Raw genomic sequence first — 41,647 nt, forward strand, 5'->3', positions numbered from 1 at the left:
AGGGAGCTGACTGTAAATCAGCCTGCATCGCATTCACTGGTTCGAATCCAGTACTCGCCACCACTGATCTGAGGGCCTCCGCGCAGCGGGGGCCCTCAGTCGTTCCTCGGACGACGCGGGGTACTGAGCCCCAGTTCATGTAATACTCAGTCTCATGGGATCAGCGTTGACCACCATCGGACTACCCGTCGCTCTCGGGATCATCATGCTCGGTCTCGGCCTGAGCCTCACACTGGCAGACTTCGCACGCGTGCTGAAGCAGCCGAAGGCGGTGCTCGTCGCCTTGCTGTGCCAGCTCGTGCTGCTGCCGGCGATCTGTTTCGGGCTGGTGCTGCTGTTCCAGCTGCCTCCCGTGCTGGCGGTGGGAATGATGATGCTCGCGGCCTCCCCGGGAGGGACCACGGCGAATCTCTACAGCCACCTCTTCCGCGGTGATATTGCGCTGAACATCTCGCTCACCGCAGTGAACTCGGTGATCGCTGTCATCACACTTCCGGTGATCACGAACTTCGCGATCATGTACTTCAACCCGTTCGATGACCAGCTCGGGCTCCAGTGGTCGAAGGCGCTCGAGGTCTTCGCGATCGTGCTGCTCCCGGTCGCGGTCGGCATGCTGGTGCGAAAGTTCTGGCCGAAGTTCGCGGCAGCCATGGACCGCACGGTGCGCATCGCCAGCGTGATCATCCTCATCGTCGTGATCGGTGGCGCCGTGGCATCCAACTGGACGCTGCTGGTCGAGAACTTCGCGGAGCTCGCACTGATCACGATCCTCTTCTGTCTGATCAGCCTCACGATCGGATACATCGTGCCGCGCGTGCTGAAGATCGACCGCCCACAGGCGATCGCGACGTCGTTCGAGATCGGCATCCACAACGCCACGCTGGCCATCGTGATCGCGCAGACCGTTCTTGGATCGGTCGAGCTGAGCCTGCCTGCCGCGGTGTACGGCGTCCTGATGTTCTTCATCGCATTCGGGTTCGGAGCACTCATCCGCGACCGCACCCCCGCTGCGGTGGCAACGGCATAAGCGGCACCCGACTCTGCTCTCTCGCGGACGGCTAAGCTGGCCGAATCCACGGTATGTCGAGGGAGACGGGGGAGACCTGCGTGAGCGAGAATCCAGGGACGGCCTTCGGCCTGATGCCGGCGGTGCCGCGCCAGGGCGGGTACGGGCCGATCACGACGAAGCCGTGGTCGCAGGAGGACTACACGCATCCTTCCGCGGCCTGGGGCGCTGCGCTCTCGGTCGGACAGGTGCTGCTGCGCGAGAAGCAGCCCGTCAGTGGCGCACGGGCCATGCTCACCATGAACCATCCGATCAAGGGTTTCGACTGCCCGGGCTGCGCGTGGCCAGATGACCAGAAGGGCCTGAAGCTCGACATCTGCGAGAACGGGATGAAGCACGTCACGTGGGAGATGACCCACAAACGCGTTGGGCCGGCTTTCTTCGCGGCGCACACCGTGACCGAGCTTGCGGAGTGGACCGACTACGACCTCGAGAACGCCGGGCGGCTCACGGAGCCGATGGTCTACGACGCCGAGCTCGACCGCTACGTGCCGATCAGCTGGGACGACGCGTTCGCGCTGATCGGCGACGAGCTACGCGCACTCGACAGCCCCGATGAGGCCACTTTTTACACATCGGGCCGGCTCAGCAACGAAGCATCCTTCCTGTACCAGCTGATGATCCGCGAGTACGGCACGAACAATATGCCGGACTGCTCGAACATGTGCCACGAGGCATCCGGTCGTGCGCTCACGGCATCCATCGGTTCGGGAAAAGGAACCACGACCGTCGAGGACTGGGAGCAGACCGACGCGTTGTTCCTGCTCGGCGTGAATGCCGCCTCGAACGCACCACGGATGCTGACGGCGCTGTCCGACGCCGTCAAGAACGGCGCGCAGGTCGTGCACGTGAACCCACTCATCGAGGCGGCATCCCGTCGCACGACCGTGCCGCACGACTTCGTCGATATGGCACTGTTCAAAACACACGAGACCGGAACGCTCGACCTGCAGGTGCGCCCCGGGGGAGACATGGCGCTCATGCGCGGCATCGCGAAGGTCGTCTTCGAGGCGGCAGAAATGGATGCCGCGGTGCTGGATGCTGCGTTCCTCGAGCGCTATGCGGAGGGACTCGAGGAGTACCGCGCGCTGGTGGATGCCACGAGCTGGGACGACCTCGTGATCCAATCCGGGTTGAGCGAGGAGCAGATCCGCGCCGCGGGCGCGATCTATCTGAAGGCCGACAAGGCGATCGTCAGCTGGTGCCTGGGCATCAGTCAGCACGAGCACGCGGTCGACATGGTGCGCGAGATCGTCAACGTGCTGTTGTTGCGCGGCAACATCGGTCGTCCGGGCGCCGGACCCGCACCCGTCCGCGGCCACAGCAACGTGCAGGGCAACCGCACCTGCGGCATCAACCACCACTCGCCCGCGTGGCTGCTCGACAAGCTCGACGAGGTCTGCGGGATCACATCTCCGCGCCAGCCCGGACTCGACACCGTCGGCAGCATCCACCAGATGCACGCCGGTGCCGTGAAGGTGTTCGTGGGACTGGGCGGCAACTTCGTCACCGCCGCCCCGGATACGGTCTTCACCGCCGAGGCGATGAGCAGCTGCCGACTCACGGTTCAGGTGAGCACGAAGCTCAATCGCAGCCATATCGTGCACGGCGCCCGGGCGCTGATCCTGCCCTGCCTGGCGCGCACCGAACGCGACGAGCAGGCCGCTGGCCGACAGGGCCAGACCGTCGAGGATGCGATGAGCATGGTGCATCTGTCAGTCGGAGGGCGAAAGCCGGCATCCGAGCATCTGCTCTCCGAACCCGACATCATCGCGCGCATGGCGCGGGCGACGACTCCTGACAGTGCGATCCCGTGGGAGTCGTACGTGGCCGACTACGCGCGCATCCGCGACGTCATGGCCCAGGTGCTGCCCGGGTTCGAGGGCTTCAATGAGCTCGTCGCGACGCCGACCGGATTCCGCATTCCGCAGCCGGCACGCGAGCGGGGCTTCCGCACCCCCAGCGGCCGTGCGATGTTCTCACCGGCGCCGCTGCACGACGTCCGGCCGCCCGCGGAGGACATGCTCGTGCTGCAGACCATGCGCTCGCACGACCAGTGGAACACGACGATCTACACGTCAAGCGACCGCTATCGAGGTGTGAAGAACCTGCGCGAGCTGATCTTCCTTCACGAGGCCGACATGCGCGAGCGCGGCATCGCGACGGGCGACTTCGTCGACATCGTCGCGACGTCGAAGGATGGTACCCAGCGCCAGCTGAACCAGTACCGTGCCATCGCGTACGACCTGCCGCGGGGGAGTGCGGCCGGGTACATGCCGGAGATGAACGTGCTGATCGGCCCGAATGACTTCAGCGCGCAGAGCGACCAGCCGCTGATGAAGAGCATCAACATCCGGGTGGCCCCGTCAGCTTCGGCAGCTCCGGCAGTGAAGGCTTCATAGACTGGGGCGATGCGAGCGCTCACCGAGTCCGACGTCCGTGCGTCGTTCATCAACGCCACAGACGACGAGTTGGGCATGATCGAGATGCCGCACGACTTCATCCTCGTCGACTGGGACTTCCACGATTTCCTCGCATGGCGCGACCCGGCATCCAGCAAGCGCGGCTGCGTTCTCGTGGAGATCGGCGGCAGCACCGTCGGGATCGTGTTGCGTGCGAGTGACGCGGGTCGTGCTCGATCGGGCATGTGCAACATCTGCCACTCGATGCAGCCCGGCAACCAGGTCGCCCTGTTCTCGGCGCGCCGCGCGGGCCCGGCCGGGCTCCGCGGCGACAGCATCGGCACGTACATGTGCGCGGACCTCTCCTGCCACGAGAACGTGCGACTGGCGCATCCGCTCGCCCCGAACGAGATCCGCGCCGAGGGACAGGTCGATGTCCGGCTGGACGGCACGCGTCGACGCATGGAGCGATTTGTCGCACGCATACAAGAGGAGAAGGACTGACCTCGCACGCCGTTAGGCTGGCAGAGTCCGCGCTTCGAAGGAGAATGCCCATGAGTGATGCCATCTTGCTGTCGATCGATGAGGGGCTTGCGCGCCTCACGCTGAATCGTCCCACTCGGCTGAACGCCTTCAACGCCGACCTTGCTCGAGCGTGGCGGGATGCAACGACCGAGGCGACATCACGAGATGACGTGCGCGCGATCATGCTCGACGCTGCCGGACCCGCGTTCTGCGCAGGCGGAGATGTCATCGAGATGGCCACCACGATGGGCGATGGCGGTCCGCTCACGGAACTCGCCGGCGTCATCAACGAGGGGATCCGGGCGCTCACCGAGTCGTCAATCCCTGTGGTGGCGGCAGCCCACGGCACGACGGCGGGCGGCGGTCTCGGCATCCTGCTCTGCACCGACTATGCCGTCGTCGGCGGACGCTCGAAGATCGGCAGCCTGTACGCGAACATCGGTCTCACCCCCGACCTTTCGGTCTCGGCGCACCTCGCGGATGCCGTCGGCCAGCGCCGCGCACTGCAGCTCCTGCTGCAGGATCGCCTGCTCAGCGCCGAAGAGGCTCTCGAATGGGGGCTGGTCGCCGAGATCGTCAGCGGAGCGGATGCTGCGGACGAGGCCGACCGTGTACGCGCACGTGCCGAGGAGATCGCCCGATTCTGGCTTGCTGGAGCGGCCGGTGCGTATGGCCAGGCGAAGCGTCTCGTGCGCTCGCAGCCTGCCCGCAGCTTTGCGGACCAACTCGCCGAAGAGGCGCGTTCGATCGGTGCTTCATTCGACACCCCCGATGCCAAGGCGCGTGTTGCCGCGTTCGCTGCAGCGTCGGCGAAGAAGGCGCGCTGAGTTCTCCACAGGGCGGACTTACTCACAGAACTGGTGACGCCCCGGTGCGAGCCGGTGCCTGCGTGCGAGGATAAGAGCACGACCGGCCGAAGAGGGGAACTCCATGTCAGAGGTCAAAGAAGAACGATCGAAGCCCAGTAGCTCGCTGCTGATCCGCGGAGCGATCTGGATCGCGATCGGCGCGCTGATCGCGGCCGCGCTGGTGTGCGTGATCTGGGTGCTCATCGGAGACCAGAACGGCCTGATCGGCCGGGCGTTCCTCACGATTCTGCTGCTTGCCGCGTTCGCCGGAATCGCGATCCTCGAGGCGGGCCTTGCACCTCGTCGTCCGGACTGGCTGGCACTGGCGAGCATGATCACGTGGATCGTCGCGCTCATCGCCGGTGCCATCAAGATCTGGCTGCCCGAACAGCCGTATGAGTACGCGTCCGGCGTCGGCCGATTCTTCATGCTGCTCCTGATCGTGGGCGTGCTGCAGCTCGCGCTCTTGCATGTGCGTCTGTTCACTCCTGCCGCGCAGCGGTACGTGACGACCTTCACGCGGGTGATCTACTACGTCACCATCGCGATGCTCGTGCTGCTGGCACTGATGCTCGTGATCTATCTCACGCTTCCGGATACGTTCATGTACGGCGACCTGTACTGGCGCATCGTCGTCGCCCTGGCGATCCTGACGGCCGTCGGGACGATGCTCATCCCGCTGCTGAACGCGCTGTTCGCTCCGAAGAAGCACCCAGTCGCGCAGGGATACGCTCCCGCGATTGCGGCTCCGGCGACCTTCGCGGCTCCGCAGACGCAGCAGTGGCCGACCTATGGCGACGGCGTGACTCCGCTCCCCGTGCTCGCAGATGGATCTCCGGACTGGAACGCGTACTACACCGGCATCCCCACGCAACAGGCTCCGGTGCAGAAGTACTACACGCGAGAAGCGACGTTCCCGACGGTGCCGGAGCAGGACTCCGCCGCGCCTTATGCCCCGCAGTCAGCACCGCAGGCCACCGAGCCCGAGGTGCCCGAGCAGGCTCAGCCGCCCGTCCCGCTCGTGCCCGAGCAGGCTCAGCCGCCCGTCCCGCTCGTGCCGGAGCAGACTCAGCCGCCCGTTCCGCCCGTGCCGGAGCAGACTCAGCCGCCCGTTCCGCCTGTGCCCGAGCAGCAGCAGCAGCCTGCCGCCCCGGAGCAACCGCCGACGGCGCCACCAGCACCGGGAGCCTTCCCGCCTCCGCCTCCGGCACCGCGCCCGTGAGCGAGTCGGTACCCGTGAACAACTCCGTACCCGCGAGCAACTCCGTACCCGTGAGCGGTGCGAGTGCGGGCGAGCCCGCACGGCTGCTCGGGCTCGCCACAGCTATCGCCCTCGAAGCGGGTGCTCTCGCCCGGGAGCGCCGCGCCGCGGGCGTCTCACTCGCGGCGACCAAGAGCACGCTGGCTGACATCGTTACCGAGGCTGACCGCGAGGTCGAGGCTCTCATCCGGTCCCGGCTGCAGGCCGAGCGTGCCGGCGACGGGTTCCTGGGAGAGGAATCCGGTGTTGGCGAGAGCACCACGGGAGTGACCTGGGTCGTCGATCCGATCGATGGCACGGTGAACTACGCGTACGGTATTCCCGGCTACAGCGTCAGCATCGCAGCGGTGCGCGGGGACGTCGACCCCGATCGCTGGGAAGCGCTCGCGGCTGTCGTGTACGCGCCGGCGCTCGGCGAGCTCTTCTCCGCATCCCGGGGCGGTGGGGCGTGGCTGGCTGGTCAGCGGCTCGCGGTCACCACGGAGACGCCAGCAGGAGCACTGTTGGCAACGGGATTCGGTTATGACCCGGCAACCCACGATGGCGATCTGGCAACGGTGCGAGGGGTGATGCCTCTGGCGCGCGATCTTCGCCGCATGGGATCGGCTGCGATCGATCTCGCCTACGTCGCAGCAGGGCGCTTGGACGGCTACTTCGAACGCGGATTGAACCCGTGGGACCTCGCCGCCGGCGCGCTGCTCGTGGAAGAAGCCGGTGGCATCGTGAGCCGGTTCGACACGGCATCCGCTCGTCCGATGCTGGTCGCGGCTGGGCCGGAGTTGCATGCTCGACTTTCGCAGGTTCTCGATACCGAGAAATGACGGCGATAGCCATGACGTTCCCGTCGCTGGCAAGCTAAAGTTCTTCTATTCGTTACCTTCACAATCGATGTGAAGGAGCTCCCCCGCTGACGAGTGCCCGAGAGTTCTGTTTTGCCCCTCGATTCCCCCCTAGGTATGCGTGCGCCTATGCCCGCGCCTGCGCTGACGCGACGTTCGCGGCGCCAGCAGACCGCGGAATCATCCCTCGTTGGCGCGACGACGCTGGCAGCCCCGGCCGACATTCCGACGGTTCCGCTGTCACGGCGTGCGCTTCGTGAACGCCAGCTGGCCGCGACGGTTGCGGATGAGCCGGCGATCGAGCAGCCCCAGAGCGAGCATGCCGAAGCGAACGAACCTGCACCGAGAACCACGCGGGCGAGCATCCGGCGGGAAGCCGCGAAGCAGGCCAGCATCGAGCAGATGATCGTCGAGTGGGCGGCTACGCAGAAAGCCGCCGACACCACGGTGACCGCCGCGCCTGCGGTGCCCGATGCGACCGCGGTGCCCGATGCGCCCGCGGTGCCCGGGGCGTCGGTTGTGCCGGCAGTGACGGCCGTGACGGTTGTGCCGGCCGTGGTGATCGAGCCGGCCGTCACGGTTGTGCCGGTCGTGTCTGAGAAGCCAACCGCGACTGTCGCTGACGTGGATGCGTTCGACACGGCATCCCGAGCGTTCCGGTCGGCGACCGGCGACCAGCCGATCTGCATGGCGATTCCCGCCGAGGAGAAGCCGCACTACAGCGAGAGGCTCCCGTCCGGGGCGTATCGAACACCCCAGCGGGAGCGCAGGGGAGGCATGCTGTTCGCGGTGGGCGCGACTGTCGGCATCATGGGGATCGCGGGGATGCTCGCCGTGTCCATGACGGTGCCGGCTGGAGCAGTAGCCATAGCGCAGAGTGGACAGTTCCACGTATCGACCTCGCTCGTTGCAGCATCCAAGCAGTCCGGATCATCGGCCGGAGATGACGAGATCCAGGCGTATGTGGCGTCGTCGGGTTTCCAGAACGATGAGATCCGGCGTGCTGAAGGATTCTCCACGGCATCACTGATCGATCTTGCGACGGAGCAGGGCATCACGTATTCGAGCTCCGTGTACACGAATGATCCGGATGCCGCGATCCAATGGCCGTTCATCGTGGGTGTCGGGATGAGCTACGGGTACGGCGTGCGCGATGGACGCTTGCACGAGGGCCTCGATCTGGTTCCAGGGAGCGGCGCTCCCGTCCAAGCGATCGCTGGCGGGAAGGTTCGCATCGCGACCGAATCCGGTGGCAACTACGGGGTGACGGTCTACATCGATCACATGATCGACGGCGAGCTGATCACCAGTCACTACTCGCACATGCAGTACGACTCGCTGCAGGTTGAGGCGGGCGATGTCGTCGAGGTCGGCGACATCATCGGCAAGGTCGGAAACACCGGTCGCTCGTTCGGCGCGCACATGCATTTCGAGTTGATCGTCGATGGCGCGACCATCGATCCTCTTCCGTGGCTGCAGGAGCACGCCGGTCGCTACGACGGGGTCTCCCCGGTTTCGTGAGAACGCCGAAGTGATGGTATTCTCGTGTGGTTGCCTTCACGGGTGACAGCGCCCCGATAGCTCAGTGGTAGAGCACTTCCATGGTAAGGAAGGGGTCCCGGGTTCGAATCCCGGTCGGGGCTCGCAGCATTCGCTTTCATCGGCGAGATGCAGTGCGGCAGGGTAGCTCAGTTGGTGAGAGCGCACGACTCATAATCGTGAGGTCGCGGGTTCAAGCCCCGCTCCTGCTACCAAATTGATAAGGCTGAAACCCACGACCTTACGATCAAGGATGGAACTCGGGTCCTCCTTGGTCTTGGCTGGGTGCTGCCAGGGGTTGGATGGGTTCTGCAGTCGCTCCGGTGTCGGGGTGGGGCGGCTGGGTTCGATCCCCTTTGCCACGTCGACGAGCGTCTCGAAAGGACGGGCGAGGTCGCTACGGATCTCGTCGTCGTTGTCTATGTAGATCTTGCGGAACAGCGCCTGATTGCACAGGCGTTTGCCGACGTCGTCGCTGAGGCTGTATAGGGCATGGCAGTTCTCGAGAAAGTCGACGGTGTCCGCGAGATATTCCTTGGTGTCTTGGTACTCGGAGTGCCGTTCCGTGATCAGCTGGCGAACCACTTCGAGTTCATCGCGGATGCGGTCCTGCTGGCGGATGAACTGGTTCATGTCGATGGCGTCGGCGAAGTGCAGTTCGAGCAGCTTGTCTTGCTCGCGGGTGAGTCGGTCACGGGTTCGTGTGAGCTCGGCGAGTTCCTGTGTGGAAGCAGCATGCTGCTTGTCGAAGTCGTCATCGATCCGGGCCCGAAGCGTGCGCTTCATTGTTGGTGTGGCCTGGATCGTCTTGTAGTGGTTGGTGATGAGCTTCTCCACCAACTCGATGGGCACGGCGCGACGGGTGCATGGAGTGCGGCGTGAGTTGCGGCCTGCGCAGATGAAGTACGGATAGATCGTCCCTGTCTTGCTCCGCGCGTGCTGGACGATCAGGCGGGAGCCGCACTGTCCGCAGTAGATGCTGCCTTTGAGGTAGTGGTCGTGGCGTTGGGTGCATTCGGCAGCGGAGGAATGCGCGCGCATCACTGTCTGTACTTGGTACCAGACCTCGGGTGGGATGATCGGCTCGTGCGCGCCGTTGTAGGTGACACCGCGATAGACGACATCGCCCTTGTAGTACGGGTTGCTGAGCATGCGGTGCAGTGAGCCGCTTCCGAGCGGCTTTGATGGACGCTTCGGTGTGGGGAGACTGACGAGGCCACGCGCGCGAAGCTCGTCGCGCAGGCGGGTGATGCTCCAGTCTCCGGTCGCGTATGCGCGGAACGCCCACGTGACTAGCGGGGCGCGGTCGGGGTCGATTTCGATGGTGCGGAGCTCGCGACCGACCTCGTCGCGCTTGCGGACGTTCAGGTACCCGATCGGAGCTTTGGTGGGAGTGCCTCCCGTAGAGGCCTTCTGTACGAGACCCTTGGTGACTTCGGTGGCGAGATTCCGGCTGTAGAACTCGGCGATGGAGGACATGATGCCGTGCAGCAGCATGCCAGACGGCGTCTCGTCGATGTTCTCCGTCGCGGAGACGAGCATGACGCCGGCCTCACGCAGCGCGAGATGGATGGTGACGTCGTCGGCGCGGTTGCGTGCGAGCCTGTCGACCTTGTGAACGATGCAGTACGAGATCCGGTGGGTCTTGACGTAGTCGATCATCTCCTGCAGCGCGGGACGGTCTGCCTTGCGGGCGGACTCGCCCGCGTCCACGAACTCTTTGACGATCCGGGCGCCCAGCGATTCCGCCTTCCGGTGGTTGGCTTCACGCTGTGCGGGGATGGAGAACCCCTCGTCGGTACCTCCCTTCTCCGCTTGCTCCCGCGTGGACACGCGCAAGTAGGTGATCGCCCGTGCATCGACCCCCGACGGAGGTTCTGGCATCAAGATCGCCCGGGTCTTCATCGGTCTGCTGTCCGTGCGAATTCAGCCAGTTTCAGGATCTTCGGAGTCTCACCTGCATCGATGTCCACGGCGAGATGCACCTCGTCGACGCCGCAACGGTGCAGTTCCTCGACGATGGTGAAGAACGCTGGCCAAGAACGGGCGATGCGTCCCACGTCGTTGACGATGCAGATGCGGACATCGTGGAGGAGCACGTGCTGCAGGAGGGCATCCATGCCTGGCCTGTCAGCAGTCGTCATCCCAGATACGCCATCGTCATGGAACGAAGCCTCAAGACGGTAGCCGGTGCGTGAGGCGTACTTCTCGATGGCCTTGTGCATGACCTCGAAGTGGTCGCAGGCGTCGCGCCGAGCGGTCCGTAGGTATCCGATGGCGGACTCAGCAGCAGAGTTGTCGCTCATGGTTGTCTTCTCTCTTCGGTGAGGATGACCGCACCGATATGCGGAGAGTGTGAAGACAACCCGAAGGCCTGGCCCCTTTCCACGAGGCCAGTGGGACCGGTCAAGCCGGTCAAGGTCACGCTCCGCACCCGGCGTCGCCAGAGGTGCGGCCATTTAATTATATCCGTCTTCCTCCGCCTCTCGCCGGAAGTCGGGGGAGAGAGGTGTTGTGGATGGTGAGCTGCTGCCGTGATCCTGGCGAGCGCGGTCGGCACGTTGTCCAGCGAGACGGATTAGCGCCTGCGAGAGTTTGTCGAGGTCCGGTTCATCGTGTGGATCCGTACGGACGCGCCAGGATTGCTCGGTCGGACGGTGTTGGCGGGGCATGATCATCTCCTGGGCTGCGCTCGCGTCGGTCGTGTGTCGGGTTGGGTTCTGTGGGGCGAGTAGGCGCACGCTGATGCGGCCCGTGGACAGTGCTATGGATAGGGTCCAGGCTCGCAGCGCTGGTGAGAGCGCATAGTGTTTGCGAGCGATCTACCCGCTGCCGCGAGCTTCTCGTGCGGCTTCCTTGGCTTCCCGAGCGCGGACATCGGCGACGGCGAACTCGACGAAGTCGGCATCGCGATCGTCGATGCGTGTCTCCTGGTCGTCTTCCTCTCGTGCGTCTTCACCGGGCCAGACCGTTTGCCGAGTTGGCCTGTCGTATTGGAGTTTCGTGCCGTTGATGGTGACCCAGTTGCGGAGCCGGTTGCAGGCGGCGGCGAAGTCCGCGTGCCACAGCAGCGGGGCGGAGCCGTCCCGGGTGGGGTGGTAGCAGGTGAGCCAGTGGGTGTGCAGGGCGGAGAGTTCCCAGATGAGTTCCCAGTGCCGGTGCCACATGGGCGGGATGATCGCCGCGGGCAGGCCGTAGGTCGCGCGGAGCCAGTTCACCCACCCGTTGAGCTGCAGCCACTCGTGCTCGGCTTCCCGTGCGGACAGCAGGTTCCAGTTGATCGGCGCCGGAGGAGGCGCCGGGGCAGTGAACGAGGGCTCCTCAGCCGGGGCACTGCGAGGGCCGACGGGCTCAGGTTCGGGCTGGTCGAGCTCGGGAATGTCGTCCGGGTCGAAGCCTTCGTCGTCCATGCTGCCGCCTCCTCCGATTACTGTCGCTACACGCAGAGGTGCCCTCTCATTCCCACCCCACAGTGCCCCCAACGATCGGGGGAATCCTCGCCCCTGGGATGGCCACTGAGGGCATCAGCCTGGGGCGAAGGTCGGAGGTGCTCGGTAAAATAGAGGGGTCAGCCAGCCGCGTGATGGCGGGCGAGGAGGTGGGGCCGGTGACCGATTCAGATCGCGGAAAACGCGAACAGGGAGCGTCGACTTCGACTACCGTGTCGTCGACGTGAACGCCGCAGAACGATGGGGGTCGGGGATGATCGAACCGCCGCCGGACAAATCGACATGGCCTCCTGGATTGCCGAGGACGATCGCCGAGTATGCCGACGCGTACCTGGCTGATCTGCTTGACCCGTTGACTGCCGACATGCGACACGTGATCGTCCAGAGCCTCACGATGGGCTACCTGGGTGGGCCGTTCCCGGATAGGGAGATGGTGCAGCGCCTGATCGAAGTGCAGACCGGGCGGATCACGCCGGCCCGGTACGACTCGTGGGTGATGGAGAGCGTGGGGCGTCTGCCGACCGCGGAGCCGGGAGGTGGCATCGGGCACATTTTGCGGCGCCTGGAGAACGGGTACGAGGTCGGCGGCACGAGGGAGAAGATGCTGGAACTGCTTTCCGCCATGGACGACACCACCTCACTCGTACCGGCGATCACCGACGCCGCGAACCGCGGACTGCTGAGCCGCGCCGAAGCCGACGCCGTATTGTCAGCCGCCCTGAGCCTCCCGGTGTTGCCGCCGGTGGTTCCCCTGCCGGACGATATCGAGCCGTTGCCGGATAACTATCCGCCGCCGACTGCGGACTACGGGTGCGTGGCGATCCCGGCCGGGACCGTGATCCACGGGTTCGCAACCCTCGATGCCTATCAGTCGTCGCGGGAGATCATCCACCGTGTCAGCGCAGGAGAACTGGACCCGGCGGAGGGCGAGCAGATGCTCGAGGCTCTCAAGAGCGACTACATCGCCGGGGAACCATCTACCGACGCATGATAGGCCGGACGCCCCCGCGCGCACCGACAGCGAAGACACTTCGCCGGAACCCGGTCGTCCCGTTCCGCTACAAGGACGGCCCATCCCTGGATGTGTCCGGGGAGTGGACCATGTCCCGGAGGAGAGCCGTCACCGAGACCTGTGGATCGGGAGCTGGATGTGGGGCGGGGTCGGCGCGCGACCCCAGCGACGGCCGATAATCGCGCACGTCCTGCTTGTCGAACGGTGCACGCACGCTCGGAGTTGACGCGTCGGCGCGGCCTGCCGGGGCATGTATGACGGCTGGGTCTGGGGCGCCGCCACCTGGCATGGTCGCGCCTGGTGCTGGTTCGCTCAGTTCAGCGAGCTTGGCGTCGATCTCATCCAGCCGCGCGTGCGCGGCGCGGAGTGCTTCCGCGTGCTTGAAGGGGACGCCGATGCGCTGTTCGGCTTCGTCGAAGGTTTCCTGCTCTTGGCGGATTTCGTTGCTGAGTGTATCGATGATGGCGGGGAGTTGGGAGGCGCGGTTCTCGAGGCGTTGTATCAGGCCGACGGTGGGGGAGAGGATCTGGTCGCGGGGGAGCCCGAAGCTGGTGCGGGGGAGGTTCTCGAGGGAGAAGTGCACCTGCACGGTCCCGAAGCTCGCGGACGCGCGGGCGTGGATCTGGAGCCCTGAGACGGAGCCGAGTCGTCCAAGGTCGCGTTCGGCGTAGTTGGAGAGGTATTGGATGTTCTGACCGCGCGCCCAGTAGGCGACGGCTTCGGCGGCGTCCACGCGGGAGTCGTAGTGGCGGTCGTTGATGGTGATCTGGAAGCGGTCGCCGCTGGTGTCGCGGATCCGGGGGAGTGCCGCGGTGAGCGCTGCGATGTCGCGCTGGGCGTGGTCGATGATCTCTGCGGCGCGGGACTTGGTGTGATGCAGCATGGACTGGTTCCGGGAGTGGGCGCGTTCGAGGCGTTGCAGTTTCGTGTAGTCGTTCTGCGCGATGGATTTCTCCAGCATGAGCGGGTTGCCGGAGGCGATCGCTTTGGCTTCGGCGGCGGAGAGGGCTGCGGAGTCGATCTCTTCGATTTCGCGGACGTCGAGGCTGCCGCGCATGATCTGCCCGATGAACCGCGCTTTTCGTTCGATGCCCTGCCACATGTACGAGTCGAACGACCCTTCGGTGACGATCCGGGTGATGACCACTTCGTCGTTCTGGTTGCCTTGCCGGATCACTCGTCCTTCGCGTTGGGCGATGTCGCTGGGCCGCCACGGGCAGTCCAGGTGGTGCAGCGCGACCGCGCGCGCTTGCACGTTCGTGCCGACGCCCATCTTCTCGGTCGAGCCGACGAGGACGGCGATGTGTCCGGTGCGGGCGGCGGCGAACAGGCGTGCTTTGTCGGTGTCGGTCTTCGCTTCGTGCATGAACCGCACCGCACCGTCAGGCATCCCGCGCTGCTGGAGCTGGGCGCGGAGTTCGTCGTACACGTTCCAGCGGTCTTTGTTCGGGGTGCCGAGGTCGCAGAACACCAGCTGCAGCCCGCCGCGCACCGGGGAGAGCTCGTCCGTCGCGGGGTCTGTGAACGAGCGGTCGGCGTGCTGGTTCCAGACGCGGTGGATCATGTCGGCGGCGACATCCACCTTGGAGGGGCCAGATGGGGTGGCGGGGAGGACGAGGCGGACGTCGAGGGCGGCTTTGCGGCCGTCGGTGGAGATCTTCAGCATGTTGTCCTCGTCCGGGCGGACGGCTTTGCTCTGGATGCGTTCGGCACGGGCTGCGATGTCGTCGATGTACGCCTGCAGCTCCCGGGTGGGTTCGATCACAACCGTGTCTGCGGCCCGCTTCCCATCTCCGCGTTCCGCGATCTCCGGCACGGGGAGCTTCAGGTCTTCCGCGGTCTTCACATCGGCGAACACGGACCACAGCCGGAGCATCTCAGGGACGTTCTGGAATCTCGCAAAGCGTGTCTTGAGGCGGAAGGAGCTGCCGGTGGGGGACATCTCCATCTCGGTGACGGTCTCCCCGAACGTTGCCGCCCACGCGTCGAAGTGCCCGAGGCCGGCTTCTTCGAGGAGGTCGGGGCGGAGGTAGCGCTGCATGACGTACGCCTCGGTCACGGAGTTCGCGATGGGAGTCGCGGTGGCACCGGTGACGACCCGGTCATGTCCCCGGTGGCGGAGGGATTCGAGTTTCAGGTGGAGGTCGCTGGCACGTTCGGAACCGTCGATGGAGGCGTCGCGGATGTTGGATTCGGTGGAGAGGTTCTTGTACATGTGCATCTCGTCGACGACGACGTAGTCCACCCCGGTCGCCTCGAACGTGATTCCCGGATCCCGCGGCCTGTCCACGAGCGCTTTGAGCTTGTTCTCGGCCTGCAGGAGCCGTTTCTGGATGCGTTTCACACTCATCCGGTCCTCACCCTTAGCCGCGTCGTAAGCGACCTTCAGCTCATCGACTTGCCGTTCGATGTACCGATGCTCGGTCTCCGGGTCGACGCGGATGCGGGCGAACGCCCCCTGGGTGAGGATGATCCCGTCCCAGTCGCTTGCCGCAGCCCTCGCGACGAACAGCCGCCTGCGGTCCGCGGTGAGATCCCCACTGGAGGCGGCGAGCACACGGGCACGCGGGTAGATCTGCAACCACTCCCTCGAGAACTGTTCGAGCATGTGGTTGGGGACTACGACCATCGGCTTCTGAATGAGCCCCATGCGGCGCATCTCCATGACGCCGGCGACCATTTCCGCGGTCTTGCCCGCACCGACCTCGTGGAACAGGCCGGTGGCGGGCTCGGCGATCATTCGTGCTACCGCCGCCCGCTGGTGCGGGCGCGGGGTGAAGCTTTTCGCCATGCCGGGGAAGGTGAGGTATTCGCCGGCGGTGGTGTAGTCGCGCAGAACGATGCTGTTGAAGCGGCGGTTGTACTCGTCGGTGAGGACCCGGGCACGTTCGGGCTCCTCCCACACCCACTCAGAGAACCGCTCCTGCAACTGGTCGGCCTTCTCCTGCGCGGCGGTGGTTTCGACAGGGTTGAAGATGCGGATCGTGGTGCCGTCCGGGTCGCGGTGCTCGTCGTACACCTGGATGCGTTTCTGCTCCATCACCGACTGCGCAAGGTCCGGTGCCGGCCGGCGCTCGGTACCCCATTCGCTGGTGGCGAGCACCCCTTGACGGCCCCCGCGGACCTCCCACATGCCGGGCAGCGGATTCTCCACCCGCACATCGGCCGCTTTGAGGATCTCGCGGAGGAACTGCTGATGCACGTCGGCGCTGATCCACACCGCCCCCAGCCGGGCGGCGATGTCGTCCGCACCGAGGGGCTCGGGCATCACCTCCTTCAACGCAGTGACATTCACGGCCAGCTCGGGCCGTTCCTTGGCGGCGGTTTCGGCGGCGTCGAGCTTGACTCTGACGTTCCCGGAGAGGTATTCGGGGGCGTGGATGAGGTCCCCGGTCGTGGGGGCTTCGAAGACATGCCCCGCAAGAGCCGCGCGGGCTTCGGTGTCATCGGTGCCGAGGAGTTCGGCGATCAGGGGCAGCTCGATGCCGCCGGTGCGGTCCAGGCTCACGGAGATCGCATCCGTGGGAGACTCCACCCCGCGCACCGGCGGGGTGGGGGCGACGACCCGGTGGGAGAGGATCCCGGCACCGGTCGCGGTCTGCTCCTGCTCGTCGAACACTTCCAGGGCGACGACGAGCGGCCCGAACGGGTCACCGCGCAGGATCCGCAGCGGTGTGGGGGTGGTGCGGGCGTAGGTGTCTTCCCCGGTGCCGGGGTCGGTGCGTCCGGTGCGACGCAGCGTGTACCGGTTGAGCGGCCCGTAGCGGGTCACGTACTGCTCGTACTGGCCGCGTAGCCGCGCCCGGGCCGTATCGATCTCGGTCGTATCCTCCTTCGTTACGGCCTCCTGTTCGAGGAGCCCGATCGCTCTGTCCCGCAATGTGAGCAGCGCCCGCAGCTCAGTCGTGGCGGACTTCGGCACTTGTAGCGGGATGAGCTCGCCGCTGGCGACGACCCGGAACTGACCGTCCGTGTTGGCGAGGATGGACCCGTCGAACAGGCCCGGGTCCGCAGGCTTGCGGGCAGCGCGGGCCTGCTCCTGCGCCGCGGTGCGCTCGGTGAACACCAGGCGGCGCTCGGCGGCGGACGCGGTGATGTCGGTGAGGGCCGCATTGAGGCGCTGCGACACGGTGGTGAGGTCGGCGGTGACGCGGAGGGTCTGGTTGCCGTACATGCCTTGTCCGACGTGGAGGTCGCCGAGGACATGGTCGGGCCGGTAGTCGGCGAAGTAGGTGTTGACCTTCACCCGCTCCCCATCGATCGTGACGGAGGTGACCATCTCCCAGATGTCGCTGGCCGGTTCGGTGCCGGGGTTGCGGCGGCGGAAGAGCAGCAAGTCGGTGAGTGCTTCGGTGCCTGCCGCGCGCCGGTGCGCCCCGGAGGGGAGCCGGACGGCTCCGAGGAGGTCGGCGAGCTCGTTCATCTCCCGCCTCGCGGCAGGGTTTTGCGCGTCCATCGTCCAGTGCGAGGTGAGGACCGCAACCACTCCGCCGGGACGGGTGAGGTGGAGGGCTTTGACGATGAAGTGGTTGTGCATCGAATGCCCGGATGGGTTATGCGCCGGGTCATGCAGGGTCACGTCTGCGAATGGCACGTTCCCGACCGTCGCGTCGAAGAACCCCTCGGGGATGCGGGTGTCTGCGAACGACTCCGTGCGGATCGATGCGTGCGGGTAGAGGCCGCGGGAGATCGCTGCGGTGAGCGGGTCGAGCTCCACCCCGACCATCCGTGCGCCGTCGGGGGCGAGTCCGATGAAGGTGCCCGCGCCGGAGCCAGGTTCGAGGACGTCACCGGTGGTGAATCCGAGCCGGCTCAGCGCCGACCAGATCTGGGTCGCATAGGCGGGGTCGGTGTAGTGGGCGTTGATGGTTGTGCGCTCCGCCGCACGCCACTCGGCCTCATCAAACATCTCGCGGAGGAGGCTGCGTTCGCGCGTCCAGTCGGTGCTGGTCTCGTCGAACACCTGGGCGATCGCTCCCCAGCTCGACCAGCGCGCAAGCCGCCGCCGTTCATCATCCGTCGCGGGTCGGTTCTCGGCGGTGAGGCGGCGTGCGACCGTGATCGCGTCGAGGTTCGCGTCGAAGCGGGCCTTCGCCCCCGATGGGGCGAGATCCTCCTGCGAGACCGGACGGAACGCCCGCCCACCGGCCGCATCCAGAAGCGACGGGGTGGGCGGGTCGGGAGTTACCGGTTCAGGTAGCGGCGATCCGCCGCGCGAGCCAGAAGCTCCGATTGCTCGGTCAGGTACTGGGCGGGGAACTCCGCTTCCAGCAGGGCCTCCAGAAAGACCGCCGGGAGCATCCACTGGGCGGCGAGCTCGGTCAGTTCCTCTGTTGCGGGGGTCTGATCCTCCCGGGAGTCCTGGATCCTCTCCGCCCACGAGGCCAGCCAGGAGTCCGAGGTCCGGTCCGCCTCCCACGCCTCCCGATCCTCGACGGGTGTCGTCTCGGGGCTGGTGATCCACACCAGCTCCGTCAGCACCAACTCCTCCGCCTGCAGGCGTGCCGCGCTCAGCCGGCCGACCTTCTCCAGGTAGCTCTCCTCCGGCACGTCTGGTCCCGCCAGCTGGACTGTCAGGGCGGTCACCTGGTGGTGGACTTCCTGGCCCAGGGTCTGGAAGAACTCGTCTGGGTTCGGGAGCGCTGCGACCCGGGCGGGGGCGTACCGGGTCCAGTGTTGCTGGGCGAGGGTCTGGTAGTGCGTCATCGTCTGCTCCTTCCTCGATCTGCGGCGACCCCGCCCCCGCGGTATCCGCGGGGGCGGTCGCCTGGGGGGCGTTGACGCCGACAGTGACGTTTTCCTGTGCAGCGGTGTCGTCCAGTCCCCAAAGATCGAGTTCGACCTGCCCGTACTGGGCAGGATCGAGACGCTTGCGTCGCGCCATCAGCAGCTGCCCCCGTGAGGGAGCGGGCTGGACGACACCAGACTACGCTGCCTCTCTGACAGCGCCACCGAGGCTTCGCCCGTTGACGGGCGGAAGAGCGAAGAGCGCACGCTTTCACCTCCATGCGAGTGGGGACGAGGAGGCTGGTGGCGGCCCGGCACGGGGCGGGGGAGCGACAGGCCGCCACCAGCGGTCACAGGGGGCTGACAGCTCAGAGGCTGACCGTCTCGGACTGCGGGACGGGGGCAGCGCCGGTGACGGTTGCACGGGGCTGCGCGGGGGCGGGGTCGGTGGTGCCTGCGACACGGTCGGTCGCCTCCTGCGCGGCCTGTAGCTGAGTGGCGATCGTCGTCGCCTTGTCCGCGTTCGACGGCTCCCTCTCCTTCCGCGTCACCTCGTAGTCGGTGCGGGCGGTGTCGTGGCCGAGCTTCTTCGCCACGAACTCGTCCTGCTCAGTGCCCTGAGCGGAGGTGTAGGTCTTGACGTACCCCTCGGCGAGGAACCAGTCGCCCTTCTGGAACCGAGCCGCCGCCTCCTCGGCGGCTTTCCGGTACTGCACCAGGTCGTGGAACGTGGTCTCCAGCTTCGTGAACGACCCGTCGGTCTCGCGTCGGTAATGCTCCTGCCCGATCTTCGCGTAGAAGCGGGCATCGCCGGAGCGCGTGTACGTCAGCCGCGGGTCCGAGGCGATGAACCCGGACAGGGACTGCTGGACATGAAGATCGGACATGGGGGAACTCCTCACAGGTGCGGGCGCCGTGTCGCGCCGTTATCTTCAGGTGCCCGCCGTCCCCCACCCCGGGGTGCCGTCATTGTCCTTGTTGCAGCCGTGATTCCAGCATGCTGCGGGCCTTTTTGAGGGCGTCGGCGTCGGCCCGTTTGGTCCAGGGGCGCAGGTCGGTGATGATCGGGCGGGCCGCGCGCAGCAGAATGACCCCGGTGCCGAACGGCATCGTGCGCAGCACGTCCGGGGGCAGGATCGGCACCCGCCGGATCGAGCGTTGCGAGGAGTGCCCGCCGTAGGCGTCCTGGGTCACCGAGTCGGTCTCCTCGTCTCGTTCCCCGACCAGCTGTGACAGGTCGTGCAGGTCGCGGCTGTTCGATGCCCCGCCGAGCACGATCTTCACGATCGACGCATCCCAGATCGCGTTCGCCGCGTTCTCCGACCATTTTTCCCGCGCCTGCGCGAGGTGTCGGCGGCGCTCGAAAGCTGGACAGTAGCGGCGCTTGAAAAGTGAACACTCGACGATTGGAGTGTGATCACTTTGGAGGACTGGGCACTGATTCGCAGGCTTGCCGCGGAAGGTGTTGCGAAGGCGCAGATCGCGACGCGGTTGGGGGTGTCGCGGACGACGGTGTATGCCGCGTTAGCGTCGGATTCGCCGCCGAGGTATGAGCGTGTTTCGGGGGCGACGTCGTTCACGCCGTTCGAGGCGCGGGTGAAGGAACTGTTGCGCCAGACGCCGGAGATGCCGGCGACGGTTCTGGCTGAGCGGGTGGGGTGGACGGGGTCGATTCGCTGGTTCCGCGACAACGTGAAACGGCTGCGGCCCGAGCAGCGACGCATCGATCCGGCGGACCGGTTGGTCTGGGAACCGGGCGATGCGGCGCAGTGTGATCTCTGGTTCCCGCCGAGGAAGATCCCGCTTGAGGACGGCACCTCGAAGCTGTTGCCGGTGCTGGTGATCACTCCCGCGCACTCGAGGTTCGTCACGGGGCGGATGATCCCGACCCGCAAGACGGAGGATCTGCTGCTGGGTTCGTGGGAGCTGCTGCAGCAGATCGGCGCGGTCCCGCGCCGGTTCATCTGGGACAACGAGCCCGGGATCGGGCGGGGCCCGCGACGGGCGGAGGGGGTCGCATCGTTCATGGGGACGTTGGCGGCGAGGCTGGTGCTGTTGCCTCCTCGGGATCCGGAGTCTAAGGGGATCGTCGAGCGCCGCAACGGCTGGTTCGAGACCTCGTTCATGCCCGGGCGCACGTTCACGTCTCCGACGGATTTCAACGAGCAGTTCACCGACTGGCTTGAGCTCGCCAACGCGCGCGCGGTCCGCACGTTGAAGGCCTCGCCAGTTCAGCGCATCGACACGGACCGGGCTGCGATGCTGCCGTTGCCGCCGGTCCCGTTGCATCTGGGCTGGCGCAACCGGGTCCGGCTGGGGCGGGATTACTACGTCCGTGTCGACACGAACGACTACTCCGTCGATCCGCGCGCGGTGGGCCGTCTCGTCGATGTCTCCGCAGACCTGGACCGAGTCAGAGTCCGGACCGATGGGCGGCTAGTCGCGGAGCATGCGCGGGTCTGGGCGCGCGGGATGACGATCACCGACCCGGCACACCTGAAGACCGCGAAGATGCTGCGGGAGCAGTTCCAGGCCCCGCGGCCGGTCGCCGCCGGTGATGACCTCGTCCGCGATCTTGCCGACTATGACCGGGCGTTCGGGATCGGAGGCGGGTTCTGATGGCCGCGAAGCAGACCGATGCGGTCAAGCAGATCACCTATCTTTCCGGCGCGTTGAAGGCCCCACGCATCCTCGAAGCCGCAGTCCGGCTCGCGGAACAGGCCCGGGCCGCGGGCTGGTCCTTCGAGGACTACCTCGCCGCGGTGCTGGAGCGCGAAGTCTCCGCCCGCAACGCGTCTGGCGCCCGCCTGCGCATCCGCGCGGCCGGGTTTCCCGCGGTCAAGACCATCGAGGACTTCGACTGGGATCAACAGTCCGCCGTCCGCCAGCAAGTCGCGAGCCTGGCCTCTGGGGCGTTCCTCCTCGAAGCCCGCAACGTCGTCCTCCTCGGCCCTCCCGGCACCGGCAAGACACACCTGGCCACCGCGCTGGGCGTCATCGCCGCCCACCAAGGCCAGCGGGTTCTGTTCGCTACCGCGACCGAATGGGTCACACGCCTCTCCGACGCCCACCGACAGGGCCGACTCCCTCAGGAACTCGCCCGGCTACGACGCTACGGGCTGATCATCGTCGACGAGGTCGGATACCTGCCCTTCGAGCAGGACTCCGCGAACTTGTTCTTCCAACTCGTCTCGTCCCGCTACGAGCACGCCTCCCTCATCCTCACCTCGAACCTGCCCTTCTCCGGCTGGGGCACCGTGTTCGGAGACCAGGTCGTGGCCGCCGCGATGATCGACCGGATCGTTCACCACGCCGAGGTGATCACCCTCAAAGGCGCCAGTTACAGGCTCCGCGGCCGCGGCATCGACAGCCTCCCCAGCACCCGCGCCGACATCACCGACCCAGCTGACTAGACTGCCGACAACCGTTCACAATTCGAACGCCGAAACCGTTCAGAATTCGAGCGCCGCCGACAGTGGGAACTGGCCTGATCGGAGCCCAAGACGATGTCGCGGCGATTGACTCAGTGCGGAGTTGGTTCGTTGGGGTTGCCGAGGATGTACCTTTGGGTCGTCCTAGATCGACCTTTGTTGTTCTTGAAACTCCCGAGGAGATACTTGGTGAAAGCGGCGAAAATCTCGGCTGAAATTTGATAGCTGTGAGTATCCGATTCGGCGGGCTACGGCTGAGGGTTTCGCGCCTGTGGCGAGTAGGTCACGAGCGATGCGCATACGAGCGACAGTTCGCCATTGGATGAAAGTCATACCTATCTCCTGGTGAAAGATTTCCTGTGTCTCGCGAGCGATGTCGTCGGCTGACGCCGGCGCTTCGATCCTGCGGAGAAAATCCTCTGCGACTGCGCGGGCGCGAAAGTCTTTTGGCATGGGTAGTGTGCGAGCGCGCTCGGCTGCAAACTGTGCTTCGAAGATGTCGAGTATGTGCCTGTGGTCGTAGTTCTCGGGGCGGAGCCCGGTGTATGCGCTCACCGAGCAGTAGAGCAGATACCTGTCCCACGATGGAGAAAACTGGGCTCGGAACGGTCTCTTGATCTGAGCTTCGTGTGGTTGCAGGTCGCCCACTGGCACGCCCAGCGATCCGGGGGGCCATCCAGTTTCGTTCTCGACTCCGGCGGGGAGCCAGATCGCGTCGCCTCTTTTTCTCGTGTAGGTCTTTTGGGCAATGCGTGCCCAGACTTCTCCTCGGTAGGTCCAGGCAAGTACGTGGAAGTTGTTTACTCTGGGGGCGGTGAAGGTGTGCGGGAGTTCCGGTTGTCTGTCCGGGGCGTCCGCCATGAGGTTCATCAATGTGTCAACCTGACGGATGTTAGCGACGCGCGCAGGTACAGCACGATTCGTAGTGCCGTTCAGGTGCGCATAGTCCCGCGGGGTGACGTCGAACTGCGCTCGGAAGGCCCGAGTTAGGCCGTTCCGGCTTCCGAAGCCTGCGTGGACTGCTGTGTGCTCGACGTTGAACCCTGCGGCCAGGAGCTCGCATGCCACAGCGAGACGGCAACTGGTGCGCCATTCTGCGAAGGTCAACTCGGTCTCGCGAACGAACTCGCGGCGCAGTGTCCGAGGGCTAGATGCGACGATCTTCGCCCATTCCTCGACAGTGTGGTCGAACGCCGGATTGCGCAGGAGGCTCTGGGCGACTGTACGTGCGGCAATAGACCGCGGTATCGGCGGATAGGCGGAGGTGTCGCTGGACATCAACGGTCCGGGGGTGGTTGAGCTTGACGGAGCCAGGATGTCGAGGAGGCTGTCCGGTGTGTATCCGTTGCTGGTCATGGGGCCGAGGCTGAGGACGTAATGGTGGATGAGCCAGTCACGCCATCCGTCGGCGACGGAGAACGGTAGCGGAAGGTCGGGTGCGCCGGAACCTACTTGGGGAGAAACCCACGCGGGGATGGCGAGTGAACCAGGTTCGGTCCAGAGCTCGTGGTCATCGCCTGCGGGCAACCAGAGGCCGGTGCCTTCGTCAATGCGGTGACGCTCCCCGTTGGCAAGGCGAACGTGGGCGCGCCCGGTGTGCGCCCAGACGAGCATGTGTTGGCGAGGGTCCCAGCGTGACGGCTCGTAGCTCGCCGGAATGGGTGGGGGTGCCGTGGTGATCGCTGCCAAGTCGCGCCAATCGTTGATAACTATCTGGCAGTCTACGCACCCTATCGGAGATAAGGGTCCCCTAACCTTATCAGGGGTGTGGTGAGTCACGCCCACTCCCGAACCACACAGCAAGGAGACGTGCTGCCGCATGCCGAAGACTTCCCGTTCTCTCACGGTGCACCCGATCACCCTTCGCGAGCTCGAAGTCAAGCGCATTCGCGATTTGGGGCCGGCGATGCGTCGAATCACACTGACGGGCGCTCAGCTACGTGCGTTCACGTCGGCCAACGAGCTTGCGCAGTCGGAGTTCCGTAGCGGTGGTTTCGATGATGACGTGCGGTTGATCTTCCCGTATCCGGGCAAGAGCGAGCCCGTTTTGCCGGTGCAGGATGAGGCGCACTTGGACTGGCCGAAGGACCCTCGGGCGCTCTCGCGGGTGTACACGGTCCGTCGATGGGATCACACAGCGCAGGAGCTTGACATCGACTTCGTGAAACACGGTACGGGTATCGCGACCTCCTGGGCGTATCGAGCACAACCCGGAGATCGCATCCATCTCACCAGTCCCGCCGCCAGTCAGGCTCTCCCTGAGACTGACTGGTTGCTCGTCGCCGGTGACGACACCGCGATCCCCGCCATTTCTCGACTGTTGGAGGAGCTACCCGAGGACGCGATCGCTCAGGTGTACATCGAGGTCTCCCGCCGCGAACACCAGCTCGAACTACGCACCCTTCCAGGTGTCAAGGTGACCTGGCTGGTGCGGGACGGCGCTCCTGCGGGGAGCACCACCCTTCTGCTCGACGCGGTGCGCGGCACGGACTGGCTCGACGGCACACCCTACGCCTGGATCGCCGGCGAGTCTGCGGCAGTGAAGGACATCCGCAGGCACCTCGTGGAGCACCGAGGCATGCCTAAGACGGATGTCGAGTTCACTGGCTACTGGCGCAACAGCGAAGTCATCACTCTCGCAGACGATCCCGGGCTCCCGGACCCGGAACGCAACGAGGAAGCGTTCGAGAGGTTCCACGAGCTCGCGGACCTCCTTCCGCCGCTGGCGATCAGGGCCGCCGTTGTGCTGGGCCTGCCAGAGCTGTTGTCGCGAGGCGTGTCTGATGTCACGGAGCTCGCCGTCCAATCCGGGTCAGACCCCCGCGCGCTGGGCAAACTGATGCGCTACTTCGACGCCCTCGGCATCGTGTCGCAAACCATGCCCGGCAGCTACAGGTTGACGGATGTCGGTGACATCTTCCTGGAAGAGTTCGTTGAGGACGCGCTTCACCGGGACGGTGCATTCGGGCGACGAGAGACATCGCTGTTCGGCCTGGTCGACGCGCTGCGTACTGGACGAGAATCGTTCAGCTTGGTCAACGGACAACCGTACGCGGAGTTCCGCAACCAGCAGGAGCACACCAACGTGTTTCTAGATCAGATCGCGAAGTTCTCCCGCTACCTGGCAGAACCACTGGCACAGTCACCCAGTCTGAACGACCTGTCGACAGTCACGGTACGCTCATCGGCCGCTGGCGTGATCGGCCAGGCCATCGTCTCCCACCACCCCCACACGCGAGTCACCATCGCCGGGCTGCCGTCCCAGCTCGAATGGTTCCAGGCCGACCTGCCGGACTCGATCCCCGACCCGCAACAGCGCGAACGGGTGCGGTTCGTGGAGAGTTCGCTGTTCGACTCGACCCAGGCCGCCGACGCCGTGCTCTTCAACTGGGAGCTCGCCGCCTACCAGCAAGCAGACGCAGCCCTGATCTTGCGCCGCGCAGCCGAGAGCCTGACCCCTGGCGGCCGGGTTCTGGTCATCGAGGGCGTCATGGACACGGGCGAGGCGGACGAGCACGCCGCCGGAGACGACCTGCGTCACTTCGCTCTGCTCGGAACAGGGCTGCGCACAGAAGCAGAACTCATCGACCTCTTCGACAACGCCGGTCTCAAAGTCGAGACGACAGAAGTAGTCGGGTGGGGTGACAAACTCTTCCGCCTCGCCCCCACCGACGCCAGCTAAACCCTGGCAAGACCCACGTACCGAAGAAAGGAACACCTCATGGGCGCATTCAAGAGAACCCGTACAGCAACAGCCATCCTCGCGGCAGCTGCGGCTGCCACCGTCGCACTGGCGGGATGCAGCTCGACTACACCGCAGGACGAGCCCACAGCGGCGACCACCCGCACGATCGACAGCGCCTTCGGCGAGGTCACGATCCCCACCGAGCCTCAAGCAGCCCTCGGCATCTACACCACCGATGTGGACGTGCTGATCACCCTCGGCATCCCACTCGCCGGAGCTCAGCCGATCCGAAGCGAGTTCGACGACTTCCCGTACTACCTCTCGGAGGATGCGCTCGAAGGTGTGGAGCCGTTCGCGAACTTCCCGGAGGTCAACTACGAGGCTGTGGCTGCCGCGGAACCGGACTTCATCCTGAACAGTCTTGGCTATGACGAGGAGGTGGTGAAGCGGCTGCCTGATATTGCCCCGACCTACAGCGTGAATGCGTTCGACGGTCAGGACTGGCGCGTCCACTTCAAGGAGACCGCTACTGCCCTGGATCGCCTCGACAAGTACGAGGAGTGGGAGAACACCTACGAGCAGCGCCTTGACGAGGTCAAGGAGCTTGTCGGAGACAAGGCTGCTGATCTTGTGGTGGCTGTGGTGTACCCGGAGTACGGCGGACCCGGTATCCAGACAATCTGCGGAGGTCAGACCCTGTGCTCCGTGTATCAAGATCTGGGCGTCAAGATTCTGCCCGTCTCCGAGCAGGAGGGCGGCGTGATCCTCAGCCCCGAGCAGTTCGACCAGCTCAACGACGCGAACGTCGCGCTCACCGTGAGCGATTACGGCGACATGACGACCCTCACCAGCAGCGAAGCATGGAAGCGGCTGCCGTTCGTCCAGAACGGCCAGGTCCTGGAATACGACCTGGAACTTTCGTTCGGATCACCGTCGAGCCAGCTCGCACTCCTGGACGAGGTGAAGAAAGACCTCGTGGAGTTGCTCGGACTCTGATGGCGAGGCGATGGCGCATCCGGTCGGAGCGAGAACATGACCAGGCTGACTGCTGACGCCGGCGCGATGACAGGTTCGGGAGCTTCCCCTGCGGAAGCTCCCGAACCTGCCCGGGCATGGCGCCGAGCGCTCGGTCTGGCCGCGGGTCTCGGAGCACTTCTCGTAGCCGTCGTGGGGAGCGTCCTCATCGGATCACAGGAGTTGTCTGTTCCCGAGGTGTGGAACGCGCTCACCACCGCCGGGGACACGCAAGCCCACTTCATCGTCAACGATCTGCGGATACCGCGCACCGTCGTCGGCCTTGCGGTAGGCATCGCACTTGGGATCGCGGGAGCCCTCATCCAAGCCCTTACACGCAATCCGTTGGCGGACCCCGGCATTCTCGGCGTGAATGCCGGGGCGGCGTTCTTCGTCGCCCTGGGGGTCTCGGTCTTCGGAGTTTCCTCGATCAGCGGGTACGTGTGGTTCGCGTTCGCCGGCGCACTCGTGGTGACCGTGGCGGTCTATCTCATCGGGTCAGCCGGCCGCGGGGGCGCTGACCCTGTGCAGCTCACGCTCGCCGGCGTCGCGCTCGGTGCCGTGCTCTCAGGTGTGGTCACCGCGATGGTGCTGCTTGACTCGCAGACCTTCAACCAGATGCGCAGCTGGAATGCCGGCAGCATCGTCAGCCGCGGCTGGGACATCCTCCTCCCTGTGCTGCCGTTTCTGGCTGTCGGTCTTGTGCTTGCCGGGGTCGCGGTCGGCGCGCTCAACTCGATCGCCCTCGGCGATGACCTTGCGCGCTCCCTGGGCACGAATATCACCCGCACTCGCGTTCTCGTGATCATCGCTGTCACTCTGCTCGCGGGTGGGGCCACGGCCGTAGCCGGACCGATCGGCTTCGTCGGACTGATGGTGCCGCACATCGCACGATGGATCGTCGGCCCGGATCAACGCTGGATACTCGCCTACACGCTCGTCCTGGCACCTGCACTCGTGCTCGCCGCAGACATCCTCGGCCGAATCGTCATCCGTCCGGCCGAGTTTCCTGTCGGGATCGTCACGGCCTTCATCGGCGCACCAGTGCTCATCCTCCTCGTACGCCGCAAGAGAGCGAGCGGGCTATGACTGACAACACGCGGCCAACCATGCTGCCCGACGACCGCGCTTCTGCGCTTCCAGAGCTCGAAAGCACGGCCACCGTCGAGTTCGGCTATCGCAGCATCGTCAGTCGGCGGGGTCCTCTCGCGCTGCGCTGGAGCATGCGCACACTTCTGATCTGCACCGCCCTCGGTGTCCTCACTCTGCTGATAACGGTGGTCGCGTTGACCCTTGGCGACTACCCGCTCACGGTCGGGCAGGTGTGGTCCGCGCTGTCCGGAGACGCCGGCTCCGGATTTGCTCGGACGGTCGTGGTCGAATGGCGTCTCCCGCGCGCACTGGCAGCCGTCATGTTCGGAGCGGGCCTGGGCGCGGCCGGCGCAGTGTTCCAATCGCTCACACGCAACCCCCTCGCCTCACCAGACATCATCGGCTTCTCGGCAGGCTCCTACACGGGAGCATTGATCGTGATCATCCTCGTCCAGGGCAGCTATCTCCAACTGGCAGGCGGCGCCCTTATCGGCGGGGTCGCGACGGCCGCACTGGTCTATGTCGTCGCGTGGCGTCGGGGGGTCCAAGGATTCCGGCTCATCATCGTCGGGATCGCCGTCTCGGCCATGCTGACCTCGTTCAATACCTGGCTCATGCTCACCGCTGATCTGGAAGTAGCCATGTCCGCCGCCGCGTGGGGCGCCGGATCGCTGAACGGCACCTCTTGGGACCAGACGCTGTACGGGAGTACCAGCATTCTCGTGCTGTTCGCCGTATTGGCCGTTCTCGCTCCGGGTCTGCGGCAACTGGAACTCGGCGACGACTCGGCCAAAGCAACAGGGGTTCGCACCGAGCCCACACGACTCGCCGTCATGGTCACGGGCGTTGCGCTTACCGCGACCGTGACCGCCGCAGCCGGCCCGATCGTTTTCATCGCACTCGCCGCACCACAGATCGCCCGCCGACTGACACGTTCACCCGGGGTCACGATCGCGGCCGCAGCATTCACCGGCGCCTTTCTTCTGGCCGCCGCCGATGTCGTCGCGCAGCACGCTCTCCCCATCGCCCTGCCCGTCGGCGTGGTCACCGTCGTCGTGGGCGGCGCTTACCTCGTCTGGCTCATCATCCACGAGGTACGTCGACGTGCATAACCTCGCCCACACGAAAGGTCCAACCCGATGACTTCCATCGCGACCCCGCATGAAGGCGCAGCAGCACACTCTCACCCAGCAGCTGACGCCACGCTCGCGGAAGGACCGCGCCTCTCCGCAGATGATGTGACAATCGGGTACGACAAACGGATCATCAGCGAGCGGCTCTCGGTCGCGATTCCGAACGCATCATTCACCGTGATCGTCGGCCCGAACGCATGCGGCAAGTCGACCCTTCTCCGCGGACTATCCCGGCTCCTGCGCCCATCGTCAGGTCACGTCGTCCTGGACGGTTCGGACATCCACTCCTATAAGGCCAGAGAAGTGGCTCGTCGTATCGGGCTGCTCCCTCAGACATCAATCGCTCCAGAAGGCATCACGGTCGCTGACCTCGTAGCACGAGGTCGCTACCCCTATCAGAAGCTGATCCGGCAATGGACCAAGGACGACGAGCGCGCAGTCGCGGAAGCGATGACAGCAACCCGGGTCGACAACCTCTCTACACGACTGGTGGACGAACTGTCAGGAGGACAACGGCAGCGCGTATGGGTGGCGATGGCTCTCGCCCAAGAGACAGGCATTCTGCTTCTGGATGAACCCACGACCTTCCTGGACATCACCCATCAGATCGAGTTGCTCGAACTGCTCACAGACCTGCACCGGCAGGGACGCACGCTCGTCGCCGTCCTGCACGACCTGAATCACGCGGCCCGATACGCCACTCACCTCATCGCGATGCGCGACGGACAGGTCATCGCGGAAGGAACGCCGACAGACATTGTGACCGCTGAACTCGTCGAGGAGGTCTTCGGGTTGAAGAGCATCGTCGTGCCCGACGCCGTCGCAGGAACACCCTCGGTGGTGCCGCTCGGTCGAGACCGCACAGGTAGGAACGCAAACCCATGACGGTCGCCGGAGACCCGCTGGGGCGGGGATGGCTGACTCGCTGGATGCCGGTGTTCTGGCGGTCCCCATCTCTTCCGCCCGATACGCCGCCTTTCCAAGTGGCAGCGAACACCACGCCGACCGGGTTGCTCCGTGCGGTGATGTTCTCCGCGAAGCGATACACAATCCCGGCAGCAGCATTGTCTGCCTTGCACCAAGTCGGCGAGGCACTGGTTCCGTTGATCGCCGGCGCTGCGATCGACCAGGCGCTCGCAACAGGCGACCTGGGTCTCCTGCTCTTCTGGCTCACGCTACTTGCGGTGACGTTCCTCGGGTTGTCGCTGGGATTCCGGTTCGCCGCCCAGTTGACCGCGCTGGCGATAACGCACGCTCAGCACCGGCTTAGAGTCACGCTCTCTCGTCGGGTGCTGCATCCAACCGGCAGCGCATCGGCGTCGAGGCCGGACGGGGGCGTGGTGTCGGCAATGACCAATGATGTCTCACGCGTCGGTGCCCTGTGGTTGGTGGTGTTCCCGCTCGGGGAGGTGGCCGGGGTGGTCTTCATCGCTATCTCGCTCCTGCTTCTGAATCCACTGCTCGGCCTCGTTGTGCTCATTGGAGCACCAATAGTCGTGTGGCTGATGGGCGCCCTGAGCGGCCGCTACGCGCGAGCTTCGCGGGAGTATCAGACGCTGCTCGCTGGCACGGTGGCGCGAGCTACGGACCTCGTCACGGGCTATCGGGTGATCCGCGGGATACGCGCCGAGACGGAGGCGACCCGCCGGTACCAGGATGCGAGCCGCGAGACCCTGCACGGCGCGTACCGGTCCGTGGGTGCGCTAGGGCGCTTCCTCGCCGGGTCCGACACGATCAGCGGGGTGTTCATCGCTGGTATCGCAGCGCTTTCCGTGTGGTTCGCCGTCACGGGACAACTCAGCATCGGCGGGATGATCGCTGCGGTGGGCCTCACCCAGGCGCTTCTTCCCCCTATGCAGATGCTCACCGGCAATGCCCTGCCCACGTGGGCGGCAGGCGTCGCATCCAGCGCACGCCTGTTGGAGCTGCTCCGAACGGAAGATGCATCCCCAGATCGCCAGGTGCACCGCCACGCGAGCGTCCTGAATCCCCACCTGTCAAGAGACTCGTCAGCCCCGGTCGCGGAGGTTCCGGCCGTGGAGCTCACGATCGCCTCTGGCGCGCACCAGCCGGTTCGAGTCAACCCGGGCGAGCTTTTAGGAGTGCGTGCCGATGATCGCACTGCCGCCTGTGCCGTTGCCGGACTGCTGCGCCCGGGCAGTGATCCAGAGGTCGCGGTCACTATCGAAGGCGTGCCCGCGGAGCAGTTCGATCCCGCCGACTATCGGGCGCTGGTGGTGGTGGCCCCACATCAGGGAACCTTGTTTACCGGCACGATCATCGACAACCTCACCTTCCCCGGTTCGCCATCCTCACTGCGTGATGTGGCCCTCCGCGCTGCCGCCTGCGAAGACTTCCTCGAAGCCGCTGGCGGAGTGAACGGACAGGTCGGAGAAAATGGCAATCGGCTCTCCGGTGGGCAACGCCAACGGCTGGCTCTGGCCCGGGGACTCGCAACGGGCGCCCCAATACTGGTGCTGCATGATCCGACCACCGCCGTGGACTCTGTCACCGAAGCTCGCATCGCAGGTCGGCTCCGCGAGGTCCGGCTTGCTCAGTCGACGCTGCTGTTCACCTCTTCCCCGGCGCTACTCGCGGCATGCGACCGGATCATCGACCTCCGCGCCGAAGGAGCCGTGTCGTGACCGAGGCAGCCCCGGTTCCCGGAACGCTGCCGGTCGCGTCGGCGCGCGCCACGCGACGAGAGGTCTGGGACACCACTCGCGGCCACCGCTTCCGCTTCCTTCTTGTGGCCGTGTTCGGAATAGCCAGCGCGGGGACGGGGCTGGTGTTCCCCGCCACAGTTGGCTACCTCGTAGACCGCGTGCAGGCCGGCACCGGCGATGCGACTACGGTCCTGTGGGCGCTGGCCGTGATGCTTGCAGCCGCTGTGGTTGGGGCGGTCGGCGGGGCAGTCACGATCGTCCTCGCGGCGCGCAGTTACCATGCGATCCTCGCCGAACTACGTGAACGCCTCGTCGCCCGTGCAATGGCGCTCCCGCAGTCTCTTGTCGAGCGTGCGGGGACCGGCGACCTGGTGTCGCGGTCCAGCGATGATGTGGCGCAGATCGCTGATGCCGCCCCGCAGATCGTCCCTGCCGTCACCGGCGCCGGGTTCACCATAGCCGTCACTCTCGTCGGTATGACCGCCCTGGACCCTTGGTATGGGCTCGCGCTTGTCGTCGTCCTGCCCGTGTACCTCGTCACGTTGCGCTGGTACCTGTCCACAGCTCCGGGCATCTACGCCGCCGAACGCGCTGCCATGAGCAACCGTGCTCAACAAATCGTGGAGTCACAGCGCGGCCACGACACCATCCTCGGCTTCGGTCTCAGCGAGCTACGGCACGACCGGGTCCTGGCGGCGTCCTGGAACGTAGTCGGCCATAGCCTGCGTGCCCGCACCGTGCAGAACATGTTCTTCGGTCGGCTGAACCTGGCCGAATACGTCGGCGCTGCCGCCATCCTCGTCGCGGGATTCTGGCTCATCCAAATCGGAGCATCCACGGTAGGTTTCGCCACGACCGCCGTGCTCCTGTTCCTGCGCTTGTTCGGACCGATCAATCAACTTTTGTTCGTCGTAGACACCTTGCAATCCGTGACAGCATCGCTGAACCGCATCGTCGGCATCATTACACTTCCCGCCGCTGACACCACACAGCCGCGTATCGCCGCGCAAGCGGAAGAACCTCCGCAAGGGGGCATGCGTGGTGCCGAGGTCGTGGCCGCTCCTCTGGTGCGGGTGGCCGGGATGAGTTACAGCTACGACGGCGTGCATCCCGCCGTCGATGGCATCCACCTGATCATCCGCTCCGGGGAACGTATCGCCGTGGTCGGTGGGTCCGGTGCGGGCAAAACCACCCTCGCCGCGATCATCGCCGGCACACACAAGCCTGACACGGGAACTATTGACACGCCGGAACGCATAGCGCTAATCACGCAAGAGGTGCACGTATTCTCAGGAACCGTACGCGACAATCTCACCCTCGCCGCGCCCCAAGCCACCGATAGCCAGCTTTATGCAGCGATAGAGACCTCCAAAGCGTCAGCGCTCCTCGACATGCTGCCCGAGGGATTGAACACGATCGTGGGCGCGGCCGGATGGGAGCTCACCGCAGCGCAGGCGCAGCAACTCGCCCTGACGCGGCTCGTGCTCGCCGACCCCGTCCTGGCGATCCTGGACGAGGCTACCGCCGAAGCTGGTAGCACAGACGCCAGCTTCCTCGACCAGGCTGCGACGGCCGCAACCCGCGGTCGCACATCAGTGGTCATTGCCCACAGACTCTCCCAAGCGGCCGCCTGCGACCGCATCCTGGTCATGGACTCGGGTCGCGTCATCGAAGAAGGCGCCCACCTCGAACTGGTCGCCGCTGGCGGTGTGTATGCAGGGTTATGGGCGGCGTGGTCTGACGGCAGAGTGCCTGATTGACAGCCACAGTGGAGCGCATAGTCTGCGTGCCGCGTAGAAGAAGCGGAAGGAAGGGGCGGTTGCGAAGTTGCTGATAATCCCAGGTCAGAGCGAGCATCGGAACAAGAAAATGTAGGCGGGATTGCAGCAAATTACCACATGCAAACAATGATCTCGTTGTCTGGCTCGTCATCTTGGCGTTTTCCTGCTGTGACGAACCGTCCTCCTGGCGGCCCCGCCGGACGAAGGCGCGATGCTGTATCTCCTAACTCTGTGGCCGTGGGCGGGTCTATGGTCGTCGGCGGGCTCGGACGATGACATCGACGAGGGCCGTTCCTCCGAGGGTCCGTTGGCGGATCTCTGCGGTTTGCACGTCCCATTCCAGGTCGCCGAGGGTGGTGCGAATCAGCTCTGGAGCGGTGGTGGCGTGCCGTGGATGCTGACCGTGGTCGTCGTGGTCGTCGTGGTCGTCGTGGCGCTCGTGGCGCTCGGCGTGGCCGACGATGAGCAGCGTGCCTCCCGGTGAGACCCAGCGGGAGATGCGCTGGTAGAACGCCAGTTGCGGGATGGTGGGGTGGGCGTAGAAGGTCGTGACGAGGTCATATGTGCGGGTGGGTTCCCACGTCGTGAGGTCGCCTTCGACCCAGTTCACGGGCCGCGCCCCGGCAGGGGCCTGATCCGCGGCCCTGCGGACGGCTTCGGCGGAGATGTCGACGGCGGTGACGTCCCAGCCGTGTGCGGCGAGTCAGAGGGCCTCGGCGCCTTCACCGCTTCCTGCCTCGAGCGCAGCGCCGGGTGGGATCGGGGAGATCTCGGTGTCGAGCGCGGGGTGGGGTGGCATTCCGCCTTCGTGTGCGGAGTTCCAGTGTGTCTCCCAGTACGCCTTGTCGAAGGTGTGCGTCATGGGGTGCCTGCTGTCATCGCGTTGCGCAGCGCGCCTCTGACCCTTGCATAGATCTCCGTCAGGGATGGCGGGTTGTCGGGGGCGTCGTCGACCGCGCGGACCCATTCATCGAGGGCGAGGCGCATTCCGAGCGCGAAGGACTCGCCGACGGCGTGAGCATCGAGGACGGGCAGGCCCGGCTTCTCCGTCAGCGTCTCGACGAGGTGGGCGGTGAGTCTGGCGTCGCGTTCGAGACCTGCGGCGAGGAGGGCGGAGTGCTGCCGCATGAGGCGGCGCACGCGCAGGAACCGGTTGTGTCCCTCGTGGTCTTCGTCGAACAGGACGGTCATATGCTCCCATGCGGTCTCGAGGTCACGGAGCGGGTGCTGCGGCGAGACGTTCGATGCGGCGGTGAGGAGCTCGGCCTCCAGGCCGGCGTCGTCGACGAGCACGGCGGCTTCTTTCGTTGCGCAGTGGCGGAAGAACGTCGTCCGTGAGATGCCCGCGGCCGCGGCGATGTCATCGATGGTCGTCGCCTGGAACCCGTTCCGCTCGAACAGCTCCACGGCGGTGATCGCGATGGAACGGGTGAGCTCCAGGCGTCGACGTTCGCGCAGATCGGGAACCGCAGTCGAGGGCGGGGAATGAAGACTCATGATGCTATGTTAGCATCCGATACACACATGGTACTTAGTACCAATCAAGGACTTAGTTACAGGAGATGTCGATGACAACCGCCACACAGCCCCCCACCCCATCGAGCGTCCGGACGGGCCCCGCGATCGCCGTGCTGCTCGTCTCGGCGTTCATCGTGGTGCTCAACGAGACGGCGATGGGCGTGTCCATCCCGCACATCATGGAAGGCTTCGGGGTGTCGGCGGCATCGGCGCAGTGGTTGACGACGGCGTTCATGCTGACGATGGCTGTCGTGATTCCCGTGACCGGCGTCCTCCTCCAGCGGTACACGCTGCGTCGCAACTTCTTCACCGCCATGGGGCTGTTCGCCGTCGGCAGCGCGGTCGCGGCGTTCGCTCCCACCTTCGACGTGCTCCTGGTCGCTCGGGTGGTGCAGGCGCTGGGCACCTCGATCATGCTGCCGCTGCTGTTCACGACGGTGATGCAGTTGGTCGCAGCGGAGAAGCGGGGCCGGACGATGGGGCTCGTCGCCATCGTCACCGCGGCCGCGCCCGCGCTGGGTCCGACGGTGTCGGGCGTGATCGTGTCGTCGCTGGGCTGGCAGTGGGTGTTCATCCTCGTGCTGCCCATCGCGGTCCTCGCGACCGCCGGCGGAGCGGTGTGGTTGCGGAATGTGACTCCGACGATGCCCGCCCGCTTCGACGTCCTCTCCGTGCTGCTGTCTGCCCTCGGCTTCTCCGGCGTCATCTACGGGTTGGCGAGCATCGGGGAGCAGGCAGGGAGCGAGGGCGGTCTTCCGATCTGGGTTCCGCTGAGCATCGGCGTCGTCGCGTTGGTCGCCCTGGTGGTTCGCCAGCTCGCGCTGCGCGAGACCGATCGGGTGCTGCTGGACGTGCGGGTCTTCACGGGCCGTCTGTTCACGGTGTCGACCGTGATGATCGTGACGGTCTCCATGTCGTTGTTCGGTTCTCTCATCCTGCTGCCGCTGTATGTGCAGCAGGTGCTCGGCGAGCCCGCATACGTCGCCGGCCTCATGCTGCTGCCGGGCGGTCTCCTCTCCGGCATCCTCGCCCCGTTCGTCGGCATGGTGTACGACAGGGTCGGGCCTCGCATCCTGATCCTCCCGGGGGCGGTGATCGCCACCGGTGCGATGTTCGCATTCTCGACCCTCGGCACGAGCACCCCGGTGTGGCTCGTGGTCGGGATGCACATGCTGCTCAGCGTCGGGACGGCGCTCATGATGACCCCGCTCATGACCACGGCCCTCGGGTCGGTCGCCCCGAAGCTGTATTCGCACGCGAGTGCGATCGTGAACACGCTGCAACAGGTCGCCGGCGCCGCCGGCACCGCCCTGTTCGTCACACTGTTCACGGTCGTCTCCACCGCCACGATCGGCGTGGACGCGCTGGCCGGCCTCGCGGACGGCGTCGGCACCGCGTTCCGGATCGGCGGTCTCATCAGCATCGCAGGCATCGTCCTCGCGGTGTTCCTGCGAAAGCCCGACCCGGCATCCACCGCGTCACCAGAACTCGAAGACGATCAGGCTCAGACTGAAGACGCAGAGAGCGAGGCGCCGGCATGAGCACCATGCACACAGAGATCCTGGTCATCGGCGGTGGCCCCGCAGGGCTGAGTGCCGCGCTCACCCTGAGCCGTGCACGCCGAGATGTGGTGGTGCTGGACAGCGGCGAGCCGCGCAACGCCCGCGCCCAAGGAGCGCACGGACTCCTCGGATTGGAAGGCATCCGGCCGCTCGGCCTCCTCGCCAGGGGACGTGAGGAAGTCACCTCCTACGGAGGCCGGATCATCCACGACCGCGTCGCCCACGCGCAGGCGGATGACGGTGCGTTCCAGGTGGAGGCCGAGAGCGGGCGCCGAATCCAGGCAGGCACACTGCTCATCGCGACCGGCACTCGCGACGTCCTGCCCGACATCCCCGGTCTCGCCGAACGATGGGGACGTGACGTCATCCACTGCCCCTACTGCCACGGCTGGGAGATCCGGGACGAGCGCATCGGAGTCCTCGCCACCGGGCCCATGTCCGCCATGCAAGCACTCATGTTCGGCCAATGGAGCCCGCAGGTGCAGTTCTACCCGCAAGGGCGCGACTACCCTGCTGAGCAGCTCGCCAAGCTCACCGCCACCGGCATCACGATCGCGGACAGGCGGGTCACCGGGATCGACGTCCGGAGTGACGCGCTCACCGGCGTCGTCCTCGACGACGCGAGCGTAACCCCGCTCGACGCACTCGTCGTCCCCGCGACGACTCGTGCCCGCATTGACGGACTCGACGGCCTCGGACTCCAGATCGAGGAGTCCGAGGCAGCCATCGCCCTTGTGGTCGACGCCGCCGGGCAGACCAGCGTGCCCGGCGTGTGGGCGGCAGGAAACGTCGTGAACCCCGCCATGCAAGTCAGCGAAGCCGCCGCGAATGGCGCCCGCGTGGCCATGACCCTCAACACCGAACTCATCTTCCAGCACGCGGAAAACAAGACCCAGGAGTCCGACTCATGAGCAAGCCCGTCCGCGTCGATGTCTGGTCCGACGTGCAATGCATCTGGTGCTACATCTCCAGCGCCCGCCTCCGCACCGCCATCCAGCAGCACCCCGGCCCCGTCGACGTGACCTACCACTCCTTCCAGCTCACACCGGACGCGCCCCTCGAGATCGACCGTGAGGAGCAGATCCGCAAACACGGCGGGAACTCGGCACGGATGCAGCAGGTCATGACCCAGCTGCGCCAGCTCACCGCCGTCGAGGATTTCCCGTACGACCCCGACCGCACCCGACCGACCAACTCGCGGATGGCGCTCGAACTCCTCCACCATGCCGGCACCCACGGCAGACGCGCCGAACTGACCGAACGGCTCTTCACCGCCTACTTCGGCGAAGGCCGCCACATCGGACGCATCGACGAACTCCTCGCCATCGCCCGCGAGGTTGGTATCGACCCCGACGACGCGCGTCAGGCGCTCACCGAGAAGCGCCACGCGGCAGGGGTCGACGCCGACATCGCCCAGGCCCATGCGTATGGCGCCAGGGGTGTCCCGTTCTACATCGTCAACGACACCTGGAGGCTTTCCGGAGCGCAACCCGTCGAACAATTCCTCGCCGCGTTCGAACAGGCCGCACGAGCATGACAGACCCGACGAACACCGACAATCCCTCGCTGCTCACCGGTGATGCCGACGCGATCTGCGCCGACGGGATCTGCGAGATACCTCCACCAGCGGTCCCCTCGAAAGGGTGCTGAGGGAACCGGACGCCGAGTGCTCTGGAGAGGGTGGAAAGACCGAAACACCAAGCCGGACGGTAGATCTGACCGAGAAAATGACGGCGGGAATGTAGCAAGTGCCACTCGTCCAGTCGACACCCGCCGCGCGGGGAGCTGAACTCCTGCCCCGCCCGAACAGGCGACCACGCCAGGGGCCGGAAACCCGTATGAAACCAACGGTTTTCGTGGTGGCTGCAACATGCGTGTCCATCCAGATACGCGCAGGAACGCACTCGGTGCCCCATCGTCTGCCTCATGGGCGGTGTCCTCGAATGGCGTGCAGCGGGCGGATCAGGTTCCTCGCCCGCGGCCGGCGGCGATGCCGTCCTGCTCGCCTCAGACGTGCCGTTCGATTACGACCCCGAGGGCGCGGCGAATCGCGTGCGATCTGCGGCTTCACCCTCACCGGCTCTTCTCGGCAGAGGGTGTGGCCGGGTATCGAGAAGTGTGATCGCACCGATGATGACGGCGCGGATCGACCATGCGAAGTAGTCGTCGGGAGTGAGGCCTGCTTCGGTGCCGACGGCCGCGGGGAGGGTGGTGAGGTCTGCGCGTTCGGCGATGGCTTCCGGCTTGTTCCTCGGGCGGCCGCCTCTGATGTGGACGAGTTCTGCGAGGGCGATGGCGTGCTCGGAGACGGTGGAGACCAGCCACGCGGCGTATCGGGGCGTCAGGTCGTGGCGGCGAACGTAGGCAGTCATCACCTCATCGATGCGTGCGACGCCTCGTTGGGAGGTCGCGTCGATCTGTGCCAGGTAGGGGCCGATGCCGGGATAGTCGTGCACAAACCGACGCAGCGCGAATGCGAGGTCCAGGATGTCTTCTTCGAGATCGCGACCGGCAGGTGCGGGAGGCGTGTGCCGGTCGATGATGCCCTCGGCGACCACCCGACGCAATACGTCGGCGCTCTCCACGTGGTTGTACACCGCGACGGTGCTGACGCCGAGTTGTGCCGCGATGGACTTGACCGTCACGTTCGGCAGGGTGATGGCGATCCCCGCATCCACGATCCGTTTCTCCGTGACAAGGCGAGGACGCCGCAGCGACACATTCATACTCCCAGCCTCTCTCACTTGCCTCTCACGAGTCCACAAAGTTAGTTTATCCTTAGTAAAGTTATTCGGGAGACGCGCTGGAGGTTGATCGACATGGACGAGACGGCACTGAGACACCTCGCCGCTGGGGTGCTGAACCATCCCGAGCATGCCGCGGGTCTTGGACATCTGGGCCTGCGGATCGAGGCGGTGACGATGCTCCCTTCCGGGCTTGTCCGGATCGGCGGTGTCTTGAGCGAGGTGACCGACCCCGCCCAGTGGGCGACACCGAACACGACGGTTCGCCTGTCTGTTCCCGTCCCCGACGATGAGCCCGTGTCGCGCGTGTACACGATCCGACGCTTCGATCCCTCCTCGAATCGGGTGGACATCGATTTCGTCGTTCATCCGGAGCCGAGCCCGGTCATGCGCTGGCTCGCGGTCGTCGCACCCGGTGACAAGATCGCAGTGGCAGGGCCACGACAGCATCAACTTCCACTGTTCGCTCCCGCCAAGCGGGTGCTGCTCCTCGCGGATTCATCGGCGGTCCCCGCGCTCGCCTCGATCCTCGCGCACTGGCCACCAGGGGTACCGGCGTCCGTGCACGCCACTGTCGCGCGCGAGGACGAGCTTGCCGAACTGCCGCCAGTCGAGGGTGTCGACGTGGAGGCGATCACGGCGGCGCCTGGGGGCGCGACTCTGCTGTTGCAGGTGGCCGAGAGGACATCGGCCGTCCCCGAGTTCTCGGTATGGGCCGCCGGTGAGCGCGACGAGATGAAGGCCATACGCTCCCACTTCCGACACGCGATCGGACTCCCGAAAGAGGCCGTCCAGGTCTTCGGCTATTGGAAGCATGGCGTCTCCAACACCACCCTCGACATTCATCGCATCCTGCACCTGAAGACGCTCCTCGACCAAGGAAAGGGGATGGCCGAATTCGATGAATTCGACATCAACGCCTGAACCCACTCCCGAGCGCGCCGTGGCCGCAACGACGGTGAGACTCTTCTCGACACGGACTCTCCTCGTGTGCGCGGCCCTCGCTGTCGTCGCCGGGGTGATCGCACAGCTCTCCCGCGTGCTCGGTGTCGCCATCCAAGCGATCGTGCCGTGGTTGAGCTTCCCCGCACCCCTGCCCTGGTTCCTCGGCATCATGGTCGCCGTCGCCCTGTTCCGCCGCCCCGGCGTCGCCCTGATTACCGGGTTCCTCGGTATGGTCGCCTCCGCAGGAGGACTGGTGCTCGTCGGCGGGATCATCATTGAGCTTGTCTTCCTCACCGGCCGCTACCGTCGTTGGAGTCCTCCCCGCTACTACCTGGCTGCTGGCCTCATCGCCGCCGTGAACTTCGGGTTCATGTACCTCTACGCCGACTTCACCACGTTGCCAATACTCGTCCAGATCCTCGCCTTCCTGATCAGGCTCGGTCTCTACCTCGGCTACGCCTGGCTCGCGCTCTGGACCACCGCCCAGCTCGAAAGAGCCGGCATCCATGGTGTCAGCAAGGCCCGGAGCGCATCATGAGCGCCCCAATACCGACCCAGACTGCTCGCCGAACCGCACCCGGAACACCCAGGAGAAGGATCGCGCTCCTCGTCGGCGCGGCCGCCGGTCTGATCCACACCAGCTTCAGCCTCCTGTGGGCCGCAGGCGGCACCCTCCTCCTCGACACCGTTGGCCCCTGGGCCAGCACTCTCGCCGCCGCGGACCCCACCCGTCTTCAGCTCACGTTCGCGATCCTCGCCCTGGTCAAAGCCTCAGCCGCCCTCATCCCATTGCTGCTCCTGCTCCCGCACCCGCCATTGCAGCGCACGATCACTGCCATCTCCTGGATCGGCGGCATCACGCTGTTGGCAGTCTCTGCATGGCGCATCATCGGCAACCTCGCCATCCTGGTTCAGGGAGCACCCTATCCAGCGGAGACCGATCATCTTTCACTCCTGTGGAACACCGCTCTCTGGCAACCGCTGTTCTTCATCTGGGGCGCGGCGCTGATTATCGCTCTGATCCCCCTGAAGTCGAAGCGGGAGCCTTGAGCCGACCTGGCCAGTTCGCCGCGGGTTCGGTTTACCGTGCCTCGTGCGGGCTGCGTGGCCGGGCGTCGTGGTGGAGTATCTCGCCGCGGGTGAGAGGCCCATTCCTGTGGGTACCGGTGAATCATTGGGACCAGCGGACGACGGTGGTGCCGAACGCTTGGGGGACGTGAACCGATCCGTTCCCCTTCGCGCACTCAGCCCTCAATCGGCGCTCAGCCGAATGATTACGTAGTTGAAGCGGAGCCTGCCTGGGGATAACTCCACCGCGATACGCACGCCAGCAACGCCGGTTGCACATGAGTTAGCTCAGCTCAGAACTGAGCCTGTTCGCGTCCGCGCGGCGGCGCTTACCCGTCCC

The 41,647-nt window shown here is 65.7% G+C and carries 33 protein-coding genes, 2 tRNA genes and 2 pseudogenes; 25 read left to right on the forward strand and 12 right to left on the reverse strand.

Annotated elements, in window-relative coordinates:
- Positions 1–154 precede the first annotated feature (154 nt).
- The 9 genes from ACTIAO_RS01845 (at position 155) to ACTIAO_RS01885 (ending at position 8,695) form a co-directional block, all read left to right on the forward strand.
- On the forward strand, positions 155–1,027 hold the full coding sequence (locus ACTIAO_RS01845) for a bile acid:sodium symporter family protein (protein WP_441904635.1): 873 nt from the start codon (positions 155–157) through the stop codon (positions 1,025–1,027).
- A gap of 80 nt (positions 1,028–1,107) precedes the next feature.
- Positions 1,108–3,468, forward strand: a complete 2,361-nt coding sequence (locus tag ACTIAO_RS01850; RefSeq protein ID WP_441904636.1) for an FdhF/YdeP family oxidoreductase — start codon at positions 1,108–1,110, stop codon at positions 3,466–3,468.
- A gap of 9 nt (positions 3,469–3,477) precedes the next feature.
- Positions 3,478–3,972 carry an FBP domain-containing protein gene (locus tag ACTIAO_RS01855; RefSeq protein WP_441904637.1) on the forward strand — a complete coding sequence of 165 codons (495 nt, stop codon included), beginning with the start codon at positions 3,478–3,480 and terminating at the stop codon, positions 3,970–3,972.
- 50 nt (positions 3,973–4,022) lie between these two features.
- Positions 4,023–4,820, forward strand: a complete 798-nt coding sequence (locus ACTIAO_RS01860; RefSeq protein ID WP_441904638.1) for an enoyl-CoA hydratase/isomerase family protein — start codon at positions 4,023–4,025, stop codon at positions 4,818–4,820.
- Between the two features lie 103 nt (positions 4,821–4,923).
- A complete protein-coding gene (locus ACTIAO_RS01865; protein WP_441904639.1) occupies positions 4,924–6,063 on the forward strand; it encodes a hypothetical protein in 1,140 nt (379 codons plus the stop codon).
- Positions 6,064–6,113: 50 nt separating this feature from the next.
- A complete protein-coding gene (locus ACTIAO_RS01870; RefSeq protein WP_441904700.1) occupies positions 6,114–6,923 on the forward strand; it encodes an inositol monophosphatase family protein in 810 nt (269 codons plus the stop codon).
- A gap of 147 nt (positions 6,924–7,070) precedes the next feature.
- Positions 7,071–8,462 (forward strand): peptidoglycan DD-metalloendopeptidase family protein, encoded by a 1,392-nt coding sequence (locus ACTIAO_RS01875; protein ID WP_441904640.1) that lies wholly within the window; start codon positions 7,071–7,073, stop codon positions 8,460–8,462.
- A 50-nt stretch (positions 8,463–8,512) separates the two neighbouring features.
- Positions 8,513–8,584, forward strand: a tRNA-Thr gene (locus ACTIAO_RS01880).
- A gap of 34 nt (positions 8,585–8,618) precedes the next feature.
- Positions 8,619–8,695, forward strand: a tRNA-Met gene (locus ACTIAO_RS01885).
- On the opposite strand, the gene ACTIAO_RS01890 is transcribed toward ACTIAO_RS01885, so the two are convergent.
- The 3 genes from ACTIAO_RS01890 to ACTIAO_RS01900 all read right to left on the reverse strand — a co-directional run bounded on the left by ACTIAO_RS01890 (position 8,652) and on the right by ACTIAO_RS01900 (position 11,890).
- Positions 8,652–10,385 carry a recombinase family protein gene (locus tag ACTIAO_RS01890; protein WP_441904701.1) on the reverse strand — a complete coding sequence of 578 codons (1,734 nt, stop codon included), beginning with the start codon at positions 10,383–10,385 and terminating at the stop codon, positions 8,652–8,654. The genes ACTIAO_RS01885 and ACTIAO_RS01890 overlap by 44 nt on opposite strands.
- Positions 10,382–10,786, reverse strand: coding sequence for a recombinase family protein (locus ACTIAO_RS01895; protein ID WP_441904641.1), 405 nt, complete (start codon positions 10,784–10,786; stop codon positions 10,382–10,384). Before ACTIAO_RS01895 ends, ACTIAO_RS01890 begins: the two co-directional genes overlap by 4 nt.
- 516 nt (positions 10,787–11,302) lie before the next feature.
- Entirely contained in the window at positions 11,303–11,890 is a 588-nt protein-coding gene (locus ACTIAO_RS01900) for a hypothetical protein (RefSeq protein ID WP_441904642.1), read from the reverse strand.
- 292 nt (positions 11,891–12,182) lie between these two features.
- Between ACTIAO_RS01900 and ACTIAO_RS01905 the strand changes: the two genes are divergently transcribed.
- Complete coding sequence (locus ACTIAO_RS01905) at positions 12,183–12,920, forward strand: hypothetical protein (protein ID WP_441904643.1); 738 nt, start codon at positions 12,183–12,185, stop codon at positions 12,918–12,920.
- Positions 12,921–12,987: 67 nt separating this feature from the next.
- Here the strand turns inward: ACTIAO_RS01905 and ACTIAO_RS01910 are convergent, their stop codons facing one another.
- The 4 genes and pseudogenes from ACTIAO_RS01910 to ACTIAO_RS01925 form a co-directional block, all read right to left on the reverse strand.
- Complete coding sequence (locus ACTIAO_RS01910; RefSeq protein ID WP_441904702.1) at positions 12,988–18,174, reverse strand: helicase-related protein; 5,187 nt, start codon at positions 18,172–18,174, stop codon at positions 12,988–12,990.
- Complete coding sequence (locus tag ACTIAO_RS01915) at positions 18,126–18,647, reverse strand: hypothetical protein (RefSeq protein ID WP_441904644.1); 522 nt, start codon at positions 18,645–18,647, stop codon at positions 18,126–18,128. The genes ACTIAO_RS01910 and ACTIAO_RS01915 overlap by 49 nt, the downstream gene beginning before the upstream one ends.
- Positions 18,648–19,036: 389 nt before the next feature.
- Positions 19,037–19,555 (reverse strand): single-stranded DNA-binding protein, encoded by a 519-nt coding sequence (locus ACTIAO_RS01920; protein WP_087055032.1) that lies wholly within the window; start codon positions 19,553–19,555, stop codon positions 19,037–19,039.
- Positions 19,556–19,634: 79 nt separating this feature from the next.
- Positions 19,635–20,015: pseudogene (locus ACTIAO_RS01925) on the reverse strand (TraM recognition domain-containing protein); the annotation flags it as partial.
- Positions 20,016–20,090: 75 nt separating this feature from the next.
- On the opposite strand from ACTIAO_RS01925, the gene istA reads away from it, so the two are divergent.
- Entirely contained in the window at positions 20,091–21,287 is a 1,197-nt protein-coding gene (istA, locus tag ACTIAO_RS01930; RefSeq protein WP_441904703.1) for an IS21 family transposase, read from the forward strand.
- A complete protein-coding gene (gene istB, locus ACTIAO_RS01935; protein WP_441904645.1) occupies positions 21,287–22,081 on the forward strand; it encodes an IS21-like element helper ATPase IstB in 795 nt (264 codons plus the stop codon). Before istA ends, istB begins: the two co-directional genes overlap by 1 nt.
- A 162-nt stretch (positions 22,082–22,243) precedes the next feature.
- Here the strand turns inward: istB and ACTIAO_RS01940 are convergent, their stop codons facing one another.
- Entirely contained in the window at positions 22,244–23,788 is a 1,545-nt protein-coding gene (locus ACTIAO_RS01940) for a helix-turn-helix transcriptional regulator (protein WP_441904646.1), read from the reverse strand.
- Between the two features lie 130 nt (positions 23,789–23,918).
- Between ACTIAO_RS01940 and ACTIAO_RS01945 the strand changes: the two genes are divergently transcribed.
- The 7 genes from ACTIAO_RS01945 (at position 23,919) to ACTIAO_RS01975 (ending at position 33,449) form a co-directional block, all read left to right on the forward strand.
- Positions 23,919–25,781: an SIP domain-containing protein gene (locus ACTIAO_RS01945; protein WP_441904647.1), complete on the forward strand. Its 1,863-nt coding sequence runs from the start codon at positions 23,919–23,921 to the stop codon at positions 25,779–25,781.
- 39 nt (positions 25,782–25,820) lie between these two features.
- A complete protein-coding gene (locus ACTIAO_RS01950) occupies positions 25,821–26,780 on the forward strand; it encodes an ABC transporter substrate-binding protein (protein WP_441904648.1) in 960 nt (319 codons plus the stop codon).
- A gap of 36 nt (positions 26,781–26,816) precedes the next feature.
- Complete coding sequence (locus tag ACTIAO_RS01955) at positions 26,817–27,887, forward strand: FecCD family ABC transporter permease (protein ID WP_441904649.1); 1,071 nt, start codon at positions 26,817–26,819, stop codon at positions 27,885–27,887.
- Complete coding sequence (locus ACTIAO_RS01960) at positions 27,884–29,002, forward strand: FecCD family ABC transporter permease (protein WP_441904650.1); 1,119 nt, start codon at positions 27,884–27,886, stop codon at positions 29,000–29,002. Before ACTIAO_RS01955 ends, ACTIAO_RS01960 begins: the two co-directional genes overlap by 4 nt.
- Positions 29,003–29,029: 27 nt before the next feature.
- Positions 29,030–29,908 (forward strand): ABC transporter ATP-binding protein, encoded by an 879-nt coding sequence (locus ACTIAO_RS01965; RefSeq protein ID WP_441904651.1) that lies wholly within the window; start codon positions 29,030–29,032, stop codon positions 29,906–29,908.
- Positions 29,909–30,006: 98 nt separating this feature from the next.
- Positions 30,007–31,668, forward strand: coding sequence for an ABC transporter transmembrane domain-containing protein (locus ACTIAO_RS01970; protein ID WP_441904652.1), 1,662 nt, complete (start codon positions 30,007–30,009; stop codon positions 31,666–31,668).
- Positions 31,665–33,449: an ABC transporter ATP-binding protein gene (locus tag ACTIAO_RS01975; protein WP_441904653.1), complete on the forward strand. Its 1,785-nt coding sequence runs from the start codon at positions 31,665–31,667 to the stop codon at positions 33,447–33,449. The genes ACTIAO_RS01970 and ACTIAO_RS01975 overlap by 4 nt, the downstream gene beginning before the upstream one ends.
- 268 nt (positions 33,450–33,717) lie before the next feature.
- Here the strand turns inward: ACTIAO_RS01975 and ACTIAO_RS01980 are convergent.
- From ACTIAO_RS01980 to ACTIAO_RS01990, 3 genes and pseudogenes are all read right to left on the reverse strand, one after another.
- Positions 33,718–34,161 (reverse strand): annotated as a pseudogene (locus tag ACTIAO_RS01980) (class I SAM-dependent methyltransferase); the annotation flags it as partial.
- Positions 34,162–34,173: 12 nt separating this feature from the next.
- Positions 34,174–34,332 carry a hypothetical protein gene (locus ACTIAO_RS01985; protein WP_441904654.1) on the reverse strand — a complete coding sequence of 53 codons (159 nt, stop codon included), beginning with the start codon at positions 34,330–34,332 and terminating at the stop codon, positions 34,174–34,176.
- The gene (locus ACTIAO_RS01990; RefSeq protein ID WP_441904655.1) at positions 34,329–34,967 is read right to left on the reverse strand and encodes a TetR/AcrR family transcriptional regulator; all 639 of its coding nucleotides are present in this window, start codon (positions 34,965–34,967) and stop codon (positions 34,329–34,331) included. The genes ACTIAO_RS01985 and ACTIAO_RS01990 overlap by 4 nt, the downstream gene beginning before the upstream one ends.
- Before the next feature lie 71 nt (positions 34,968–35,038).
- On the opposite strand from ACTIAO_RS01990, the gene ACTIAO_RS01995 reads away from it, so the two are divergent.
- The 3 genes from ACTIAO_RS01995 to ACTIAO_RS02005 are packed head-to-tail and all read left to right on the forward strand — an operon-like array spanning position 35,039 to position 38,087.
- On the forward strand, positions 35,039–36,529 hold the full coding sequence (locus tag ACTIAO_RS01995; protein ID WP_441904656.1) for an MDR family MFS transporter: 1,491 nt from the start codon (positions 35,039–35,041) through the stop codon (positions 36,527–36,529).
- On the forward strand, positions 36,526–37,461 hold the full coding sequence (locus ACTIAO_RS02000) for an NAD(P)/FAD-dependent oxidoreductase (RefSeq protein WP_441904657.1): 936 nt from the start codon (positions 36,526–36,528) through the stop codon (positions 37,459–37,461). Before ACTIAO_RS01995 ends, ACTIAO_RS02000 begins: the two co-directional genes overlap by 4 nt.
- A complete protein-coding gene (locus tag ACTIAO_RS02005; RefSeq protein ID WP_441904658.1) occupies positions 37,458–38,087 on the forward strand; it encodes a DsbA family oxidoreductase in 630 nt (209 codons plus the stop codon). Before ACTIAO_RS02000 ends, ACTIAO_RS02005 begins: the two co-directional genes overlap by 4 nt.
- Positions 38,088–38,574: 487 nt before the next feature.
- Here ACTIAO_RS02005 and ACTIAO_RS02010 read toward each other — a convergent pair whose 3' ends face one another.
- On the reverse strand, positions 38,575–39,276 hold the full coding sequence (locus ACTIAO_RS02010) for a TetR/AcrR family transcriptional regulator (RefSeq protein WP_441904659.1): 702 nt from the start codon (positions 39,274–39,276) through the stop codon (positions 38,575–38,577).
- Positions 39,277–39,369: 93 nt separating this feature from the next.
- On the opposite strand from ACTIAO_RS02010, the gene ACTIAO_RS02015 reads away from it, so the two are divergent.
- The 3 genes from ACTIAO_RS02015 to ACTIAO_RS02025 are packed head-to-tail and all read left to right on the forward strand — an operon-like array spanning position 39,370 to position 41,289.
- Complete coding sequence (locus ACTIAO_RS02015) at positions 39,370–40,218, forward strand: siderophore-interacting protein (protein WP_087133129.1); 849 nt, start codon at positions 39,370–39,372, stop codon at positions 40,216–40,218.
- The gene (locus tag ACTIAO_RS02020; RefSeq protein ID WP_441904660.1) at positions 40,196–40,777 is read left to right on the forward strand and encodes an ECF transporter S component; all 582 of its coding nucleotides are present in this window, start codon (positions 40,196–40,198) and stop codon (positions 40,775–40,777) included. The genes ACTIAO_RS02015 and ACTIAO_RS02020 overlap by 23 nt, the downstream gene beginning before the upstream one ends.
- Positions 40,774–41,289: a DUF3995 domain-containing protein gene (locus ACTIAO_RS02025; RefSeq protein ID WP_087133131.1), complete on the forward strand. Its 516-nt coding sequence runs from the start codon at positions 40,774–40,776 to the stop codon at positions 41,287–41,289. The genes ACTIAO_RS02020 and ACTIAO_RS02025 overlap by 4 nt, the downstream gene beginning before the upstream one ends.
- Positions 41,290–41,647 lie beyond the last annotated feature (358 nt).

The organism is Microbacterium sp., from assembly GCF_052099035.1.
Lineage (GTDB): Bacteria > Actinomycetota > Actinomycetes > Actinomycetales > Microbacteriaceae > Microbacterium.

What these genes read in the sequence shown, in the direction of transcription:
- ACTIAO_RS01995 (WP_441904656.1), top strand. Translation starts at nt 35,039, where the DNA reads ATGACAACCGCCACACAGCCCCCCACCCCATCGAGCGTCCGGACGGGC.
- ACTIAO_RS01855 (WP_441904637.1), top strand. Translation starts at nt 3,478, where the DNA reads ATGCGAGCGCTCACCGAGTCCGACGTCCGTGCGTCGTTCATCAACGCC.
- ACTIAO_RS01920 (WP_087055032.1), bottom strand. Translation starts at nt 19,555, where the DNA reads ATGTCCGATCTTCATGTCCAGCAGTCCCTGTCCGGGTTCATCGCCTCG.
- ACTIAO_RS02020 (WP_441904660.1), top strand. Translation starts at nt 40,196, where the DNA reads ATGAATTCGACATCAACGCCTGAACCCACTCCCGAGCGCGCCGTGGCC.
- istB (WP_441904645.1), top strand. Translation starts at nt 21,287, where the DNA reads ATGGCCGCGAAGCAGACCGATGCGGTCAAGCAGATCACCTATCTTTCC.
- ACTIAO_RS01905 (WP_441904643.1), top strand. Translation starts at nt 12,183, where the DNA reads ATGATCGAACCGCCGCCGGACAAATCGACATGGCCTCCTGGATTGCCG.
- ACTIAO_RS01945 (WP_441904647.1), top strand. Translation starts at nt 23,919, where the DNA reads ATGCCGAAGACTTCCCGTTCTCTCACGGTGCACCCGATCACCCTTCGC.
- ACTIAO_RS01890 (WP_441904701.1), bottom strand. Translation starts at nt 10,385, where the DNA reads ATGAAGACCCGGGCGATCTTGATGCCAGAACCTCCGTCGGGGGTCGAT.
- ACTIAO_RS01915 (WP_441904644.1), bottom strand. Translation starts at nt 18,647, where the DNA reads ATGACGCACTACCAGACCCTCGCCCAGCAACACTGGACCCGGTACGCC.
- ACTIAO_RS01865 (WP_441904639.1), top strand. Translation starts at nt 4,924, where the DNA reads ATGTCAGAGGTCAAAGAAGAACGATCGAAGCCCAGTAGCTCGCTGCTG.
- ACTIAO_RS01845 (WP_441904635.1), top strand. Translation starts at nt 155, where the DNA reads ATGGGATCAGCGTTGACCACCATCGGACTACCCGTCGCTCTCGGGATC.
- ACTIAO_RS01965 (WP_441904651.1), top strand. Translation starts at nt 29,030, where the DNA reads ATGACTTCCATCGCGACCCCGCATGAAGGCGCAGCAGCACACTCTCAC.
- ACTIAO_RS01955 (WP_441904649.1), top strand. Translation starts at nt 26,817, where the DNA reads ATGACCAGGCTGACTGCTGACGCCGGCGCGATGACAGGTTCGGGAGCT.
- ACTIAO_RS01900 (WP_441904642.1), bottom strand. Translation starts at nt 11,890, where the DNA reads ATGGACGACGAAGGCTTCGACCCGGACGACATTCCCGAGCTCGACCAG.
- ACTIAO_RS01860 (WP_441904638.1), top strand. Translation starts at nt 4,023, where the DNA reads ATGAGTGATGCCATCTTGCTGTCGATCGATGAGGGGCTTGCGCGCCTC.
- ACTIAO_RS02015 (WP_087133129.1), top strand. Translation starts at nt 39,370, where the DNA reads ATGGACGAGACGGCACTGAGACACCTCGCCGCTGGGGTGCTGAACCAT.
- ACTIAO_RS02025 (WP_087133131.1), top strand. Translation starts at nt 40,774, where the DNA reads ATGAGCGCCCCAATACCGACCCAGACTGCTCGCCGAACCGCACCCGGA.
- ACTIAO_RS01895 (WP_441904641.1), bottom strand. Translation starts at nt 10,786, where the DNA reads ATGAGCGACAACTCTGCTGCTGAGTCCGCCATCGGATACCTACGGACC.
- ACTIAO_RS02005 (WP_441904658.1), top strand. Translation starts at nt 37,458, where the DNA reads ATGAGCAAGCCCGTCCGCGTCGATGTCTGGTCCGACGTGCAATGCATC.
- ACTIAO_RS02010 (WP_441904659.1), bottom strand. Translation starts at nt 39,276, where the DNA reads ATGAATGTGTCGCTGCGGCGTCCTCGCCTTGTCACGGAGAAACGGATC.
- ACTIAO_RS01875 (WP_441904640.1), top strand. Translation starts at nt 7,071, where the DNA reads ATGCCCGCGCCTGCGCTGACGCGACGTTCGCGGCGCCAGCAGACCGCG.
- ACTIAO_RS01985 (WP_441904654.1), bottom strand. Translation starts at nt 34,332, where the DNA reads ATGACGCACACCTTCGACAAGGCGTACTGGGAGACACACTGGAACTCC.
- ACTIAO_RS02000 (WP_441904657.1), top strand. Translation starts at nt 36,526, where the DNA reads ATGAGCACCATGCACACAGAGATCCTGGTCATCGGCGGTGGCCCCGCA.
- ACTIAO_RS01950 (WP_441904648.1), top strand. Translation starts at nt 25,821, where the DNA reads ATGGGCGCATTCAAGAGAACCCGTACAGCAACAGCCATCCTCGCGGCA.
- ACTIAO_RS01990 (WP_441904655.1), bottom strand. Translation starts at nt 34,967, where the DNA reads ATGAGTCTTCATTCCCCGCCCTCGACTGCGGTTCCCGATCTGCGCGAA.
- ACTIAO_RS01960 (WP_441904650.1), top strand. Translation starts at nt 27,884, where the DNA reads ATGACTGACAACACGCGGCCAACCATGCTGCCCGACGACCGCGCTTCT.